This is a genomic window from Enterobacter sp. HMSC16D10, from assembly GCF_001807145.1.
In the GTDB taxonomy this organism is placed as follows: domain Bacteria; phylum Pseudomonadota; class Gammaproteobacteria; order Enterobacterales; family Enterobacteriaceae; genus Enterobacter; species Enterobacter roggenkampii.
Genome location: NZ_KV787884.1, coordinates 135,998 through 185,185, shown reverse-complemented (window position 1 = coordinate 185,185; position 49,188 = coordinate 135,998). Strand labels below are relative to the sequence as shown.

Sequence of the window (49,188 nt, the reverse complement as noted above, 5' to 3'; positions counted from 1 at the left end):
GGGGTCGGCGGTTCGAGCCCGTCATCACCCACCATCTACTTCGGTAGACTCGCAGTGTAGATAAGAATTGAGATTGGGCGATTAGCTCAGTTGGTAGAGCATCTCCTTTACACGGAGGGGGTCGGCGGTTCGAGCCCGTCATCGCCCACCATTTCGGGTCGTTAGCTCAGTTGGTAGAGCAGTTGACTTTTAATCAATTGGTCGCAGGTTCGAATCCTGCACGACCCACCAATGTAAAAAAGCGCCCTAAAGGCGCTTTTTTGCTATCTGCGATATAAAAAATGTGAACCTGCCGCATTTTCCTCAAGCTAATCCCGTCGGTGCCGATACCTCTGTTTTATAACGCGAGGAAAAAGTATGACGACCATTCAGGCATCAACCCAATCTATTCAAACCAGCAGTGGCGGGAATGGGGCTTCTGGCGGTAACGATATCTCTGCGCAAATCACCCGCATTCTCGACAAAATCCAAAAGCTGACTCAGCAGTTAAACGAGCTGGCGAACAGTCCCGGCAGCACGGAAGATAAGAAAAAGCAGCAGGAACTGATTCAGACCCAGATCAAAGTGCTTCAGGCGCAGCTCGCCGCACTGCAGCGCCAGCAGGCCGAAGAGGCCCAGAAAAAGCAGGATCAAAAATTGGGCAAAGTGGAAGGTGTGAATAGCCCAACAGACAATAATCAGATTGATATCTACATCTAATCTTCTGAAGCGTTAAACAGTGGATCGCGTATGCGGGCCTCGGTCAATCGCTGTGCCTGGATACGCACCACTTCCCAGATAGCCTGCGCCGCCCCCGAGAGTGAACGATTTTTTCGCCGCACCAGCATTAGCTTTCGTTCGACAACGGGCGTCAACCGCTTCACGGCCAGTCGACTTCCCTGAGGCAGGGGAAGCGCCAGGGCGGGCAACACGCTGATGCCGATCCCGGCTTCCACCATGGGAAACAGCGTTGCCGGGTGACCAATCTCCTGCACGATCGCTGCCTTTACCCCCTGATTCATCAGTGCGGAATCAATCAGCGGGCGGCTGCCCGAGGCATAATCTTGTAAAACCAGGTTTGCGCCCTGAAGTGACTGCCACCTGACGTCAGGCAACGCGGCCAGCGGATCGTCGTCACGGCAGAGCAGCAAAAAGGGCTCCGAAAGTACGCTTTCGCACTCCAGATCGCTCACCTGGCCGGGATCGATAACAATACCAAAATCGACATCCCCCTGGCGGATGCTCTCCAGTACCCACTGCTGTGGCCGGTCATGCAGGACAAAGTCAATGTCCGGGTAGCGATGGTTCCCCTCGGCAATACACTGCGGGATAAGGTGTGCAGATATCGTCTGGCTGGCCGCGACCCGCACGGTACCCGAAAGCTGCTGCCCCAGCCTCCCCACGTCTCTGAGCGTGCTGTTCAGCTCATCCAGCAGCCGTTCAAGGCGCAGAGCAAGCTGCTGCCCGGCTTCGGTCAACACCACTTCGCGCGTGGTGCGGTCAAGCAACCGGACGCCGGTCTGATTTTCCAGTTCTTTCACGCTGTGGCTGACCGCCGACTGGCTCAGGCCAATCATCTCCCCTGCCCGGCTAAAGCTGCGGGCATTGGCGACGGTAACGAAAATGCGGAGCTGGCGTAAGGAATAATTCATCTGTTTAATTCATGAATGGATGCAATAAATCAATTTTATTTCTCAAATGGAAAAAAGCACAATAGCGACATCTGTTTTCAGGAGTCATTATGAAACTATTTCGTATTGTTGATCCGTTTACGCTCACCCTGGTCGTTACCGTTTTACTGGCCTCGTTCTTTCCCGCTCGCGGCGGGTTCGTTCCGTTCTTTGAAGGGCTGACGACGGCCGCCATTGCACTGCTGTTTTTTATGCACGGCGCGAAGCTGTCCCGTGAAGCGATTATCGCAGGGGGGAGCCACTGGCGGCTGCATCTCTGGGTAATGTGCAGCACGTTCATTCTCTTCCCGATCCTCGGCGTGCTGTTTGCCTGGTGGGCACCGGTTAACGTCGACCCGGCACTCTATACCGGTTTTCTGTATCTCTGCATTCTTCCGGCTACCGTGCAATCCGCCATTGCCTTTACCTCTCTGGCGGGAGGGAACGTTGCGGCCGCCGTCTGCTCGGCATCGGCATCCAGCCTGCTGGGGATTTTCGTCTCGCCGCTGCTGGTGGGCCTGCTAATGAACATGCACGGCGCGGAAGGTAACCTTGAGCAGGTCGGCAAAATCTGTTTGCAGCTGCTGCTGCCGTTTGTGCTGGGGCATCTCTCGCGTCCGTGGACGGGCGCATTTGTGGCAAAGCACAAGAAATGGATTTCAAAAACCGACCAGTCGTCGATCCTGCTGGTGGTCTATTCCGCCTTCAGCGAAGCGGTCGTGAACGGGATCTGGCATAAGGTGGGCGCCGGTTCGCTGCTCTTTATCGTGGTGGTCAGCCTCATCCTGCTGGCAATTGTCATTGCAGTAAACGTCTTTGTGGCACGCAAGTGCGGCTTCAACAAAGCGGATGAAATTACGATTGTGTTCTGCGGTTCGAAGAAAAGCCTGGCAAACGGTATCCCGATGGCCAACATTCTGTTCCCGACCTCGGTGATTGGAATGATGGTGCTGCCGCTAATGATTTTCCATCAGATCCAGTTGATGGTCTGCGCGGTGCTGGCGCGTCGCTACAAGCGCCAGACGGAAAAACTGGCGCAGGAAGGGACCCGCGCCGCGAAGGCTTAAGGACGTTTCAGGGGCTGCACCAGCTGGGTCAGCCCCTCGGTTTTGATCAGTAACGTGATAGCCATCAGCTCGCCCAGTCGCCCTGCCGGGAATTCATCCTTACGGGCAAACCACAGCAGATACTCCTCCGGCAAATCAATCAGCCTGCGGCCCTTGTATTTACCGAACAGCATCTCCGTATTGGCGATCTCAACGAGCTGCTCTTTCTCCACGTTACTCTCCTAACAGACGCATCATTTCCGCTTCGTCGATAACCTCAATCCCCAGCTCCTGGGCTTTCGCCAGCTTGGAACCGGCGGCCTCCCCGGCGATCACCAGGTCGGTTTTCTTCGACACGCTGCCCGCCACTTTGGCTCCCAGCGCCACCAGACGTGCCTTTGCATCATCACGGGATAGCTGGCTCAGGCTGCCGGTCAGCACTACCGTTTTACCGGCGAACGGGCTGTCGATCTCTTCGGCATTGACGACGACCGGCGCAGGCCATTTGATGCCCTCTGCCAGCAGTTGGCCGATGACCTCACGGTTGCTCTCTTCAGCAAAGAAGTTAAAGACGTGCGTGGCGACGACGATGCCGACATCCGGAACTTTCTGTAGCTCCTCAATGCTTGCCTTTTCCAGCGCCTCCAGCGTACCAAAGTACGCCGCCAGCCCTGCTGCCGTCGCTTCACCCACTTCACGAATGCCGAGCGCATAAAGGAAACGGGCGAAGGTGGTCTCTTTAGCCGCTTCCAGGGCGTTAACCACGTTCTGGGCTGACTTTGGCCCCATGCGATCCAGACCGGTTAGTTTACCTGCGGTCAGCCTGAAGAGATCCGCTGGCGTGTGGACGTACTCTTTCTCAACCAGCTGATCGATAATCTTGTCGCCCATGCCGTCAACGTCCATTGCGCGACGGGAGACAAAGTGCTTCAGTGACTCTTTACGCTGTGCGCCACAGATTAAGCCGCCCGTACAGCGGGCCACTGCTTCACCTTCTACGCGCTCAACGTCCGAGCCGCACACCGGACAATGGGTCGGGAAGACAACCTCGCGCGTATCGTCAGGACGTTCTGACTCCACGACGTTAACCACCTGCGGGATCACGTCCCCCGCGCGGCGAATTACCACTTTGTCACCAATACGCAGGCCCAGGCGGTCGATTTCATCTGCGTTATGCAGCGTGGCGTTACTCACCAGCACGCCGGCCACCTGTACGGGCTCCAGACGAGCGACCGGGGTAATGGCCCCCGTACGTCCCACCTGGAACTCCACGTCGCGGACGAAGGTCATCTGCTCCTGAGCCGGGAACTTAAACGCCACCGCCCAGCGCGGCGCGCGCGCCACAAAGCCCAGCTGCTCCTGCAGCGCCAGCGAGTTCACCTTGATGACCACGCCATCAATATCAAAGCCGAGCGTCGGACGGTCCGCTTCTACCTTGTGGTAGAACGCCAGCACCGCTTCCGGCGAGTCGCAGAGCTGAACGCGGTTGCTCACCGGCAGGCCCCACGCCTTAAACTGCAGCAGACGCCCGAGATGGGTATCCGGCAGCTCGCCGCCCTCCAGAATACCGACGCCGTAGCAGAAGAACGTAAGCGGTCGCTTCGCGGTGATGCGCGGATCAAGCTGGCGCAGCGAGCCCGCCGCCGCGTTACGCGGGTTAGCAAACACCTTGCCGCCGGTGCGACGTGCCTCTTCGTTAATTTTCTCGAAGCCCGCCTGGGGCAGAAACACCTCGCCGCGCACTTCCAGACGTGCAGGAATATTGTCACCCTGCAGCTTCAGCGGGATCGCGCGGATGGTACGCACGTTGGTGGTGATGTCTTCGCCCGTCGTACCGTCGCCACGCGTCGCGGCACGCACCAGCACGCCGTTTTCATAGAGAAGACTGACCGCCAGGCCATCCAGCTTCAGTTCGCAGCACCAGGTGAGAGCGTCGCTGCTTTTCAGGCGATCCTGCACGCGCTTGTTAAACGCGAGAAAGCTCTCTTCATCGAACACGTTATCCAGCGACAGCATCGGTACTTCATGACGCACCTGGCTGAAAGCGCCCAGCGGCTCAGCGCCGACGCGCTGGGTGGGGGAATCCGGTGTAATGAGTTCAGGATGCTGCGCCTCTAATTCGCGCAGCTCGCGCATCAGGCGGTCATACTCCGCATCCGGGACTTCCGGCGCGTCCATAACATGATAGAGATATTCATGATGGCGAAGCGTGGTTCGCAGTTCAGTGAGTTGTTGTTCGATTGAGTCCATATCACACCATCAATGAGAAAAAACCCCCGACATGCGGGGGTTGAGGAGGAGTTGAAGATAACGCGTCGGTTACGCGTTGGCTTCCTTAACTTCGCGGATGCGGTCCTGATACTCGCGCAGCTTCTGCGGGGTCATCATGCGACGCTGATCGTCGAGCACCACACCACCCACTTCGTCAGCGATGTGCTGAGCGGATTGCAGCATCAGCTTAAAGTTCTGCAGCTCGTCGCCGTAGGACGGCACCTGCATAAAGATAGTGACACCCGGCGTCACGAAATCGCCCGTCATTTCTGGGTCGAATGTGCCAGGGTTAACCATATTGGCCAGGCTAAATAGCGCCGGGCCGCTACCGTCCGGGCTCAGGTGACGATGGAAGATATTCATATCACCAAACTTGAAGCCGGCTTGTTGAATACTGTTCAGCAGTACGTCACCGTTCAGATGGCTGCCGTGATGGGCGGCCACGTTCATGATGATCACCGCTTCTTTACGCTGCGGTTTTTCAACAACCGGCTCTGGCTCTACAACGGGCTCAGGCTCAACGTGCGGGGCCGGAGCGGGCTGCGGCGCAGGTTGAACATGAACAGGCTGCTGCGGTTGATGTACCGGTTGCGCAGGCTGCTGTTGCACAGGCTGCTGCACGGGTTGTTGTTGAACCGGCTGTGGCGCAGCAGGCTGCTGATACACAGGCTGTTGCGGCGGCTGGCGCACCGGTTCTTCCACAGGCTGTGGCGCTGGCTGGCGCGGCTGTGCAGAAGCATACGGCGGTTGATACTGGTGCTGCGAAGGACGAGGTGCTTCATGCTCCCCATGGCCTACGCCGGGCGCAGTATTGACCCGATGAACACGAACTTCACCCACGCCGTCATCGTCGCTTCCATCGATGTCATCTTCACTGTCATCGTCGTCACGACTGGACTTCATGCGCTTCAGTGGGCGATCGCGAAACATCGAGGAACGCTCTTTACGGCTGGTCCAGAAACCATGTACCAGTAAAGCGATTATGGCGATCGCGCCAACAATGATTAATATCAGACGCAAATCCTGCATCATTATATTCTCTGTTGTTCTAACACCTTGCCACCACGGCAAACATTTACTCACTAAGAGTATTTGCCGTTTACGTCAAGTGCAAGTGTGTGCAGAGCATTCACAGCATAAAGATGAAGGAAATCGTGCTTTTTGCTGGTTTTTCGAACATTTCCGAACTGGTCATTGGTCCGTAAGTGGATAATATAGGCGGGCAATTCCACTGGTTGTGTAAAAAGGAGTACAGCCTGGCTATGGTTTCAACATCTTCTTCTCCCCCGCGCAGCGGCGTCTGGTATTTTTCTCAGGGCTGGAAACTGGTCTCACTGCCGGGTATCCGACGCTTCGTCATTCTGCCGCTGTTGATCAACATTATTCTGATGGGCGGCGCGTTCTGGTGGCTGTTCACAAAACTGGAAAGCTGGATCCCATCGCTGATGAGCTACGTGCCGGACTGGCTGCAGTGGCTTAACTACCTGCTCTGGCCGGTGGCGGTGATCTCCGTTTTGCTGGTATTTGGCTACTTCTTCTCGACGATTGCCAACTGGATAGCCGCGCCGTTTAACGGTTTGCTGGCGGAACAGCTGGAAGCGCGCCTTACCGGCGCAACACCGCCGGACACGGGCATCGTGGGGATCATGAAAGACCTCCCTCGCATTATGAAGCGTGAATGGCAGAAGTTTGCCTGGTACCTGCCCCGCGCGGTTGTGCTGCTTATCCTCTATTTTGTGCCCGGCATTGGCCAGACGGTGGCACCGGTGCTGTGGTTCCTGTTCAGCGCCTGGATGCTGGCCATCCAGTACTGCGACTATCCGTTCGATAACCACAAGGTGCCGTTTAAAGAGATGCGCACCGCCCTGCGCAGCCAGAAGATCGCCAATATGCAGTTTGGCGCGCTGACCAGCCTGTTCACTATGATTCCGTTCCTGAATCTGTTCATCATGCCGGTTGCCGTTTGCGGCGCGACCGCCATGTGGGTCGACTGCTACCGTGCTAAGCACGCGTTATGGAAATAATGCAAAAATGTGTAAAGCAGGGGTGGCTTATGCCGCCCCTTATTCCATACTGATCCCCATTATTTCCTTGCAGTATATAGATATGCGAATTCCTTACTTCCCCCAACCTGCTTAGCAGGTATGCTGGGTCGGTATCCCAATTTCATACAGTTAAGGACAGGCCATGAGTAAGATTTATGAAGACAACTCGCTGACTATCGGTCATACGCCCCTGGTTCGACTGAACCGTATCGGTAATGGACGCATCCTGGCGAAGGTCGAATCACGTAACCCGAGCTTCAGCGTAAAATGCCGTATCGGTGCAAACATGATTTGGGATGCTGAAAAACGTGGCGTACTGAAGCCGGGCGTTGAGCTGGTGGAACCCACCAGCGGCAATACCGGGATCGCTCTGGCCTATGTTGCTGCCGCGCGCGGCTACAAGCTGACGCTGACCATGCCTGAAACCATGAGCATCGAGCGTCGTAAGCTGCTTAAAGCGCTGGGCGCGAACCTGGTGCTGACCGAAGGCGCGAAGGGCATGAAAGGTGCCATTCAGAAAGCCGAAGAGATTGTGGCCAGCGATCCGGCGAAATACCTGCTGCTGCAGCAGTTCAGCAACCCGGCAAACCCGGAAATTCACGAGAAGACCACCGGCCCGGAAATCTGGGAAGATACTGACGGCCAGGTTGACGTCTTTATCTCCGGCGTGGGTACCGGCGGTACGCTGACCGGCGTGTCACGCTATATTAAAGGCACGAAGGGTAAAAAAGACCTGATTACCGTTGCCGTTGAGCCGACTGACTCACCGGTTATCACCCAGGCGCTGGCGGGGGAAGAGCTCAAACCCGGCCCGCACAAAATTCAGGGGATTGGCGCAGGCTTCATTCCGGGTAACCTGGATCTGAAGCTGATTGATAAAGTGGTCACTATCACGAACGAAGAAGCCATCTCTACCGCGCGCCGCCTGATGGATGAAGAAGGCATTCTGGCAGGTATCTCTTCCGGTGCGGCCGTTGCGGCAGCGCTTAAACTTCAGGAAGATGAGGCCTTTACCAATAAGAATATTGTGGTTATCCTTCCTTCCTCGGGTGAGCGTTACTTGAGCACCGCACTGTTTGCCGATCTGTTCACTGAAAAAGAGCTGCAACAGTAGTGCCACTATGTTAATAACGCGTAAAAAAGCACCTTTTCAGGTGCTTTTTTGTGGCCTGCTTCAAACTTTTGCCCCTCCTGGCATTGCTTCACCCCGTTGGGTCTGGTATTTAAACCAGCAATTATTTTGATGCGTGAAATTAATCAGCGAACGAAATAGCCTTGCTGAATCGATTTTATGATTTGGTTCAAGTCTTGCTTTCGCTGCATAATGTTTAATGACGATCGAAACGTCAGCGCTAACAATACAGGCTAAAGTTCAGTCGCCAGGCTAGACTTTAGTTCCACAACACTAAACCTATAAGTTGGGGAAATACAATGTTCCAGCAAGAAGTTACCATTACCGCTCCGAACGGTCTGCACACCCGCCCTGCTGCTCAGTTTGTTAAAGAAGCGAAAGGCTTCACTTCTGAAATCACTGTGACTTCCAACGGCAAAAGCGCCAGCGCAAAAAGCCTGTTCAAACTGCAGACTCTGGGCCTGACTCAGGGCACCGTAGTCACCATCTCTGCGGAAGGTGAAGACGAGCAGAAAGCAGTTGAGCATCTGGTAAAACTGATGGCTGAGCTCGAGTAAGTTTCCGGGTTCTTTTAAATATCAGTCACAAGTAAGGTAGGGTTATGATTTCAGGCATTTTAGCATCCCCGGGTATCGCTTTCGGCAAAGCACTGCTGCTGAAAGAAGACGAGATCGTCATTGACCGGAAAAAAATTTCTGCCGACAAGGTTGATCAGGAAGTTGAACGTTTTCTGAGCGGTCGTGCCAAGGCATCTGCGCAACTGGAAGCAATCAAAACTAAAGCTGGCGAAACTTTCGGTGAAGAAAAAGAAGCCATCTTCGAAGGGCACATCATGCTGCTCGAAGATGAGGAGCTGGAGCAGGAAATCATAGCCCTGATTAAAGATAAAGGCATGACGGCCGACGCGGCTGCGCATGAAGTTATCGAAGGTCAGGCAACTGCCCTGGAAGAACTGGATGATGAATACCTGAAAGAGCGTGCGGCTGACGTACGTGACATCGGTAAGCGCCTGCTGCGCAACATCCTGGGTCTGGCCATTATCGACCTGAGCGCCATTCAGGATGAAGTGATCCTGGTTGCCGCTGACCTCACACCGTCTGAAACCGCACAGCTGAACCTGAAAAAGGTCCTCGGTTTCATCACCGATGCGGGCGGCCGTACCTCCCACACCTCTATCATGGCGCGTTCTCTGGAACTGCCTGCCATCGTGGGTACCGGTAGCGTCACCTCTCAGGTGAAAAACGGCGATTATCTGATTCTGGATGCCGTAAACAATCTGGTTTACGTCAACCCAACTAACGAAGAGATCGAAAAACTGCGCGCGGTTCAGGAGCAGGTTGCGACTGAAAAAGCGGAACTCGCTAAGCTGAAAGACCTGCCAGCCATCACTCTGGACGGCCATCAGGTAGAAGTGTGCGCAAACATCGGTACCGTCCGCGACGTTGATGGCGCTGAGCGCAACGGTGCGGAAGGTGTTGGTCTCTATCGTACAGAATTCCTGTTCATGGACCGCGACGCGCTGCCAACGGAAGAAGAGCAGTTTGCTGCGTATAAAGCCGTTGCTGAAGCCTGTGGCTCTCAGGCGGTTATCGTCCGTACCATGGACATCGGTGGCGACAAAGAGCTGCCGTACATGAACTTCCCGAAAGAAGAGAACCCGTTCCTGGGCTGGCGTGCCGTGCGTATTGCGATGGATCGTAAAGAGATCCTGCGTGACCAGGTTCGCGCAATCCTGCGTGCCTCCGCGTTCGGTAAGCTGCGCATCATGTTCCCAATGATCATCTCTGTTGAAGAAGTGCGTGCACTGAAGAAAGAGATCGAAATCTACAAACAGGAACTGCGCGACGAAGGTAAAGCATTTGACGAGTCAATCGAGATCGGCGTGATGGTGGAAACACCTGCGGCGGCGACCATTGCGCGTCATTTAGCCAAAGAAGTTGATTTCTTTAGTATCGGCACCAATGATTTAACGCAGTACACCCTGGCAGTTGACCGTGGTAATGATATGATTTCACATCTCTACCAGCCAATGTCACCGTCCGTACTGAACTTGATCAAGCAAGTTATTGATGCTTCTCATGCAGAAGGTAAATGGACTGGCATGTGTGGTGAGCTTGCAGGCGACGAACGTGCTACACTTCTGTTGCTGGGTATGGGTCTGGACGAATTCTCTATGAGCGCCATTTCCATCCCGCGCATTAAGAAGATTATCCGTAACACGAACTTCGAAGATGCGAAGGTGTTAGCAGAGCAGGCTCTTGCTCAACCGACAACGGACGAGTTAATGACGCTGGTTAACAAGTTCATTGAAGAAAAAACAATCTGCTAATCCACGAGATGCGGCCCAAATTACTGCTTAGGAGAAGATCATGGGTTTGTTCGATAAACTGAAATCTCTGGTTTCTGATGATAAGAAAGACTCCGGAACTATTGAGATTGTTGCTCCGCTCTCCGGCGAGATCGTCAACATCGAAGACGTGCCGGATGTAGTGTTTGCTGAGAAAATCGTTGGTGATGGCATTGCTATCAAACCAACTGGCAACAAAATGGTTGCTCCAGTTGACGGCACCATCGGTAAAATTTTTGAAACCAACCATGCGTTCTCTATCGAATCTGATAGCGGTATCGAACTGTTCGTTCACTTCGGTATCGACACCGTTGAACTGAAAGGCGAAGGCTTCAAACGTATCGCGGAAGAAGGCCAGCGTGTGAAAGTTGGCGACCCGGTGATTGAATTCGATCTGCCACTGCTGGAAGAAAAAGCCAAGTCTACCCTGACGCCGGTTGTTATCTCCAACATGGACGAAATCAAAGAACTGATCAAACTGTCTGGCAGCGTCACCGTGGGTGAAACCCCGGTTATCCGCATCAAGAAGTAATTCTTGCCGCACAGAAAAATGGCGCCTTCGGGCGCCATTTTTGTTTATGCCGGGAGGATAAGCTCGTCGTAGCCTTTCGACTGGGTATACAGCATCACGTCAGTCACCCGATCGCCGGCCATGCGAATGGCATCGGCAACGGTTTTCCCCTCAACAATGCCGCTCACCAGCTCTGAACAGAACAGGTCGCCCGTCCCTTTCAGATCGGTTTCTACGCGCGGATGCGCGCTGACGGTGACGCCCTCGCGTGAGACCAGCACCACGTGGATGTTTTGCGGATCGTCGGCAACCGGCGCACTGGTGATCGCCACCCATTTCAGGCTGTCTGAGAGCAGTCCCTGTGCCGCCGCGATGGCGCTTTCCGGCGTGCGGCACGGCTTGCCGCTTAACACTTCCAGCTCGTAGACATTGGGCGTGATCCCCTGCGCCAGCGGCAGCAGGTGCTCCCGATACGCTTCGGGGATCTCAGGCTTCACGTACATCCCGCTGTCGATATCGCCGATAACCGGATCGACCAGCACCAGCAGGTCAGGATGCTGCGCTTTGACCGCCTTCAACCACTGCGCCAGTAGGACGATCTGGCTGGCGCTGCCCATATAGCCGGTGGTGACCGCCTTAAGCTCGCGCAGGATCTCGCGCTCTTCCAGCGCCTTCAGGTAGCCGCTGAACCACTCGTCGGGGATCACGCCGCCGTAGAAGGTGTCATAGTGCGGCGTGTTGCTGAACAGTACCGTCGGCACGGCGGTAACGTTCAGCCTGTGGGTACGAATATTCGGTACCGCAATGCTGTTCCCCACGCTGCCGTACACCACCTGCGACTGCACGGCGACAATATCGGTTTGCTGCGCCCGGGTATTATCCCGGAATAGAATCATCTCCATGACGCTTAAATCCCCGCCCCCTGCGAATAACTCTCTTCACCAAAGACGCCGGTAGAGAGATAGCGATCGCCGCGATCGCAAATAATCGCCACCACTACTGCACCCGGGTTTGCCTGCGCCACCCGAATCGCACCCGCTACCGCGCCGCCCGAGCTGACGCCGCAGAAGATGCCTTCGCGCACGGCCAGCTCACGCATGGTATTTTCCGCCTCGCGCTGGTGAAGATCCAGCACCTGGTCCACAAGCTGTGCATTAAAAATGCCGGGCATATACTCCGCCGGCCAGCGGCGGATGCCCGGAATGCTGCTCCCCTCTTCCGGCTGCAGGCCAACGATGGTGACGGTTTTCGCCTGCTCGCGCAGAAAACGCGACACGCCGGTAATGGTGCCGGTGGTGCCCATGCTGGAGACAAAATGGGTGATGCGTCCGTCGGTTTGCTGCCAGATTTCCGGGCCGGTGGTGGTGTAGTGCGCGTAAGGGTTGTCCGGGTTGTTAAACTGATCGAGCAGTTTACCTTCGCCGCGCTCGGCCATTTCTAACGCCAGGTCGCGCGCGCCTTCCATCCCCTGCTCTTTGGTCACCAGAATCAGCTCGGCTCCGTAGGCACGCATCGCGGCGCGACGCTCCTGACTCATGTTGTCCGGCATCAGCAGCTTCATGCGATAGCCTTTCAGCGCCGCAATCATCGCCAGGGCGATACCGGTGTTGCCGCTGGTGGCTTCGATCAGCACGTCGCCCGGCTTAATCTCGCCGCGCTTTTCAGCCTGGACGATCATCGACAGTGCGGCCCGGTCTTTCACCGACCCCGCCGGGTTATTGCCTTCGAGTTTGACCCAGATTTCGCTGCCGTTATCCGGCCCCATGCGCTGAAGTTTGACCAGAGGGGTATTGCCGATGGTGTGTTCGAGTGTTTTCACGATTTTTACTCAATAAAAAAGCCGGGTTGCGCGCAGCGATCCCGGCCTACAAGACGCAGTTTTAGCTGTAGGCCCGGTCAGCGCAGCGCCACCGGGCGATAAACATCCTAATAACCTATCAGGCTGACTCCGCCAGAGCAATATCCTCGCGCGTCTCGATGCGTTCCTTGCCGTGATAAATACGGGCATGCTGAAGACCGACAAACAGGCGCTCTCCCCGATGCGGCGGGACGTCGTCGCGCATGACCACGGTCAGCGGCTCGGTGTACCAGCCCAGCGGCTGAACCACCAGTTGGGTGTAATGCCCTTTAGGGCTCGCTTCCAGCACCTGTACCGGCAGCGGTGAGTCCAGACTGGTTCGACGGCTCACGTCCACTTCCCACGGACGCAGGAACAGATCGACCGGGCCCTGGTGCGCGGAGGTATAGCCCAGCGGCCAGCGGTGCGCGCCAACGTGGAACTGACCGCCGCGAATGGTGCCCTGCAGGCGGTTCACCTCGCCCATAAACTCCAGCACGAAGCGGGTCGCCGGTTCACGCCAGAGCTGCTCCGGCTCGTCAACCTGCTCAATGTTGCCCTGGCTCATGACCACCACGCGATCCGCGACTTCCATCGCCTCTTCCTGGTCGTGGGTCACGAAGACGCTGGTGAATTTCAGCTCTTCATGCAGCTGACGCAGCCAGCGGCGCAGCTCTTTACGCACCTGCGCATCCAGCGCGCCGAAGGGTTCGTCCAGCAGCAGAATTTGCGGCTCAACGGCCAGCGCGCGCGCCAGCGCAACGCGCTGTTTCTGCCCGCCGGACAGCTGGGCCGGGAAACGGTCCGCCAGATGCGCCAGCTGCACCATCTCCAGCAGTTTGGTCACTTTCGCCTTAATGGTTGCCGCATCCGGGCGCTCACGACGCGGCAGCACGGTCAGGCCAAACGCAATGTTGTCGAACACGGTCATGTGGCGGAACAGCGCGTAATGCTGAAACACAAAGCCCACCTTACGATCGCGGGCGTGCAGGCGGCTCACGTCGGTGCCGTGGAAGCGGATGTGCCCGCTGGTCTGGTGCTCAAGCCCGGCGATAATGCGCAACAGCGTGGTTTTGCCCGAGCCAGACGGCCCCAGCAGCGCCACCATTTGTCCGGAAGGGATATCCAGCGAGATATCATTCAGCACCTGGGTGCGACCAAAAGACTTCTTAATATTGGCAATCTCAATGCTCATGATTTCCCTCCTGATGCTGACGTTTTTCCTGATTTTCTAAACGCCACTGCACCACACTCTTCAAAAACAGGGTCAAAATCGCCATCAGCGTCAGCAACGCTGCGGCAGTAAAGGCGCCAATGGTGTTGTAGTCCTGCTGCAGGAGTTCAATCTGCAGCGGCAGCGACAGCGTTTCACCCCGAATGGAGCCAGAGACGACGGAAACGGCACCGAATTCACCAATCGCGCGGGCATTGGTCAGCACCACGCCATAAAGCAGCGCCCAGCGGATGTTCGGCAGGGTCACGCGGCGGAACATCTGCCAGCCCGACGCACCCAGCAGCACCGCCGCTTCGTCTTCGTTGCTCCCCTGGCTTAACATCACCGGCACCAGCTCGCGCACCACAAACGGACAGGTCACGAAGATGGTGACCAGCACCATACCCGGCCAGGCGAACATGATCTGCAGGTTATGTGCATCCAGCCAGCCGCCCAGCGGGCCGTTGGAGCCGTAAAAGAGCAGATACACCAGACCCGCCACCACCGGCGATACGGCGAAGGGAATATCCAGCAGGGTCAGCAGCAGCTGACGTCCCGGGAAATTAAAGCGCGTCACCAGCCACGCCAGCAGGGTACCGAACACCAGGTTCACCGGAACGGTGATCAGGGCAATCAGCACGGTCAGCCAGATGGCGTGCAGCATATCCGGGTTCGCCAGATTTTCCAGCGCGGGCATCAGGCCCTTGCTGAACGCCTGAACGAAGATATAAATCGTCGGCACGACGAGAATGAGGGCGGAAACCAGCACGCCCGCCCCAATCAGAAACCATTTACCCCAGTTGATGCGGGGCGCATCGTATCGCTTCAATTGCGTAACTTCCGCCATCAGTGACCTACCACACGTCGACCAAAGCGACTTTGCAGAGTGTTAATCGAGTACAGCAGCAGCAGCGAGGCCGCGAGGATCACCGAAGCGATCGCGCTCGCCGCCGGATAATCAAACTCCTGCAGGCGAATGAAAATCATCAGCGAGGTCACTTCCGTTTTCCAGGCGATGTTCCCGGCGATAAAAATCACCGCACCGAACTCGCCGAGGCTGCGGGTAAACGACAGCGCGACGCCCGCTATCAGCGCCGGAGACAGCTCCGGCAGCACCACTTTGCGGAAGCTCTGCCAGCGCGTGGCGCCCAGCGTTTCCGCCGCTTCTTCGTATTCCGGACCTAACTCTTCCAGCACCGGCTGCACGGTACGCACCACAAACGGGATGCTGGTAAAGGCCATCGCCACCGCGATACCGAGCCAGGTATAGGTCACCTTGATGTCAAATTTCGCCAGCCACTCGCCGTACAGCCCGTTCACGGAGAAGAGCGACGCGAGGGTTAAGCCCGCGACCGCCGTCGGCAGCGCAAACGGCAGATCCATCAGGGCGTCAAGCAGCGTGCGGCCCGGGAAGCGATAGCGGGTCAGGATCCACGCCATCAGCAGGCCGAACACGCCGTTAAAAATGGAGGCGACAAACGCCGACAGCAGCGTCACCTTATAGGCCGCCACCACCTGCGGGTTGGTGATCACGTCCCAGTACTGCGCCCAGCTCATCTGCGCAAGCTGCATCACCAGCGCGCTGAGCGGCAACAGCAGAATCAGGCAGACGAACAGCAGGCTGGTTCCGAGGCTTAGGGTAAAGCCCGGCAGCACGCGTTTGGTCGAGACTGCAAACATTACTTATGCCCCGCCGCCAGCAGTTTGTCTAACTCACCGCCGCTGGCAAAATGCGTTTTCATCACGTCTGGCCAGGAGCCGAAATGATCTTCCACGCGGAACAGCGCGGTCTGCGGGAACTTATCTTTCAGCTTGTTCATCACGTCCGGATTGTTTACGCGGTAGTAGTAATCGGTAATGATGGTCTGCGCCTGAGGGCTGTACAGGTAGTTAAGATAGGCTTTTGCCGCTTTCTCGGTACCGTTCGCCTGCACGTTTTTATCCACCCATGCGACCGGGAACTCGGCCAGAATGTTGGTTTTCGGGATAACCACCTCAAAGCCCTGCGCTTCATACTGCTTGCGGATGTTGTTCACTTCCGACTCAAAGCTGATCAGCACATCGCCCAGGCCGCGCTCTGCGAAGGTCGTGGTCGCCCCGCGGCCGCCGGTATCGAACACTTCGACGTTTTTCAGGAACTGGGTCATGAACTGCTCGGTTTTGGCTTTATCGTTGCCGTCAGCCTTGTCCGCCGCGCCCCACGCCGCTAAATAGGTGTAACGCGCGTTACCGGAGGTTTTTGGGTTCGGGAAGATCAGCTTCACGTCGGAACGCACCAGATCGCTCCAGTCGTGGATATTCTTCGGATTGCCCTTACGCACCAGGAAGCCCATGGTGGAGTAGAACGGCGAGCTGTTGTTCGGCAGACGGCTCTGCCAGTCCGCCGGGATGAGCTTGCCTTTGTCGTGCAGGATCTGCACGTCAGTCACCTGGTTGTAGGTCACCACATCCGCTTTCAGCCCCTGAAGGATGGCCAGCGCCTGCTTGGACGACCCGGCGTGAGACTGCTTGATGGTCAGCTTGTCGCCGTTATTGTCTTTCGCCCACTGCTGTTCGAACGGGGGATTAAGGGCGGCAAACAGCTCGCGGGAGACGTCATACGAACTGTTCAACAGTTCAGTCGCCTGCGCCTGTGCCACCAGCAGTAAACCTGCCAGCGCCAGAGTTCCTTTTTTCAGTACGGTAACGGCCATTGCGCACCCTTATAAATGTGATGACTATCTTATAGTCATAATATTTATAACGGGGATGAAAGGAGTAACGGTTTTATATACCGTTTGGTGATTTAGAAGCAGAAAAGGGAATAAGGGGCGCGGGGAAAATTGCCGGGTGACGCTAACGCTTACCCGGCCTACGTAGGGAGAGCGGGTTACAGCGCCAGCAGACGCTCGACGGACGGCGCGAAGTAGTAGCCGCCGGTGACCGGTTTGGTGAAGCGCAGCATGGCGTCGCGCTTGCCGTCGGTATCGCCGAACATGCTCAGCAGCTGCTGTTCAATGTTATGCAGGCGCGCGCAGTAGGCGCAGAAGTAGAGGCCGTGCGTACCGCTTGCGGTGCCGTACGGCAGGCTCTGGCGGACAATCTTCAGCCCTTTGCCGTCTTCCTTGAGGTCAACGCGGGTCAGGTGCGAGGTGACCGGACGGTCATCGCCGTCGATCTCTTCGTTAGCTTCTTTGGTGCGGCCAATCATCATCTCCTGGTCATGCACGCTCATGCGGTTAAGCTGCTTGAGGTTATGCTCCCAGCGCTGCACGAACACGTAGCTTCCGCCCGCGTCCACACCGTCTTTGATTACCGCGACTTCACGACGCGTCTCTTCACCCGCCGGGTTTTCCGTTCCGTCGACAAAGCCGCTCAGATCGCGCTCTTCTACCCAGCGGAAACCGTGAACCTCTTCCTGCACCTCGATGCTGTCGCCAAAGGCCGCCACCGCCGCCTGCGCAACCGAGAAGTTCACGTCGTGACGCAGAGAAAGGATATGGATCAGCACGTCGTACTGGGTCGCAGGTGCCAGGCCTTTGCCGTAAGGAATGAAGTCCTTCAGCTCTTCTGCCCCTTCACCGCTGCTCAGCTGACGCCAGACGTTATTGCCAAACGCAACAACGGCGCCGAGGTGGGCTTCCGGGAATTTGGCCTGGAAGGTCGCCAGTTTATCAATAAACGCTTTGCTGGCCGCACGCAGGGCATCCACGTCCCCTTTGACATTGGCTTCAATCCAAATCGCCGCGCGGCAATGTTCTGGCAAAATGCCACTCTGAACCTGAGACATCGCTCCTCCTGAAATAAAGATGCCACGTCAGCGTGGCATTGATGGCGGGTATTATACCCGGATTTCAGCGAGGCGGTTTGTTCAGACGCAAATTACTGCTTCCAGAGTATTTTGCTCACCTTCCAGCTCTTCAGGGTGTCGTCAGACGGCATCAACCCTTCCGGGCCGCTCCAGGTGCCGGTAAAAACATAGCTGATGTGCTGGCTGCCTTCCGCCTTACACTCCACCGCCACTTCATCGTCGGATGGCACGCTGGTGCAGTTGCCAAAGGCCTGCTTATAAAGATCGCTAAACGGCGTCCCGACCTTCACGCCGCTGGCGGTCGGAATATCTTCATCCATCACCGCGATCCGGTTTACCGTGCCTTTGTCACCGTTGATCGCCAGCGCCAGCTTGTCGCCCTTCAGCGCCTCGTAATAGCGCACTATATTGCCATTCTCTGTTTTCATGCCGCTGCGCAGGCGGTAGTCACTGCTGAGCGCATCCTGAATAGCATTCTGATCCAGCGCCGTCGCGGCGGTAATTTTCCCCACGCCCTGCTCGGTCACTTCCGTTGATGAGCCAAACCAGTTCCACGGATACGCAGCAGACCAGTTAATGGAGGAGAGCGTCGAACAGCCGGTCAATGCCAGCGGAAGAGCGCATAAAACTAAACGCAGCGATTTCATTGAAACGTCCTTACGTGTTAAATCAACGCTTGTTGGAGTGCGACATCGGCAAAAAGTGCCGGATTAATCATCCAGAGGCACAAAACAGGCGCGAAGACGTGGGTTGGTCAGCAGCCACAGCAGCGCCACGATATCGGCAACCACCAGCGCAACGCCGATGCCCGTCAGCGGTTCACCGTACCACCAGAGTACCGGCTGCCAGAAGAGCAGCGCAATTTGGGCAAGGATCAGCAGCCCGCGAAGCGCGCGCCACAAGCGCGGGATTACGTGCCGCCGACCGCTGCACAAGAAAGCCACCACCGCCGGTACGCCCGGCAGCAAGCCGAGCCAGAAGGCATCGTGATCGGGATAAAAGAGATTTAGCAGCGTGTCGCCCTGCCCGCGCGACGCGGCGGCCATCACAAACAGCACCCAGGTGCGGGCCTGAAGCAGCAGAACGCACCAGAATAAAAAGGGCAGCCTGACGCGACCCTGCGCGTCATAATCTGCCGGATGGATCTCAATACTCTTCATCTTCGATGAGACGCTTTCCTAAATTCAGCACGTCAGCGTGTACGTAGCCCAGGCGTTCATACATGCCCAGCACCACGTCGTTATCTTCCCGCACCATGATCTGGATTTTCGGACAGCCGCGGGCGATCAGCTTCTTCTCGAGCCGGTTGAGCAGCGCATTGGCAATACCGCGACCACGGTATTCCGGATGGACGCCCAGATAATAGGCCGAGCCGCGATGGCCGTCATAACCGCCCATCACCGTCCCCACAACCTCGCCATTGACTTCCGCAACCAGAAACAGACTGACGTCGTGATTCACCTTACGTTCGATATCCATTTCCGGATCGTTCCACGGACGCAGCAGATCGCAGCGCTCCCAAAGGGTGATCACCTCTTCGAAATCTTCCTGGCGAAAAACGCGTATCTCCATGGTATTAACCGCCTTTTCGGGTTTAAAAACAGTGATTATGGCGCGAACCACGCCTTTAGCCAATAACCGGGGAAAATCTCGCCAAAATTTGGCATAATGTCACTTTGTCACGTATTGAAATGAAAAGTAAAACAATTCTCAATAAGGACTGTCGTAACGCTAAACGCGATACGATATAACACCAGGACCCCATTTTTTAGTATTCAGGCCGCATGAGCACATTCAAACCATTAAAAGCACTCACATCGCGTCGTCAGGTTCTCAAAGCGGGGCTGGCGGCCTTAACGTTAACGGGCATCGCAAAGCAGGCTCAGGCAAAAGACGAGAGCACGCTTAAAACCAGTAACGGACACAGCAAACCGAAAACCAAAAAGCCGGGCGCAAAGCGCCTGGTGATGCTCGACCCGGGCCACGGCGGTATTGATACCGGCGCCATCGGCAAAAACGGGTCGAAAGAAAAACACGTCGTGCTGGCGATTGCAAAAAATGTGCGGGCGATTTTACGCAGCAACGGCATTGACGCGCGTCTGACGCGCTCTGGCGACACCTTTATTCCGCTGTACGATCGCGTAGAGATCGCCCACCAGCACGGGGCGGATCTGTTTATGTCGATTCACGCGGACGGCTTTACCAACCCGTCTGCCGCCGGTGCCTCGGTGTTTGCGCTGTCCAACCGCGGCGCCAGTAGCGCCATGGCAAAATACCTCTCCGACCGCGAAAACCGGGCGGATGAAGTCGCCGGGAAAAAAGCCACCGACAAAGACCACCTGCTACAGCAGGTGCTGTTCGACCTCGTGCAGACGGATACGATCAAAAACAGCCTGACGCTCGGCTCGCACATCCTGAAGAAGATTAAGCCAGTGCATCGCCTGCACAGCAGGAGCACCGAACAGGCGGCGTTTGTGGTGTTGAAATCACCGTCTATCCCGTCCGTGCTGGTGGAAACCTCGTTCATTACCAACCCGGAAGAGGAGCGACTCCTCGGCACTACGGCGTTTCGTCAGAAGATCGCCAACGCCATCGCCTCCGGCATTATCAGTTACTTCAACTGGTTTGATAACCAAAAAGCGCACTCCAGGAAACGCTGATGAAACCCAATGCTCAACTGGTCAAAACCTTCCTGCTGCAGCTGCAGGATGAGATTTGCCAGAAACTGGCCGCCGCTGACGGCGGAGAATTTCAGGAAGACAACTGGCAGCGCGAAGCCGGCGGCGGCGGGCGTAGCCGCGTGCTGCGTAACGGCGGCATCTTCGAACAAGCGGGCGTGAATTTTTCCCACGTTCATGGCGACGCGATGCCCGCGTCTGCAACGGCACATCGTCCCGAGCTTGCGGGCCGCAGCTTCGAAGCGATGGGCGTTTCGCTGGTGGTGCATCCGCACAATCCGTTTGTGCCGACCAGCCACGCCAACGTGCGCTTTTTCATTGCGGAAAAAGCGGGGGCCGATCCGGTCTGGTGGTTTGGCGGCGGTTTCGACATGACGCCCTACTACGGCTTCGAAGAGGATGCCGTGCACTGGCACACCACCGCGCGGGATCTTTGCCTGCCGTTTGGCGAAGACATTTACCCGAAATTTAAAAAGTGGTGCGATGACTACTTTTACCTGAAGCACCGCGACGAGCAGCGCGGCATCGGCGGGCTGTTCTTTGACGATCTCAACACGCCTGATTTTGATACCGCATTCAGCTTTATGCGCGCGGTGGGCGAAGGCTATACCGACGCGTACCTGCCCATCGTCGAACGCCGTAAAGACACCAGCTATGGCGTGCGCGAGCGCGAGTTCCAGCTCTACCGTCGCGGGCGCTACGTGGAGTTCAACCTGGTATGGGATCGCGGGACGCTGTTTGGCCTGCAGACCGGCGGGCGCACGGAGTCGATTCTGATGTCGATGCCGCCGCTGGTGCGCTGGGAGTACTGCTACGAGCCAAAAGAAGGCAGCCCGGAGGCTGCCTTGAGTGAGTTCCTTAAAGTACGCGACTGGGTTTAACTGCCGGATGGCGCTGCGCTTATCCGGCCTACTCAACCTGTAGGTCGGGTAAGCGAACGCGCCACCCGACTCACAATGCTTACAGCGGCTGCGTCTGCGCCTCAACCACCGCCAGCGCCACCATATTCACGATACGGCGCACGGAGGCAATCGGCGTTAACACATGCACCGGCTTCGCCACGCCCATCAGCACCGGTCCTACGGTCACCCCTTCAGAGCTGGAGACGCGCAGCAGGTTATAGCTGATACGCGCCGCTTCCACATTCGGCATAATCAGGATGTTTGCCGATCCCTTCAGCGGGCTGTCCGGCATACGTTCGTTGCGGATGCTCTCCACCAGCGCCGCATCACCGTGCATTTCCCCGTCAATCATCAGCTCCGGCGCGCGCTCGCGCACCAGCGCCAGCGTCTCACGCATTTTGCAGGCCGCCGCTGATTTGGACGAACCGAAGTTAGAGTGCGACAGCAGCGCCACCTTCGGCTCGATACCGAAGCGGCGCACGGTCTCGGCGGCCATCACGGTGATCTCCGCCAGCTCGTCCGGGGTCGGATCGTCGTTAACGTAGGTGTCAGCGATAAAGGTGTTCCCGCTCGGCAGCAGCAGGGCATTCATCGCCCCGGCGGTATGGACGCCGTCGCGATAGCCGAAGATCTCCTGCACCACGCTAAAGTGCTCGTGGTAATCGCCGATGGTGCCGCAGATCAGCGCATCCGCCTCGCCGCGATGCACCATGATCGCGCCGATCACCGTGGTGTTGCTGATGACGGCTTTCTGCGCCTGCTCCTGGGTGATCCCCCGGCGCTTCATGATCGCGTAGTATTCGCTCCAGTACTCTTTGAAGCGCGGATCGGATTCGTTGTTGACGATCTCGAAGTCGACGCCCGGCTTAATCTGCAGGCCCAGCTTCTGGATACGCATTTCAATCACGCTCGGACGACCAATCAGGATTGGTTTCGCCAGGCCTAAGGTGATCAGCTCCTGGGTGGCGTGCAGCACGCGCGCCTCTTCCCCTTCCGCCAGCACCACGCGCTTCGCGTCGGCGCGCGCCTGAGAGAAGATCGGCTTCATGAACAGGTTGGTTTTATAGACAAACTCGGTGAGCTTATCGACGTAAGCGTCGAAGTCTTCAATCGGACGCGTCGCCACGCCGGAATCCATCGCCGCTTTTGCCACCGCAGGGGCAATTTTGACAATCAGACGCGGGTCGAACGGTTTTGGAATGATGTAGTCCGGGCCAAAGCTCAGATCCTGATCGCCATAAGCTGAGGCAACCACTTCGCTCTGCTCGGCGTGGGCCAGCTCCGCGATGGCGTGCACGGCGGCCAGCTTCATCTCTTCGTTGATTGCCGTCGCGCCGACGTCCAGCGCGCCGCGGAAGATGAACGGGAAGCAGAGCACGTTGTTCACCTGGTTCGGGTAGTCGGAACGCCCGGTGCAGATAATGGCGTCTTCACGCACCGCTTTCGCCAGCGGCGGCAGAATTTCCGGCTCAGGGTTCGCCAGGGCCAGGATCATCGGCGCGCGCGCCATCTTCTTCACCATCTCCTGGGTCAGCACTTTCGGACCCGAGCAGCCAAGGAAGATATCCGCGCCGTCAATCACGTCCTCAAGCGTGCGCTTGCCGTCGTCTTCTACCGCATACGCCGCTTTGGTTTCCGCCATGTTCGGCTCGCGATCTTTGTAAATCACGCCCTTGGAGTCGCAGACCACAATGTTGTGTTTCTGCATACCCAGCGCCACCAGCAGGTTCATACAGGCGATGGCCGCGGCGCCAGCGCCGGAGACCACCATGCGCACGTCGGAGAGATTTTTCTCCACCACGCGCAGGCCGTTGAGAATGGCGGCGGTGCTGATAATGGCCGTACCGTGCTGGTCGTCATGGAACACGGGAATGTTCATACGCTCGCGCAGCTTCTGCTCGATATAGAAACATTCCGGCGCTTTGATGTCTTCCAGGTTGATCCCGCCGAAGGTTGGCTCCAGCGCGGCCACCACGTTGATGAATTTGTCAGGATCGAGCTCGTCCACCTCGATATCAAACACGTCGATACCGGCGAATTTCTTGAACAGCACCCCCTTGCCTTCCATCACCGGCTTACCGGCCAGCGCGCCGATGTTACCGAGCCCCAGTACCGCCGTGCCGTTAGAGATCACGGCAACAAGGTTGCCGCGCGCGGTGTATTTATAGGCCGCCAGCGGATCTTTTTCGATTTCCAGACACGGGGCCGCCACGCCCGGCGAGTAGGCCAGCGCCAAATCGCGCTGTGTCGCCAGCGGCTTGGTTGGGGAGACCTGAATTTTGCCCGGGACAGGGAACTCGTGAAAATCGAGGGCACTCTGTTTCAACTGCTCATCCATCTTATTTTTCCTTTCACGTATCGGTCAAAAGGGTGACGAAAACGATCCGGTTGCACACCCTGGTGTGCCGCCTAGTATCGCCTCAGGCCGCCTCCTAAACTTTGAAGGCTGCCAAACTCTCACCATCACACATTAAAAATTGTTATCAATTTATAACAGCCATGTTACCCGTCTCAAAAGCAATGCCTCCCCCGTCTGCTATGCTTTTTTGTTAAGTCCATCATGATTTTCTCAGAAGTGTGAACTAACGCACTCAGCTAACACTTTTATTTCCAAGGAGTAATCATTTATGAACCAGCTAGACGGCATCAAACAATTCACCACGGTGGTCGCAGACAGCGGCGATATCGAGTCGATTCGCCACTATCAGCCGGAGGATGCGACCACCAACCCTTCGCTACTGCTCAAGGCAGCCGGGCTTACCCATTTTAGTCATCTGATTGATGACGCCATTGCCTACGGAAAACAGCGCGGGAAGACGCAGGAGCAGCAGGTCGCCGAAGCCAGCGACAAGCTGGCAGTTAATTTTGGTGCGGAAATTCTTAAAAGCATTCCGGGGCGCGTCTCGACCGAAGTTGACGCCCGCCTCTCGTTCGATAAAGAAAAGAGCATCAACAAGGCTCGCCGCCTGGTGGAACTCTACCAGGAGCAGGGGATCGATAAATCACGCATTCTGATCAAGCTGGCGTCGACCTGGGAAGGCATCCGCGCGGCAGAGGTGCTGGAAAAAGAGGGAATTCACTGCAACCTGACGCTGCTGTTCTCCTTTGCCCAGGCGCGCGCCTGTGCCGAAGCGGGCGTGTTCCTGGTGTCACCGTTTGTTGGCCGCATCTACGACTGGTACCAGGCGAAACAGCCGATGGATCCGTACGTGGTGGATGAGGACCCGGGCGTGAAATCGGTGCGCAATATCTACGACTACTACAAGCAGCATCGCTACGAAACCATCGTGATGGGGGCCAGCTTCCGCCGTACCGAGCAGATCCTCGCCCTGGCGGGCTGCGACCGCCTGACCATCTCCCCTAACCTGCTCCAGGAGCTACAGGACAAAGAAGAGACGGTCATCCGCAAGCTGATCCCCACCTCTACCGTTCTGCCAAAACCGAAAGCCATGACCGAAGCCGAATTCCGCTGGGAGCACAATCAGGACGCCATGGCCGTGGAAAAACTGGCGGAAGGTATCCGCCTGTTCGCTGTCGACCAGCGCAAACTTGAAGATCTTCTCGCTGCCAAACTTTAACCTTGCCACGGAGTGAACTATGTCCCGTAAAGAGCTCGCCAATGCCATCCGCGCCCTCAGCATGGATGCCGTGCAGAAAGCCAATTCTGGCCATCCCGGCGCACCGATGGGCATGGCCGATATTGCCGAAGTCCTGTGGAACGACTTCCTGAAGCACAACCCTAACGATCCCACCTGGTACGACCGTGACCGCTTTATTCTCTCCAACGGCCACGCCTCGATGCTGCTCTACAGCCTGCTGCACCTGTCCGGTTACGATCTGCCGCTTGAGGAGCTGAAAAACTTCCGCCAGCTGCACTCTAAAACCCCGGGTCACCCGGAGATCGGCTATACGCCGGGCGTGGAGACCACCACCGGGCCGCTCGGTCAGGGGCTGGCAAATGCGGTCGGGCTGGCGATTGCCGAGCGTACGCTGGCGGCACAGTTCAACCAGCCGGACCACGAGATTGTCGATCACTACACCTACGTGTTTATGGGTGACGGCTGCCTGATGGAGGGGATTTCCCATGAGGTCTGCTCCCTGGCGGGCACCCTGGGGCTCGGCAAGCTGATTGGCTTCTACGATCACAACGGCATCTCCATCGACGGGGAAACCGAGGGCTGGTTCACCGACGACACGGCAAAACGCTTCGAGGCCTACCACTGGCACGTGGTGCACGAGATCGACGGCCACGATCCTGAGGCGGTGAAAAAAGCGATTCAGGAAGCGCAGAGCGTGAAGGACAAACCGTCCCTGATTATCTGCCGCACGGTTATCGGCTTCGGCTCGCCGAACAAGGCGGGTAAAGAAGAGGCGCACGGCGCGGCGCTGGGTGACGAAGAAGTGGCGCTGACCCGGCAGAAGCTGGGCTGGAAGTACCCGCCGTTTGAAATCCCGAAAGAGATCTACCGGGCGTGGGATGCCCGTGAAGACGGTGAGAAAGCCCAGCAGGCCTGGAACGAGAAATTTGCCGCCTACAAAAAAGCGTACCCGGAACTGGCCGCCGAGTTTTCCCGGCGCATGAGCGGCGGTCTGCCGGAGGACTGGGACGATAAAACCCAGGCGCTGATTGAAAACCTGCAGTCCAACCCGGCAAAAATCGCCACCCGTAAGGCGTCGCAAAACACCCTGAATGCGATTGGCCCTCTCCTTCCTGAGCTGCTGGGCGGCTCGGCGGACCTGGCACCGAGTAACCTGACCATCTGGTCGGGCTCGAAATCGCTGAAGGAGGATATTGCCGGGAACTATATCCACTACGGCGTGCGCGAGTTCGGGATGACCGCGATCGCCAACGGCATCGCCCACCACGGCGGCTTCGTGCCCTACACCGCCACCTTCCTGATGTTCGTCGAGTACGCCCGTAACGCGGCGCGCATGGCAGCGCTGATGAAGGCGCGGCAGATTATGGTCTATACCCACGACTCCATCGGTCTGGGAGAAGACGGCCCCACCCACCAGGCGGTGGAACAGCTGGCGAGCCTGCGTTTAACGCCCAACTTCAGCACCTGGCGCCCCTGCGATCAGGTCGAAGCGGCAGTGGGCTGGAAGCTGGCGGTAGAACGCCATAACGGCCCGACGGCGCTGATCCTGTCACGCCAGAACCTGGCGCAGATTGAGCGCACGCCGGAGCAGGTGAAAAACATTGCCCGCGGGGGCTATATCCTGAAAGACAGCGGCGGCAAGCCGGACGTGATCCTGATTGCGACCGGTTCCGAGGTGGAAATCACGGTGAAAGCGGCGGAAAAACTGACCGCCGAAGGCCACGCGGTGCGCGTGGTGTCCCTGCCCTCAACGGATATCTTTGACGCCCAGGACGAGGCGTACCGGGAATCGGTGCTGCCCTCTAACGTCGCGGCGCGCGTGGCGGTGGAGGCCGGTATTGCCGACTACTGGTACAAGTATGTCGGGCTCAAAGGGGCGATTGTTGGGATGCGGGGCTACGGTGAGTCCGCCCCTGCCGACAAGCTGTTCCCGTACTTTGGCTTTACCGTTGAGAACGTGGTAGAGAAGGCGCTGAGCGTGATTTAGTGCGGTCTGCGTTGCCGGGTGGTGGCGGCTACGCCTTACCCGGCCTACAAAACCACCAAACCGTAGGCCGGGTAAGCGACAGCGCCACCCGGCAAAAAGCTACCGCGTGATCCACAGCGTGGGCCAGGCGTCTGGCCCATTCCAGTTATCACAGCTGGGTTCCTCGGCATAGCGCACCAGGCGGAAACGCTGGCCGTCAAACCGCCAGCGCGTCTGGATCCCACAATCCCCCATACCGCGCCCCAGCGAGAGCGTGGTCAGCTCGCGCGTCTTTTCATCAAAGCTGGCGTTCATCAACTCGATTTCGCTGCTGTCGCTTGACGGCGTAAACGGCAGACGCAGCCTCACGCTGCGGGCAGAGAACGGTTTTTTACGTGACACCAGCCACGCCAGATCGACCGTGTTATAGGCCCCCGCCTCGCAGCTGACGATCAGCAGCGCTTTGTCATCGGTTAACGCGGTGACGCGCACTTCGCGACGGTTAGGATCCAGCGAGCACTGGCTGCTGTTCATCCTGCCGGTACCATAATCCAGCAGATCGTTCAGTTCAGCGTGGGAAAGCGGTGTTGGGGTAGGATTAACGATCGCCACCTTTTTCAGGGCAGGTGCGGGCGGCACGCTTAACGGCGGATCGTCACCTTTCTTGATCCACGCGGTTTCGCTGCCAACGCGCTTTTGCTGGGCATCAATGAACAGCAGCGCGGCTTTCAGACCGGCCAGTGAAATCACCTGCTTACCGCCTCGCAGAGTCAGGGCTTTTCCTTCCTGGATGTTTTTCAGAAAGGCGGTGATGGTGGCCGCATCGTCCGTTTTCAGATGCCAGGGGGTGAGCTGCCAGCGCTGTTTGTCGAGCTTCAGGGGAATATTATCCAGCAGCAGCCGCGGGGCAATATCCGGCTCTTTCACGGAGGGGGTATCAAGACCGCCGAGATCGATACGCAGCGTGGCATCCGTTTTCGCCCCGGCGCTCCGGGTGAGCGTCATGACCAGACCGCGGTGTTCGCCCGTGTTGCGGGCAAGGCAGAAGTTCTGGTTATTGCAGGTCACCTGCCAGTCAGAGAAGGCTTGCTGCGCGGGTGCAGCCCGCACCTGCGGCGCGAGGAGCACACAAAACAGGGAAAATAAAAAGACGCTGTAGCGCATGAATGACACAATCCCGGAACGAAAACGCATAACAGGGCAGTATCTTCGTGTTCCAGCCGGGGTTGCTCAATCGGATTTATCAGATATACCTGAAAAACAGGCTATATCCGTTCGAAAGGGGTGTTCATCAGCCCGGTTGTCTGTAAATACTGCAGCAATATCACCGCCTTACCATCCCTGATTTCGCCTGAACGCACCATCTCCAGCGCTCGGGCAAAAGGAAGCTCCAGCACGTCGATATCTTCATCCTCTACGCCACCGCCCCGGTGCGTGCGCTGTGCGTCGCTGTATTCAGCAATGAAGAAATGGACAATTTCCGTCACGCCGCCCGGGGACATGTACAGCTCGAAGACCTTTTTGACCTCGCCCACTTCAAAGCCGGTCTCTTCGACGGCCTCTTTGCGGATGCAGACTTCCGGCTCATCGTCATCGAGCAGGCCCGCGCAGGTTTCAATCAGACGTCCGTCAGGATTGCCATTGACCCATGTTGCCACCCTGAACTGACGGATCAGCACCACGCTCTGCTTTTCACGGTTATAGAGCAGGATGGTTGCTCCGTTACCACGGTCATAGACCTCGCGCTTGTGGCGGATCACTTCACCGTTGTTACGTGTAAGATCATAGGTGATGTTACGCAGGACAAAGTAGTTTTCAGAGAGAATTTTGTCTTTGATAACGTCAATTTTCAGGGTCATACGGGCTCCACGGCACAATGAGTCGTCCTATACTACGCCGTGAATCCCGCTTTGTCGTCCGCCGGATTAATGATGTTGTGGTACATCCACTCCCAGCCAGTCGAGTATCCCCTGCGCGGCATGACGCCCTTCCGCCATCGCGGTGACGACCAGATCCGCGCCGCGTACCGCATCGCCCCCGGCGAAGATCTGCGGGTTGGTCGTCTGGTAACGATAGCGGCTCTCGACCGAGGCCACGATCCGCCCCCAGTCATCCGTTTCGACACCCTGCGCCTGCAGCCACGGCATCGCGTGCGGATTAAAGCCAAACGCCATGATGACTGCATCCGCGGCCATCACAAACTCGCTGCCCGCCACCGGAACGGGCCGACGACGCCCCTGCGCATCCGGCTCACCGAGCGCGGTACGCAGCATCCGGATACCGTTGACCTTACCGTTCGGATCCAGCCTCAGCTCAACCGGCTGGACGTTAAACTCAAATGACGCCCCCTCTTCTCTGGCGTTCTGCACCTCTTTCTTCGAGCCCGGCATGTTGGGCTCATCCCGACGATAGGCGCAGGTGACCGTCGCCGCGCCGTGATGTAACGCCGTGCGGACGCAGTCCATCGCGGTATCGCCTCCACCCAGCACCACCACGTTCAGGCCACGGGTGTCGATGAACGGCTCGCTGGCCGTCGCCTCCAGCCCCATAACATGCCGCGTGTTGCCCACCAGGAAAGGCAGCGCGTCGTAGACCCCTGGCGCATCCTCGTTCGGGATACCCGCCTTCATCGAACGATAGGTACCCACGCCAATAAACAGGGCGTCGTAATCGCTCTTGAGCTGCGACATCGACACGTCCTGGCCCACCTCGCAGTTCAGCTCGAAGCGGATCCCCATCGCGGTAAAGATCTCTCTGCGCCGGGCGAGCAGCGATTTATCGAGCTTAAATGCCGGGATGCCAAAGGTCAGCAAACCGCCGATCTCCGGATGCCGGTCATAGACCGTCACGCTCACGCCGCGGCGCGCCAGCACGTCGGCGCACGCCAGCCCGGCGGGCCCCGCGCCGACAATCGCGACACGTTTACCTGACGGCGTGACGGCGGACATATCCGGCCGCCAGCCCATCGCCAGCGCCCGATCGGAGATGTAGCGCTCGATGTTACCGATCGTCACGGCCCCCGACGCGTCACGAAGCGTGCAGGCTCCCTCGCATAGCCGGTCCTGCGGGCAGACGCGACCGGTAATTTCAGGTAAACAGTTGGTCTGATGAGAAAGCTCGGCCGCGCCGGTGATATCCCCCGCGTTGAGGCGCTCAATCCACTGCGGGATGTGGTTGTGCAGCGGGCAGGTCCATTCGCAAATGCTGTGCTCTCCGCACTTCAGGCAGCGCGACACCTCGCGGGCGGCCTGTTCGGCCCGGAACGGCAGGTAAATTTCGTTAAAATGGCCCACGCGCTCTGCGCCAGCCAGCTTGTCGGGCTCGCCGCGGGGCGGGGTCGTTTGCATCTGCTGCATTTTGGTACGCGGCGCGTCCACGCTGACGGCCTCGGCACCATGCCAGGGCTGCGCCTCCAGGCAGGCCGTGCGCTGTCGGCGCGATTTCGCCAGGTTTTCCAGCGCGGCGGGCGTCGCCAGGGAGAGGACATCCGCCGGGCAATTTTCGATACAGGCCGGGCCGTGTGGACGCGTCAGACAGAGGTCGCATTTATTCGCCGAGGCCTTCACGCTGCCATTGTTGAGCGGAGTGACGATAATCTCCATCGTGCCAAACGGGCAGGCCACCGCGCAGGCCTTACAGCCGATGCATTTTTGTTGATTCACCTGTACGCTGTCATCGCATTTGCTGATGGCGCCGTTCGGGCAGCTTTGCGCGCAGGGTGCATTTTCGCAATGATGACAGGTCACGGGGTGGCTCTTCTCGCCGGATCTCAGGACCGTGATACGCGGATGAAAATGGCGCTCGCTCACGACATGCTGCTCATCGTTGTGCGCCATCACGCAGGCCACTTCGCAGGCGTGACACCCAATGCACTGCTGGCTGTTAGCCATAATAAAACGATTCATAACCACACCTGTTTTTGGTTCAATAACCTTTCTCTTTATAAGAGTATGGTATTTACGCATCACGGTGCGTTCGGGCAATGTTCAAATGCCTGAAGCGCCCAATTATTTCCAGTGAACCTGTGGCAGATCAATTTTATTCAGAGAGCCGTTCTGTGACCGTTAAACGACCCGTTTCCGGAAGCCTTGCCTGGGCTTTCTTTTCGATCATTGCCCTATCCGTGCTCAGCAGCACCGTCGCGTTGCTGACGCTGGCCAGCAGCCAGCGCGATGCCGAAGCCATCAACATCGCTGGCTCACTGCGCATGCAGAGCTATCGTCTGGGCTACGAGATGCAGCGAAACAGCCCTTCCCTTGCGGCACATCGCGAGAGCTGGCAACAGACGCTCGGCGCGCCTGCCCTGCAGAAGCTGGATCGCTGGTACGTCCCGGACAATGTGAAAGCACGCTATCAGCAGCTGCATGTGGCCTGGCAGGAGATGGATGCGCATATCGCCCGCGGCGACAGCGCGTGGTACCAACGCAATATTGAGGATTTTGTCGGCCGCATTGATGCCTTTGTGCTCGCCCTCCAGCACTACACCGAACATAAAATTCAAACGGTCACCCTGCTCTCGCTGGCTGGCGCACTCGGGATCCTGCTGCTGACGCTGTTTACCCTGCGACGCATCCGTCGCCAGGTGGTGCTGCCGCTGAATAACCTGGTGGCGGCCAGCGAACGCATTGAGCGCGGCGAGTTTGCCACCCCTGCGCCGGATAGCGCCCTGCCGAACGAGCTGGGGCAGCTTTCGCGCGCCTTTAACCACATGTCGGCCGAGCTCGATACGCTCTACCGTTCGCTCGAGGCCTCGGTTGCGGAAAAGACGCGGCACCTGCACGAAGCCCACCAGCAGCTCGACATGCTGTTCAAGTGCTCGCAGGCGCTCAATACCGGCCAGATAGACAGCCACTGTTTCCGGCATATCCTGCAGATTGTCCATGACTATACGCAGATGAATTATCTGGAACTGCGCACCAGCGACGACTGGCGGCTGTGCGAAGGGACGGAGGCTGAGGGTATCCCTCTGCAAAACCTGCCGGTACTGATGCAGGACACGCTCTACGGCGAGCTGCGCTGGCAAAGCGAGGCGGACAGCGTCCCCCTTCCGCTGATGAGAAGCGTGGCGACCATGCTCGGGCGCGGGCTGTACTTTAACCAGGCGCAAAAGCATTACCAGCAGCTGCTGCTGATGGAAGAGCGCGCCACCATTGCCCGCGAGCTGCACGATTCGCTGGCGCAGGTGCTGTCGTATCTGCGCATTCAGCTTGCGCTGCTCAAACGCGCCGTGCCGGAAGAAAATACCCAAGCGCAGGCCATTATCACCGACTTCTCCCGCGAGCTGAACAACGCCTGGCAGCAGCTTCGCGAGCTGCTGACCACCTTCCGCCTGACGCTGAACCATGCGAATTTACCCGCGGCGCTGCAGGAGTCCCTCGACGGGCTGCAGAGCCAGACGCAGGCGAAACTGCATCTCGACTGCCGCCTCTCCTCGCTGGCGCTGGACGCGCAAAAGCAGGTACATTTGCTGCAGATCGTGCGTGAGGCCGTGCTGAACGCCATTAAGCACGCGCAGGCGAGCGAAATCACCGTCAGCTGCGTGACCGCAGCGGACGGTACGCACAGCGTCAGCATTCGCGACAACGGCATCGGGATTGGCGAAGCCAGCGAGCCGCCGGGACATTACGGTCTGAACATTATGCGCGAACGCGCGCAACGGCTTGGAGGAGTGCTGCACTTTTCACAGCCGCAAAACGGCGGCACGCTGGTCAGCGTGACGTTTCCGGCGCCCACGCCGTTAACGGGTAAATAACGGTAAAGAGGGAAGCGCAGGGAAAAGCGCATGATAATTTACACTATCTCCTTTATTTCTCCACGTTTGACCTGGGCCTTACCGCTAAAGTTATGCGGGCAATAAACAATAATGACGTGCAGCAAAACGAGGTCACACTTTCATGGCGAATTTTTTCATCGATCGCCCCATTTTTGCCTGGGTGCTTGCCATCCTGTTGTGTCTGACAGGTGTCCTGGCGATTACTTCACTTCCCGTTGAGCAATACCCCGACCTGGCACCGCCGAACGTGCGCGTCACCGCAAACTACCCCGGCGCGTCCGCTCAGACGCTGGAAAATACCGTGACGCAGGTTATCGAGCAGAACATGACGGGTCTGGATAACCTGATGTACATGTCCTCGCAAAGCAGCGCCACGGGACAGGCGACGGTGACCCTGAGCTTTAAGGCGGGCACCGACCCGGACGAAGCGGTGCAGCAGGTCCAAAACCAGCTGCAGTCGGCGATGCGCAAGCTGCCCCAGGCGGTGCAAAACCAGGGCGTGACCGTGCGTAAAACCGGCGATACCAACATATTGACCATCGCGTTTGTCTCGACAGATGGCTCGATGGATAAACAGGACATCGCGGACTACGTCGCCAGTAATATTCAGGATCCCATCAGCCGTATCAACGGCGTCGGGGATATCGACGCCTACGGCTCACAGTACTCCATGCGTATCTGGCTCGATCCCAACAAGCTGAACAGCTACCAGATGACGGCAACCGACGTGACGGATGCTATCAAAGCCCAGAACGCCCAGATTGCCGTAGGGCAACTGGGGGGAACGCCTTCCGTTGATAAGCAAGCCCTGAACGCCACCATTAATTCGCAATCCCTGCTGCAGACGCCGGACCAGTTCCGCAATATCACCCTGCGCGTGAATCAGGACGGGTCGGAAGTGCGTCTGGGCGATGTCGCCACGGTGGAAATGGGGGCGGAGAAATACGACTACCTGAGCCGCTTTAACGGCAATCAGGCCTCCGGTCTGGGGATTAAGCTGGCCTCCGGCGCGAACGAAATGGCGACGGCAAAACTGGTATTAGACCGTCTGGACGAGCTGTCGCAGTATTTCCCGCACGGGCTGGAGTACAAAGTCGCCTATGAAACCACCTCCTTCGTTAAAGCCTCCATTGAGGACGTGGTGAAGACCCTGCTGGAAGCCATCGCGCTGGTGTTCCTGGTCATGTACCTGTTCCTGCAAAACTTCCGCGCGACGCTGATCCCCACCATTGCCGTCCCCGTCGTGCTGCTGGGGACCTTTGCGGTGCTCTACGCCTTCGGGTACAGCATTAATACCCTGACGATGTTTGCGATGGTGCTGGCGATCGGCCTTCTGGTGGATGATGCCATCGTGGTGGTTGAAAACGTCGAGCGCATCATGAGCGAAGAAGGGCTCTCTCCGCGCCAGGCGACGCGCAAGTCCATGGGGCAAATTCAGGGGGCGCTGGTCGGGATTGCGATGGTGCTGTCGGCCGTCTTTATCCCAATGGCCTTCTTTGGCGGCACCACCGGGGCGATTTATCGCCAGTTCTCGATCACCATCGTCTCGGCGATGGTGCTCTCCGTGCTGGTCGCGCTGATCCTCACCCCCGCGCTGTGCGCCACCATTCTGAAACCGCTGCACAAAGGGGAGCATCACGGGCAGAAAGGGTTCTTCGGCTGGTTTAACCGGATGTTCAACCGCAACGCCGCGCGCTATGAATCTGCCGTGGGTCGCGTACTGCACCGCAGCCTGCGCTGGATGATGATTTACGTTGTGCTGCTGGGCGGGATGGTGTGGCTGTTCCTGCACCTGCCCACCTCGTTCCTGCCGATGGAAGATCGGGGTATGTTCACCACCTCGGTGCAGCTTCCGAGCGGCGCAACGCAGCAGCAGACGCTGAAAGTGGTGCAGAAAGTGGAGCAGTATTTCTTCACCAAAGAGAAAGATAACGTTGTCTCGGTCTTCTCCACCGTCGGTTCCGGCCCGGGCGGAAACGGGCAGAACGTTGCCCGCATGTTTGTCCGCCTGAAGGACTGGGACGAGCGCGATGCCCGGACGGGCACCTCGTTTGCCATCATTGAACGTGCGACAAAAGCCTTTGCGCACATCAAAGAAGCGCGCGTCTTTGCCAGCAGCCCGCCGGCGATAAGCGGCCTGGGCAGTTCTGCCGGGTTCGATATGGAGCTGCAGGATCACGCCGGGGCGGGCCACACGGCGCTGATGGCGGCACGCGATAAGCTGTTAGCGCTGGCAGGCAACGATCCCGGCCTGACCCGCGTTCGCCATAACGGCCTCGACGACAGCCCGCAGCTTCAGGTTGATATCGATCAGCGTAAGGCGCAGGCGCTGGGTGTGTCGATCAACGATATCAACGACACCCTGCAAACGGCGTGGGGGTCGAGCTATGTGAATGACTTTATGGATCGCGGCCGCGTGAAAAAAGTGTATGTCCAGTCCGCCGCGCCGTTCCGCATGCTGCCGGATGATATTAACCGCTGGTTTGTCAGAAATAATGCTGGCGGCATGGTGCCGTTCTCTGCCTTTGCGACTTCGCACTGGGAGAGCGGATCGCCACGCCTGGAACGCTATAACGGCTACTCTGCGGTTGAAATCGTCGGGGAAGCCGCGCCGGGCGTCAGCACCGGTACCGCCATGGACACCATGGAAAAACTGGTGCAACAGCTGCCCGCCGGTTTTGGTCTCGAGTGGACGGCCATGTCTTACCAGGAGCGTCTCTCCGGGGCGCAGGCCCCCGCCCTTTACGCGCTCTCTCTGCTGGTGGTCTTCCTCTGCCTTGCCGCCCTGTATGAGAGCTGGTCGGTCCCGTTCTCGGTCATGCTGGTCGTGCCCCTTGGGGTTATCGGTGCGCTGCTGGCGACCTGGATGCGCGGCCTGGAGAACGATGTCTACTTCCAGGTGGGCCTGCTCACCGTCATTGGGCTGTCGGCGAAAAACGCCATTCTGATCGTTGAGTTTGCCAACGAGATGAATGCCAAAGGCCACGAGCTGATGGCCGCCACGCTGCACGCCTGCCGTCAGCGCCTGCGTCCGATTCTGATGACGTCGCTGGCGTTTGTCTTTGGTGTTCTGCCAATGGCAACCAGTACGGGTGCAGGCTCCAGCAGCCAGCATGCGGTCGGGACGGGGGTGATGGGCGGCATGATTTCGGCCACCATTCTGGCCATTTACTTCGTTCCGCTGTTCTTTGTGCTGGTGCGTCGCCGCTTCCCGCTGAAGGAACGTCCTGAGTAAGTGGTTGAAATAAAAAAAGGCGGCTTTATCGGCCGCCTTTTTATTGTGTGATTAATTCACACTATGGTTATTTTACTTATTTTAGTGCTCTTGCAATTCTTACTGAATGTCATTTACGAAGCATGCCTTCGATAAAATCTTTCCAGTTCCCCAGTTCACGTTCAATCATAACAACCTCTCTTATTATTATGCGCATTCTACAAAAACGTACCATCATTGTGAAGACTATTTAACCAATTGCTGTGATTGTACCCCACGTCCTGCGGGGATTTATGATAAATATGAACGGAGAGACCTCAATTTTTTGTGACGGCCAGCAATATTTTGAAATAACCCTACGGACGGGTGAGTTTTATTTTATTGGCTGACTTTATTGGGTTTTTAAAGTTTATGGACATCTATGCTTAAATGATGAAAGAATATTCAGCGTACAGTTGTGAGTCGAATTAAGAAGACACATTAATCCAGACGATTCCTGAATGTGTTATATTCCACTTAAGGATATATCTTCGAATTTACTGAACATTTAATTATCAGAACATCAAAAGGATTCACCATGGTTGTGATGTACGGCATTAAAAATTGCGACACCATCAAAAAAGCCCGCCGCTGGCTGGACGCTAACAGCGTGGAGTACCGCTTCCACGATTACCGTGCCGACGGGCTCGATGCAGAATTTCTGCATAGCGCTATCCGCGAACTGGGTTGGGAAGCCCTGCTGAACACCCGCGGCACCACCTGGCGTAAACTGGACGACTCACTGCGCGCCAGCATCACCGATGCCGACAGCGCGGCAAAACTGATGCTCGAGATGCCGGCAATTATCAAACGCCCATTGCTCTGCGCGCCAGGGCAGCCTATGCTGCTGGGTTTCAGTGAAACCCTTTATTCCGACTTTTTTCGTTGAGGTGTAGTTTATGTCATGCCCGGTCATTGAGCTGACTCAGCAGCTTATTCGCCGTCCTTCCCTTAGCCCGGACGACGCAGGTTGTCAGGCTCTTATGATTGAACGCCTGCGTGCCATCGGTTTTACCGTTGAACGCATGGACTTTGGCGATACCCAGAACTTCTGGGCGTGGCGCGGACAGGGCGAAACGCTTGCCTTCGCCGGGCATACTGACGTCGTTCCCGCCGGTGACGCGGATCGCTGGATTAACCCGCCGTTTGAGCCGACCATTCGCGATGGCATGCTGTTTGGCCGCGGCGCGGCAGACATGAAAGGCTCTCTGGCGGCGATGGTCGTGGCGGCAGAGCGCTTTGTGGCGCAGCATCCGAACCACAAAAACCGCCTCGCGTTTTTGATCACCTCCGACGAAGAAGCCAGCGCGCACAACGGCACCGTGAAGGTCGTCGAAGCGCTGATGGCCCGCAACGAGCGTCTCGACTACTGCCTGGTCGGTGAGCCGTCCAGTACCGAAGTGGTGGGTGACGTCGTCAAAAACGGTCGCCGTGGCTCGCTGACCTGTAACCTGACCATTCACGGCGTTCAGGGGCACGTTGCGTATCCGCATCTGGCCGATAACCCGGTCCACCGCGCCGCGCCAATGCTGAGCGAGCTGGTGGCGATTGAGTGGGATAAGGGCAACGAGTTCTTCCCGCCGACCAGCATGCAGATTGCGAACGTCAAGGCCGGGACCGGCAGCAATAACGTGATCCCGGGGGATTACGTCGTCCAGTTCAACTTCCGCTTCAGCACGGAACTGACCGATGAGATGATCAAGGCGCGCGTTATCGCCCTGCTGGAAAAATATCAGCTGCGTTACACCGTGGAGTGGTGGCTTTCCGGCCAGCCGTTCCTGACGCAGCGCGGTAAACTGGTGGATGCGGTGGTGAACGCCATCGAGCACTATAATGAAATTAAGCCACAGCTGCTGACAACGGGTGGTACCTCAGACGGACGCTTTATCGCCCGTATGGGTGCTCAGGTTGTCGAACTGGGGCCAGTGAACGCAACCATTCATAAAATAAATGAGTGTGTCAATGCGGCAGATTTACAACTGCTGGCCCGTATGTATCAACGTATTATGGAGCAAATCGTCGCCTGACGAACGCTCTGAGAGGAATAGCGAATGGATTGGCTTTCAAAGTACTGGTGGGTTCTGGTGTTGGTTTTTCTGGTCGGCGTATTGCTGAACGTGATTAAAGACCTTAAGCGCGTGGACCATAAAAAATTTCTCGCCAACAAGCCGGATCTTCCCCCGCACCGTGATTTCAACGACAAGTGGGACGATGACGACGACTGGCCGAAGAAGGATCAGAAGAAGTAATCGATCCGATTCCCCCTCTCCATGGGAGAGGGGGAAGAATCACATAAACTCAACAATATCATCGTCATCCGGCTTACCGCCGCTGAGTGCTTCATCAAAGTAGTGCTTCGGTACGGTATAGCGCAGATGGTCAAGCGCAAACTGCATGCTGCGGTCGTCAATGGCGTGGCCCAGATCGTCAACGATATCAAGCGTCACATCCCCACCCTCACGCATCAGCGCTTCCTGGGCAGCAACCGCATGCGAGAGCTCAATCACCCGGTCTTCACCGCCGTGGATTAAGTGGATCGTGGTCTGCGTGGTTGCGCTTGTCGGTAACGTCGCAAAACGGCCGTTAAACGCGATCACCCGTGAAACCAGACCCGGCTGTGCCTTTACGCTTTCCAGCGACATGATTGACCCCTGCGAGAAGCCAATCAGCGCGGTCGCTTCGGCTCCTACGCCGCTCTGCTGCTGCCAGTAGCGGATGACGTCGATAAAGGTCGGCATGATGGCGTCGATACGCGCCTGACGGTTCTCTTCCGTCACGCCCTGAACCGAGAACCACTGGCGCCCGTTCGGGCCGCATGGCTCTACGCCGCCGATGCTGACAATCAGCGCTTCCGGGAAAACGGGCGCAAACCAGCTGCCAATCTGCCCCATATTGACGGCATTATCGCCAACCCCATGAAACAGAAGCAGTAACTGTTTAGCCGGTTTGTCAGGGCTTTGAACAACAAAATGGTCATGTTTCATGGTGGTCTCCTTAATAGATGACCTGGATTCTACGCCTCCCGGCGGGAATGACCATGCCACTTTACTGAAGAAGTCATTGAAAAAATTGCCATTGCAAAATGGCTTCCTTCAACTGCTGGCAGCGCGGATAATCAAGGCTTTCAAGCGCTTGCGCGGTTTCAGAGCGCAGCTTTGCCAGCAACGCTTTTCGCCCGAGCTCATCCGTTTTCCCTGCTAGTTTCCCCCGCAGGGCCGGAAGCGGCATATCAACGGTGAGCAACAACCGCGTCAGCGCGGCAACCGAGGTTGAAAACGCGCGATGGGCAAAAGCAAACCCCGCCAGCTCCCGCCAGTCATCACTATTAAGGGTAGCTTCCCAGCCGTCGTCCACCGGGATCTTTTCACCGTTCCAGGCCGACAGGACGCGCATATCCCGGCATAAACGGTGATGTTCCTGCGCGCACAGCCGACGCCCGGCCTCGCTCAGCGGCAGCAGCGCCATCGCCGTGTAGCAGCCGCTGCTGGCTTCCCGATGGCTCCCCATCCGCACCAGCACAAACCCGCACCGCTGCCAGAAACGCCACAGCTCGTCGGTATAACCAAAACTCACCGACAGATAATCTTCCCCGCTGGCGCTAAGGATAAGCCGTTGCCCGATGCCTTCCCGCTGGCGCAGGGGGTGAACCGCAATGCGGCTAACCCGTCGCCCTTTCAGCGTCGCCGCGAGCGGAGAGCCGCCGTGCGCCGCCAGCGACTGCGCCACGAGATTCCCGCGTGGACGCCGGTATCCCGCCCACACGGCGCGGCTAAGTTCCGGTGACAACCCGCCCTCTTCCACCAGCCAGAGCGCGCCTGCAATATCAGCCCCCGTCTCTGCAACAGCAAAGTGCTGGCCGGGCGCGTCCATCATCCGGCGTAAATCGAGTGGTGACGTGCGGTAGTGTGCAGCACACAGCAGTTCATAAACGCTTGCCGCGCGTGCCGGGTCGCTCTCCCACATCCGCGGCGCCAGCGGCGTTATACGAACCTCACCTTCCGGTTTGCGATCGATAAGCGCATCATCAAATAACAGAGCATTTGCCACGAACCGCTCAAGCGGACATCCGGCGGCCCAGCGAATGGGGGTCGATAAGGCATAATGCCGCAGTCCGCTGAAACGGGCGCAGAACTTCAGCAGGAATCCCCTGCCCGTCCCTTCATAGCCCTGCACCGTGGTGGTTAATAATACGCGCGAAAAGCGCGTCACCAGCTTCTCCAGCAGCGGGCCCGGGATGGCAGCCGCTTCATCGACAATCAGCCAGTCGGCCTGCAGCGTGGAGGCCAGCAGCGCATCCGGGGCCATAAAGTGGAAATGCTCGCCCGCAAAGCGCGCAATGACATCCGTTGCCCCTTTAGCCGGTGCCGTGACCACCGCACTCCCCTGAATGCTATTGAGCAGCATCCCCGCCAGCGCTGACTTTCCTCGCCCGCGCGGTGCCGTTACGGCAGCGATGCCCGCAGGCATGGTCAGAAGCGCGTCGAGGATCTCCGCCTGCTCGCGCTGCGGTGCGCCGCTGGCAGGCTGCCAGGCGGGTAAATCCGGCGCAACGGGAACGGACAAAGGACGATGCTGTTGCCAGACAATCGCATCCGAATCGGCGGCAAGCGTCCGGCAGAAGTGGTGCACAAAGTGTGGAGTGGCGATCGGCTCCGCGCTGTCGCTCCAGCGCAAAGAATCGCTGTCTGGCCTGTCGGCCCAGTCAGCAAGCGGAGGAACCAGCAGCACCAGGAGGCTTCCGGCGCGCAGCGTCCCGCTGAGCGCGGCGAAGGCTGAGACGTCAAACCCGGCGCGCGCGTCAAAAACGGCGTGAAGGTATTCGCGTCCCAGCAGTCCGCTGAGGGTTTTTGAGGGATTGTCATCCAGCCACAGCCAGTCTCCCGGCAGGGCATTACGCAGGTCAGTCGCCTGACTCAACGTCCACTGCGCCTCACCGCTGAGCACCACCAGCCGACGATGGCCGGTGCGCTCAAGCTCGCGTATCAGCTGTTCAAACGCCAGCATTACATCGCTTTGCCGAAGGTATTACACTGCGCCGGGTCGCCGCTGTCGAAACCGCGTTTAAACCAGCTGTAGCGCTGCTGCGAAGTACCGTGAGTGAAGCTGTCCGGCACGACGCGCCCCTGGCTCTGCTGCTGAAGACGGTCGTCACCGATCGCCTGAGCGGCATTCAGCGCCTCCTCAAGATCGCCGGATTCCAGCACGCCCTGCTGCTGCATGCTGTGGCCCCAGACGCCCGCGAAGCAGTCCGCCTGCAGCTCCATTTTAACGGACAGGCGGTTCACGTCAGCCTGCGACGCATTTTGCTGCAGCTGGCGCACTTTTGGCTCAATCCCCAGCAGCTTTTGCACGTGATGGCCGACTTCATGCGCGATCACGTAGCCCTGGGCAAAATCGCCGTCAGCGCCAAGCTTGCGTTTCATGTCATCGTAAAAGGAGAGATCGATATAGACGGTGCCGTCCGCCGGGCAGTAGAACGGCCCCATCACGGACTGTCCGGTGCCGCATCCGGTGCGGGTTGCGCCCCGGTACATCACCAGCTTCGGCTGCTGGTAGGTACGCCCCATCTTCTCAAACAGCTGACCCCAGGTGTCTTCCGTTGTGGCGAGGATCACGGAGGTAAATTTGGCCGCTTCATCTTCATTCGGGCTGATGGAGCGCTGAGAATGCTGCTGCTGTTGCAGCGGCTGACCGGTCATTAACCCGGTGAGATCGACGCCGTAATAGCCCGCGACCAGCACCACTATCAGCAGAATGATACCGCCCTTGCCGCTGGGTAAGCGGAAGCCGGGTCCGCCCATGGAAGGACCGCCGCCGCCATCACTGCGTCTGTCTTCTACATTGTCACTTTCACGACGCCCTTGCCAGCGCATAACCACCTCTAACTATTCCATTTATAATAGCTATGATCGTAGGCGGTTAACGGCAAGATTACCATAGGAAACAAAGGTAAGACGCCAAAGGATGCGAACATCCTTTGGCAAGTGAGGGAGTTAGTCGAGCTTAACGCCTAAACGGTGAGCAACCGCTTCGTACGCTTCAATCAGGCCACCCAGGCTCTGACGGAAGCGGTCTTTGTCCATTTTATCCAGGGTTTCTTTGTCCCACAGGCGGCTACCGTCCGGGTGAGAACTCATCGCCCAGCACCACTTCGCCTTTGAACAGACCAAACTCCAGCTTAAAGTCGACGAGGATCAGGCCCGCGTCATCAAACAATTTTTTCAGCACGTCGTTGGCTTTGTAGGTCAGCTCTTTCATGCGCGCCAGGTTCTCTTTGTTCACCCAGCCGAAGGTTTCGCAGTAGGAATCATTGACCATCGGGTCGTGCATGGCGTCGTTTTTCAGGAACAGATCGAACAGCGGTGGATTAAGTTCGATACCTTCTTCAATGCCCAGACGCTTCACCAGGGAGCCCGCCGCGCGGTTACGAATAACGCACTCAACCGGAACCATATCCAGTTTTTTCACCAGACATTCCGTATCGGACAGCAACGCTTCCATCTGAGTCGGGATACCCGCTTCGGCCAGTTTGGTCATAATGAAGTGGTTGAACTTGTTGTTCACCATGCCTTTACGATCGAACTGCTCAATGCGCGCGCCATCCCCTGCTGACGTATCATTGCGGAACTCGAGCACCAACAGATCCGGGTTTTCCGTGCTGTATACGGTCTTCGCTTTGCCACGATACAACTCAGCTTGCTTCTGCATCTTCATTACTCCTGGTGTGATGATTTGTGTTCAAAACTGGGGATATTATGCCACGCACACGTTTGCGTAGCACGAAAATAAAAAGGGCTGGATTCACCAGCCCTCGTATTTATTTGCTGAATGCTGCCTGGAAGACAGCGACCAGCGCATCGTTCTGCGACTGGGTCAGCGTGTGACCTTTTGGATCGATAAACTGCAGGCTACTGCGGTTATCAAGGTCACCGACCTGAATCTTGTAGTCACCGGAGGCAAGCTGAGGATCTTTCGCGCCCAGTTCCTGCCACGCGCTGTCGGAGAGCGGCTTATAGGTTGCCGTCATGCTGCCGGTTGAGCGGGTGCTGTCGGTCACTTTCATGCCCACTTTTTCCAGCGTCGCTGGCAGACGCTGCCAGGTCTGGTTAAACGGTGCACGCACCACCAGCATTGGCAGGCCGGTATCATCCGCGCCGCTCTGGACATCGAAGGTCACACCGTTGCGGCTCTGCGCGGCGTTGGCAGCATCGGTCGCGTTTTTATCCAGGCCTGCGGCAATCACGTTCAGCATTTCGGTGCTGTAACGCTGCAGGGATGCGGCATCCGCAACCGGTTTACCCGCCTGCTCCAGGTTCAACAGCTTAACGTTAACCGCCTGCTGATAACCCTGTGGTTTAACGGAGACTTGATAACGACCGCGGTACTGCTGGTCTTCATCCAGACGGTTCCATTCGATCCAGTCGGTGGTTAACGTCTGGCTGGCATCATCGCGTTTATCGATGGTGTAGTTCTTCGCCTGAATGACGCTGACAACCTGCGGCCACAGGGTGCTACCGCGCGCGCTCTCAACCATCAGAGACGCCGTATCACCGGTGAACTGGGTACGCGCCCCGCTCACCAGCGCCAGAGGCTGTGCTGGTGGACGAATATCAAGCGCTTTACCGACCAGGCCGCTGCCGTTGGTCACGGGAATATTATAATCGCCGTTCTGAATCGGCAGGATCATACCAGCCGGTGCGTGAAGTTCAGCAAGCGGGGTCGCATCCAGATAGGATTCATCACCGCTCACCTGGCGCTTGTAGCGCGAGTCTGAACTACAGGCAGCGAGCAGCATAACAAGCGAAACACTCGCAACCTTCGCCAGGCGCGACTTCTGTACTGAATAAGCCATCAAATCTCCCTAAACTTTACAGCAAACCGGCATGCTTCAGCGCTGCCCTGACGATATCACGACCGTGGTCGGTAATCGGTGTCATTGGCAGACGCAGCGTGTCGGTTGCTACAAGCCCCAACTCCTTACATGCCCATTTCACTGGGATCGGATTGGGTTCGACAAATAATTTATTGTGCAGCGGCATCAGACGCTGATTTATGACACGCGCTTCATCAAAGTGACCGGCCGCGGCCAGTTTGCACATTTCAGCCATATCGCGCGCCGCAACGTTTGCCGTTACGGAGATCACGCCATGGCCACCGAGCTGCATAAAGTCCAGCGCGGTCGCATCATCACCGCTCAACAGGATAAAGTCGTCTGAAACCAGCTCTTTGATCTGATGAACGCGGCTTAAGTTCCCTGTCGCCTCTTTAATACCGATAATATTTTTGACTTCCGAGAGACGACCAACGGTTTCCGGCAGCATATCGCAACCGGTACGGGACGGCACATTATACAGAATTTGTGGCAAGTCAGTATGTTCAGCGATGGCTTTGAAGTGCTGGAACAAACCTTCCTGAGTAGGACGGTTGTAGTAAGGGGTCACCGTCAGACAGCCGACAATGCCGCTGTCGTTAAAACGTTTAGTCAGGCTGATCGCTTCTGCGGTGGCATTCGCGCCTGTGCCCGCGATGACCGGAATACGTCCGTCAGCCAGTTCCAGGGTCAGCATAACCACATCGCCGTGCTCGTCGTGGCTCAGCGTTGCAGATTCACCGGTAGTCCCTACCGAAACGATCGCCGAGGTTCCATTGGCGACATGGTAATCAATCAGCTTCTTCATGCTAGACCGGCAGACGTTACCTTTTTCATCCATCGGTGTTACAAGCGCGACAATACTTCCCGTGAACATGAGCCATCCTCTGTGCGAACAAGAGTCTCAATGGTACGTTTGGAACTGTAATAAAAGCAAGCGACCTGAGGCCCTCAGGCGGTTGTATGCATGTTTTTTTTATGCTTTCCTTAGGAAGACTTAACCATGCAAAGGAAGAACAGGTTTGACAACCTCATCACAACATTACCTGGTTATCACTGCGCTGGGTGCCGACAGGCCGGGTATCGTGAACACCATCACCCGCCACGTAAGCAGTTGCGGCTGTAATATTGAAGACAGCCGTTTGGCCATGCTCGGCGAAGAGTTCACATTCATTATGTTGCTTTCAGGGACATGGAACGCCATCACGTTGATTGAATCGACCCTGCCGCTGAAAGGTGCCGAGCTGGACTTGCTGATCGTCATGAAGCGCACCACCGCGCGCCCTCGCCCGGCCATGCCTTCTACCGTCTGGGTGCAGGTTGAAGTGCCTGATTCTCCACATCTGATTGAGCGCTTCACCGCGCTGTTTGACAGCCATCAGATGAACATCGCCGAGCTCGTTTCCCGCACACAGCCGGGCGACGCAAGCACGGTTCCCACGCTCTTTATTCAAATTACCGCGCACAGTCCTGCGTCACAGGATGCGTCAAATATCGAGCAAGCGTTCAAAGCCCTCTGTACAGAATTAAACGCGCAGGGCAGTATAAGCGTCGTCAATTATTCGCAGCACGAACAGGATGGAGTTGAGTAATGAATCCACTGAAAGCCGGTGACATCGCACCGAAATTTAGCTTACCGGATCAAGACGGCGAGCAAGTAAATTTGACCGACTTCCAGGGACAGCGTGTTCTGGTCTATTTCTACCCGAAAGCCATGACCCCCGGCTGCACCGTACAGGCCTGCGGCTTACGCGATAACATGGATGAGTTGAAAAAAGTCGGCGTGGAAGTGCTGGGTATCAGCACCGATAAACCAGAAAAGCTGTCACGATTTGCTGAAAAAGAGCTGCTGAACTTCACGCTGCTTTCTGACGAAGATCATCAGGTATGCGAGCAGTTCGGCGTCTGGGGCGAGAAGACGTTTATGGGTAAAACCTACGACGGTATTCACCGCATCAGCTTCCTGATTGACGCCGACGGTAAAGTTGAACACGTGTTTGACGACTTCAAAACCAGCAACCACCACGACGTGGTGTTGAACTGGCTGAAAGAAAGTGCCTGAAAGTGAGTGTCGGGTGGCGGCTTCGCCTTACCCGACCTACAAGGATAAATAGGCCGGGTAAGCGCAGCGCCACCCGGCAAAACTTACTGCTCTTCTACCGCCGGCACATCCGGCCACGCGTGGACGACCGCTTTAATCAGCGTCGCCAGCGGAATGGCGAAGAACACGCCCCAGAATCCCCACAGCCCGCCGAAAATCACCACCGATAAGATAATCACCAGCGGATGCAGGTTCACCGCTTCGGAGAACAGCACCGGTACAAGCAGGTTACCGTCCAGCCCCTGAATAATCAGATACACCGCGAAGCAGCTCCAGAACTCGGTACCCAGCCCAAACTGGAACAACGCCACGCCAACCACCGGAATGGTCACCACAAACGCGCCGATGTAGGGGATCAAAACCGAAAATCCGACCAGCACGGCCAGCAGCAGCGAGTAGTTCAGGCCGAAAATCAGGAAGCCAATCCAGGTGGCGCCCCCCACCACAATCATCTCCAGCACCTTGCCGCGTATGTAGTTGGTGATCTGCTGGTTCATCTCTTCCCAGACCTGCCCCGCCAGCCCGCGGTTGCGCGGCAGAATACGGCGTACGGCGTTGAGCATCTGGTCTTTATCTTTCACCAGGAAGAAGACCATCAGCGGCACCAGCACGAGGTAGACCGCCAGCGTCAGCAGTCCGACCAGGGACGCCAGAGAGTACTTCACCACCGAATCGCCCATCGTCATGATGCGGGCGCGCATATTTTCGGCCATCGCGTCGATAATCCCGGCATCCATCAGCGCAGGATAACGGCGCGGCAGCGTGGCGGCGAAATCAGAAAGCTTATTCAGCATGCCGGGCATATCGCGGATCAGGTTAATTCCCTGTTGCCAGGCTACCGGCATCACCACAAAGGCCATCAACAGCAGGATGCCGACAAACAGCACCAGCACGATGCTGGTCGCCCAGCGGCGGGAACACCCAATATTTTCCAGGCGCGCCGTTGGCCACTCCAGCAGGTACGCCAGCACAATCGCTACCAGCAGAGGGGCGAGCAGGCCGCTGAAGAAGAACAGGATACCGAACCCGGCGACCAGAATAACCAACAAAGCAATGGCTTCCGGGTCGCTGAACCGACGCCGGTACCACTGCATTAACATTTCGAGCATACAACCCTTCCCTGAATCGAATGGCGGGAGTGAGACGGTGAATTGTATCTAACTGTCACAAAAAAGACTTTCGCTTTTTGTATCCCGATCGCAATCCGCAAAAGCCTGATGAATGGGATTTTCTTCATGCTACAACACGGCTACACTCGCAGGGCAGCAGAGATGAACGATATGCCGGTTCATCGGTCAAACTAGCACATCTAACATACAGGACAGTGGTTATGTTCAGGCAGTTGAGAAAAACACTGGTTGCAACACTGATTGCCGCGGTGACGGTCGGTCAGGTGTTGCCCGCTTTTGCTGACTCGTCCGATACATTGCCGGACATGGGCACCACGGCAGGAAGCACGCTATCTATTGGGCAAGAGATGCAAATGGGCGACTACTATGTTCGCCAGCTGCGCGGCAGCGCCCCGCTGATTAACGACCCTTTGCTGGTACAGTACATAAACGGGCTGGGAATGCGCCTGGTAGCGCACGCCGACTCGGTAAAAACCCCCTTCCATTTCTATTTAATCAATAATGACGAAATCAACGCCTTCGCCTTCTTTGGCGGTAACGTGGTGCTGCATTCGGCGTTATTCCGTTATTCGGACAACGAAAGCCAGCTGGCCTCGGTCATGGCGCACGAAATTTCGCACGTCACCCAGCGGCACCTGGCGCGTGCGATGGAAGACCAGAAACGTAACGCTCCCCTCACCTGGGTGGGCGCACTGGGTTCCATTCTGCTGGCGATGGCCAGCCCGCAGGCCGGGATGGCGGCGCTGACCGGTACGCTGGCCGGGACGCGCCAGGGGATGATCAGCTTTACCCAACAAAACGAGCAGGAAGCGGACCGTATCGGCATCCAGGTGTTACAGCGCTCAGGCTTTGACCCGCAGGCCATGCCGAGCTTCCTCGAAAAACTGCTCGATCAGGCGCGTTATTCTTCCCGTCCACCGGAAATTTTGCTCACGCACCCGCTGCCTGAAAGCCGTCTGTCGGACGCGCGTAACCGTGCCAACCAGATGCGCCCGGTCGTGGTCCAGTCTTCGCAGGATTTCTACATGGCGAAAGTGAGAACGCTGGGGATGTACAATTCCGGGCGTAACCAGCTCACCAGCGACCTGCTGGATGCCCTGGCGAAAGGCAACGTGCGTGAGAAAAACGCCGCGCAGTATGGTCAGGCGCTCCAGGCGATGGAAGCCAGCAAATACGACGAGGCGCGTAAAGCGCTGCAACCGCTTCTGGCTGCCGACCCGAACAACCCGTGGTACCTCGATCTGTCGACGGATATCGATCTGGGGCAGAAGAAGCCTGCCGATGCGATTAACCGCCTGAAAGGGGCGAAAGACGTCCGCACCAACCCGGTGCTGCAGCTTAACCTGGCGAACGCTTACCTGCAGGGCGGCCAGCCGGGTGAAGCGGCGACCATCCTGAACCGTTACACCTTTAACAATAAAGACGATCAAAACGGCTGGGATCTGCTCGCTCAGGCGGAAGCCCAGCTTGGCAACCGCGACCAGGAGCTCGCGGCGCGTGCCGAAGGCTTTGCCCTGGTGGGCCGCCTCGATCAGGCCATTTCCGCGCTCAGCAGCGCCAGCTCGCAGGTCAAACTCGGCAGCCTCCAGCAGGCCCGATACGACGCGCGTATCGATCAGCTTCGCGGCCTGCAGCAGCGCTTCAAGCCGTACGAGAAGATGTAATCAAGGAGAATTCACGTCATGACAGACGCCGTAAAAATTTATCACAACCCGCGCTGCTCCAAGAGCCGCGATACCCTGAGCCTGTTGAAGTCTAACGGCGTGGAGCCGGAGGTGGTGCTGTACCTCGACACCCCACCGGACGCGCAAACCCTCCGCCAGCTGCTGCATATGCTGGGCATGGGCAGTGCACGGGATCTGATGCGCAAGAAAGAAGATCTGTATACGTCGCTTAACCTGAATGACGACCGTCTCTCCGAGGATCGGCTGATACAGGCGATGGTTGAAAATCCAAAGCTGATTGAGCGCCCGATTGTGGTGGCGAACGGCCAGGCGCGCATTGGACGCCCGCCGGAAGACGTGCTCGAGATCCTCTGATGGTTTCGCCCGGTGGCGCTGCGCTTACCGGGCCTA

Annotated in this window: 45 protein-coding genes, 3 tRNA genes and 1 pseudogene (1 of these 49 running past the window's edge); 23 read left to right on the top strand and 26 right to left on the bottom strand. The window is 57.4% G+C overall.

Annotated elements, in window-relative coordinates; translation table 11 throughout:
- The 4 genes from HMPREF3143_RS14600 to HMPREF3143_RS14585 form a co-directional block, all read left to right on the top strand.
- Window positions 1–34: transfer RNA gene (locus HMPREF3143_RS14600), tRNA-OTHER, on the top strand; it begins 54 nt to the left of the window's first position.
- 41 nt (window positions 35–75) lie between these two features.
- Window positions 76–151: transfer RNA gene (locus HMPREF3143_RS14595), tRNA-Val, on the top strand.
- Window positions 152–155: 4 nt separating this feature from the next.
- A tRNA-Lys gene (locus HMPREF3143_RS14590) sits at window positions 156–231 on the top strand.
- A 126-nt stretch (window positions 232–357) separates the two neighbouring features.
- Window positions 358–699 (top strand): FlxA-like family protein, encoded by a 342-nt coding sequence (locus tag HMPREF3143_RS14585; RefSeq protein ID WP_023294240.1) that lies wholly within the window; start codon window positions 358–360, stop codon window positions 697–699.
- Here HMPREF3143_RS14585 and HMPREF3143_RS14580 read toward each other — a convergent pair.
- Window positions 696–1,631, bottom strand: a complete 936-nt coding sequence (locus HMPREF3143_RS14580; RefSeq protein ID WP_023294241.1) for a LysR family transcriptional regulator — start codon at window positions 1,629–1,631, stop codon at window positions 696–698. The genes HMPREF3143_RS14585 and HMPREF3143_RS14580 overlap by 4 nt on opposite strands.
- A gap of 89 nt (window positions 1,632–1,720) precedes the next feature.
- On the opposite strand from HMPREF3143_RS14580, the gene HMPREF3143_RS14575 reads away from it, so the two are divergent.
- Complete coding sequence (locus HMPREF3143_RS14575) at window positions 1,721–2,716, top strand: bile acid:sodium symporter family protein (protein ID WP_008501598.1); 996 nt, start codon at window positions 1,721–1,723, stop codon at window positions 2,714–2,716.
- Here the strand turns inward: HMPREF3143_RS14575 and HMPREF3143_RS14570 are convergent.
- The 3 genes from HMPREF3143_RS14570 to zipA form a co-directional block, all read right to left on the bottom strand.
- Window positions 2,713–2,928, bottom strand: a complete 216-nt coding sequence (locus HMPREF3143_RS14570; protein WP_045335284.1) for a DUF3820 family protein — start codon at window positions 2,926–2,928, stop codon at window positions 2,713–2,715. The two genes, HMPREF3143_RS14575 and HMPREF3143_RS14570, sit on opposite strands and share 4 nt — an antisense overlap.
- A 1-nt stretch (window position 2,929) precedes the next feature.
- Window positions 2,930–4,945 carry an NAD-dependent DNA ligase LigA gene (gene ligA, locus HMPREF3143_RS14565; protein WP_032663110.1) on the bottom strand — a complete coding sequence of 672 codons (2,016 nt, stop codon included), beginning with the start codon at window positions 4,943–4,945 and terminating at the stop codon, window positions 2,930–2,932.
- Window positions 4,946–5,014: 69 nt separating this feature from the next.
- The gene (gene zipA / locus HMPREF3143_RS14560; protein ID WP_021241791.1) at window positions 5,015–5,998 is read right to left on the bottom strand and encodes a cell division protein ZipA; all 984 of its coding nucleotides are present in this window, start codon (window positions 5,996–5,998) and stop codon (window positions 5,015–5,017) included.
- 230 nt (window positions 5,999–6,228) lie between these two features.
- Here zipA and cysZ point away from each other — a divergent pair, with 230 nt between their 5' ends.
- The 5 genes from cysZ (at window position 6,229) to crr (ending at window position 11,022) form a co-directional block, all read left to right on the top strand.
- Entirely contained in the window at window positions 6,229–6,990 is a 762-nt protein-coding gene (gene cysZ, locus HMPREF3143_RS14555; RefSeq protein ID WP_021241792.1) for a sulfate transporter CysZ, read from the top strand.
- A gap of 163 nt (window positions 6,991–7,153) precedes the next feature.
- Window positions 7,154–8,125, top strand: a complete 972-nt coding sequence (cysK, locus tag HMPREF3143_RS14550) for a cysteine synthase A (protein ID WP_014884739.1) — start codon at window positions 7,154–7,156, stop codon at window positions 8,123–8,125.
- A 317-nt stretch (window positions 8,126–8,442) separates the two neighbouring features.
- Window positions 8,443–8,700, top strand: a complete 258-nt coding sequence (ptsH, locus tag HMPREF3143_RS14545) for a phosphocarrier protein Hpr (protein WP_000487600.1) — start codon at window positions 8,443–8,445, stop codon at window positions 8,698–8,700.
- 44 nt (window positions 8,701–8,744) lie between these two features.
- Window positions 8,745–10,472 (top strand): phosphoenolpyruvate-protein phosphotransferase PtsI, encoded by a 1,728-nt coding sequence (ptsI, locus tag HMPREF3143_RS14540; RefSeq protein ID WP_008501604.1) that lies wholly within the window; start codon window positions 8,745–8,747, stop codon window positions 10,470–10,472.
- Window positions 10,473–10,512: 40 nt separating this feature from the next.
- Window positions 10,513–11,022, top strand: coding sequence for a PTS glucose transporter subunit IIA (gene crr / locus HMPREF3143_RS14535; protein WP_003861316.1), 510 nt, complete (start codon window positions 10,513–10,515; stop codon window positions 11,020–11,022).
- 44 nt (window positions 11,023–11,066) lie between these two features.
- On the opposite strand, the gene pdxK is transcribed toward crr, so the two are convergent.
- The 10 genes from pdxK to HMPREF3143_RS14485 form a co-directional block, all read right to left on the bottom strand.
- The gene (gene pdxK, locus HMPREF3143_RS14530) at window positions 11,067–11,903 is read right to left on the bottom strand and encodes a pyridoxine/pyridoxal/pyridoxamine kinase (RefSeq protein WP_008501605.1); all 837 of its coding nucleotides are present in this window, start codon (window positions 11,901–11,903) and stop codon (window positions 11,067–11,069) included.
- 5 nt (window positions 11,904–11,908) lie between these two features.
- Window positions 11,909–12,820, bottom strand: a complete 912-nt coding sequence (gene cysM, locus HMPREF3143_RS14525; RefSeq protein WP_032675291.1) for a cysteine synthase CysM — start codon at window positions 12,818–12,820, stop codon at window positions 11,909–11,911.
- Between the two features lie 118 nt (window positions 12,821–12,938).
- Window positions 12,939–14,033, bottom strand: coding sequence for a sulfate/thiosulfate ABC transporter ATP-binding protein CysA (gene cysA, locus HMPREF3143_RS14520; RefSeq protein ID WP_008501607.1), 1,095 nt, complete (start codon window positions 14,031–14,033; stop codon window positions 12,939–12,941).
- Complete coding sequence (gene cysW, locus HMPREF3143_RS14515; RefSeq protein ID WP_008501608.1) at window positions 14,023–14,898, bottom strand: sulfate/thiosulfate ABC transporter permease CysW; 876 nt, start codon at window positions 14,896–14,898, stop codon at window positions 14,023–14,025. Before cysW ends, cysA begins: the two co-directional genes overlap by 11 nt.
- On the bottom strand, window positions 14,898–15,731 hold the full coding sequence (cysT, locus tag HMPREF3143_RS14510; RefSeq protein ID WP_070533486.1) for a sulfate/thiosulfate ABC transporter permease CysT: 834 nt from the start codon (window positions 15,729–15,731) through the stop codon (window positions 14,898–14,900). Before cysT ends, cysW begins: the two co-directional genes overlap by 1 nt.
- Window positions 15,731–16,744 carry a sulfate ABC transporter substrate-binding protein gene (locus tag HMPREF3143_RS14505; protein WP_023344640.1) on the bottom strand — a complete coding sequence of 338 codons (1,014 nt, stop codon included), beginning with the start codon at window positions 16,742–16,744 and terminating at the stop codon, window positions 15,731–15,733. Before HMPREF3143_RS14505 ends, cysT begins: the two co-directional genes overlap by 1 nt.
- A gap of 176 nt (window positions 16,745–16,920) precedes the next feature.
- Entirely contained in the window at window positions 16,921–17,820 is a 900-nt protein-coding gene (locus HMPREF3143_RS14500) for a Dyp-type peroxidase (RefSeq protein ID WP_070533484.1), read from the bottom strand.
- A 92-nt stretch (window positions 17,821–17,912) separates the two neighbouring features.
- Window positions 17,913–18,488 (bottom strand): RpoE-regulated lipoprotein, encoded by a 576-nt coding sequence (locus tag HMPREF3143_RS14495; RefSeq protein WP_021241797.1) that lies wholly within the window; start codon window positions 18,486–18,488, stop codon window positions 17,913–17,915.
- 63 nt (window positions 18,489–18,551) lie between these two features.
- Window positions 18,552–19,001 carry a DUF2919 domain-containing protein gene (locus tag HMPREF3143_RS14490; protein WP_070533482.1) on the bottom strand — a complete coding sequence of 150 codons (450 nt, stop codon included), beginning with the start codon at window positions 18,999–19,001 and terminating at the stop codon, window positions 18,552–18,554.
- A complete protein-coding gene (locus tag HMPREF3143_RS14485) occupies window positions 18,988–19,413 on the bottom strand; it encodes a GNAT family acetyltransferase (RefSeq protein WP_008501614.1) in 426 nt (141 codons plus the stop codon). The genes HMPREF3143_RS14490 and HMPREF3143_RS14485 overlap by 14 nt, the downstream gene beginning before the upstream one ends.
- Before the next feature lie 212 nt (window positions 19,414–19,625).
- Here HMPREF3143_RS14485 and amiA point away from each other — a divergent pair, with 212 nt between their 5' ends.
- Together amiA and hemF are read left to right on the top strand one after the other, a co-directional pair.
- Entirely contained in the window at window positions 19,626–20,501 is an 876-nt protein-coding gene (amiA, locus tag HMPREF3143_RS14480) for an N-acetylmuramoyl-L-alanine amidase AmiA (protein WP_008501615.1), read from the top strand.
- On the top strand, window positions 20,501–21,400 hold the full coding sequence (gene hemF, locus HMPREF3143_RS14475; protein ID WP_023344644.1) for an oxygen-dependent coproporphyrinogen oxidase: 900 nt from the start codon (window positions 20,501–20,503) through the stop codon (window positions 21,398–21,400). Before amiA ends, hemF begins: the two co-directional genes overlap by 1 nt.
- A gap of 79 nt (window positions 21,401–21,479) precedes the next feature.
- On the opposite strand, the gene maeB is transcribed toward hemF, so the two are convergent.
- Window positions 21,480–23,759 carry an NADP-dependent oxaloacetate-decarboxylating malate dehydrogenase gene (gene maeB, locus HMPREF3143_RS14470; protein ID WP_045406103.1) on the bottom strand — a complete coding sequence of 760 codons (2,280 nt, stop codon included), beginning with the start codon at window positions 23,757–23,759 and terminating at the stop codon, window positions 21,480–21,482.
- A 289-nt stretch (window positions 23,760–24,048) separates the two neighbouring features.
- On the opposite strand from maeB, the gene tal reads away from it, so the two are divergent.
- Both tal and tkt read left to right on the top strand, forming a co-directional pair.
- Window positions 24,049–24,999, top strand: a complete 951-nt coding sequence (gene tal, locus HMPREF3143_RS14465; protein WP_008501618.1) for a transaldolase — start codon at window positions 24,049–24,051, stop codon at window positions 24,997–24,999.
- 19 nt (window positions 25,000–25,018) lie between these two features.
- Window positions 25,019–27,007, top strand: a complete 1,989-nt coding sequence (gene tkt / locus HMPREF3143_RS14460; protein WP_070533480.1) for a transketolase — start codon at window positions 25,019–25,021, stop codon at window positions 27,005–27,007.
- A gap of 99 nt (window positions 27,008–27,106) precedes the next feature.
- Here the strand turns inward: tkt and HMPREF3143_RS14455 are convergent, their stop codons facing one another.
- The 3 genes from HMPREF3143_RS14455 to aegA form a co-directional block, all read right to left on the bottom strand.
- Window positions 27,107–28,150, bottom strand: a complete 1,044-nt coding sequence (locus tag HMPREF3143_RS14455) for a DUF1176 domain-containing protein (protein ID WP_070533499.1) — start codon at window positions 28,148–28,150, stop codon at window positions 27,107–27,109.
- 101 nt (window positions 28,151–28,251) lie between these two features.
- Window positions 28,252–28,845: a GDP-mannose pyrophosphatase NudK gene (gene nudK, locus HMPREF3143_RS14450; RefSeq protein WP_025912781.1), complete on the bottom strand. Its 594-nt coding sequence runs from the start codon at window positions 28,843–28,845 to the stop codon at window positions 28,252–28,254.
- A 66-nt stretch (window positions 28,846–28,911) separates the two neighbouring features.
- Complete coding sequence (gene aegA / locus HMPREF3143_RS14445) at window positions 28,912–30,891, bottom strand: formate-dependent uric acid utilization protein AegA (protein WP_070533477.1); 1,980 nt, start codon at window positions 30,889–30,891, stop codon at window positions 28,912–28,914.
- 152 nt (window positions 30,892–31,043) lie between these two features.
- Here aegA and narQ point away from each other — a divergent pair, with 152 nt between their 5' ends.
- On the top strand, window positions 31,044–32,738 hold the full coding sequence (gene narQ / locus HMPREF3143_RS14440) for a nitrate/nitrite two-component system sensor histidine kinase NarQ (protein WP_070533497.1): 1,695 nt from the start codon (window positions 31,044–31,046) through the stop codon (window positions 32,736–32,738).
- Window positions 32,739–32,880: 142 nt separating this feature from the next.
- The gene (gene acrD, locus HMPREF3143_RS14435) at window positions 32,881–35,994 is read left to right on the top strand and encodes a multidrug efflux RND transporter permease AcrD (protein ID WP_070533475.1); all 3,114 of its coding nucleotides are present in this window, start codon (window positions 32,881–32,883) and stop codon (window positions 35,992–35,994) included.
- Between the two features lie 109 nt (window positions 35,995–36,103).
- Here the strand turns inward: acrD and ypfM are convergent, their stop codons facing one another.
- Complete coding sequence (gene ypfM / locus HMPREF3143_RS25695; protein WP_015572204.1) at window positions 36,104–36,163, bottom strand: protein YpfM; 60 nt, start codon at window positions 36,161–36,163, stop codon at window positions 36,104–36,106.
- 387 nt (window positions 36,164–36,550) lie between these two features.
- Between ypfM and HMPREF3143_RS14430 the strand changes: the two genes are divergently transcribed.
- From HMPREF3143_RS14430 to HMPREF3143_RS14420, 3 genes are read left to right on the top strand one after another with little or no spacing between them, the layout of a single operon-like run.
- The gene (locus HMPREF3143_RS14430) at window positions 36,551–36,901 is read left to right on the top strand and encodes an ArsC family reductase (RefSeq protein WP_008501625.1); all 351 of its coding nucleotides are present in this window, start codon (window positions 36,551–36,553) and stop codon (window positions 36,899–36,901) included.
- 10 nt (window positions 36,902–36,911) lie between these two features.
- Window positions 36,912–38,039, top strand: coding sequence for a succinyl-diaminopimelate desuccinylase (dapE, locus tag HMPREF3143_RS14425; RefSeq protein WP_008501626.1), 1,128 nt, complete (start codon window positions 36,912–36,914; stop codon window positions 38,037–38,039).
- 24 nt (window positions 38,040–38,063) lie between these two features.
- The gene (locus tag HMPREF3143_RS14420) at window positions 38,064–38,261 is read left to right on the top strand and encodes a YpfN family protein (protein ID WP_008501627.1); all 198 of its coding nucleotides are present in this window, start codon (window positions 38,064–38,066) and stop codon (window positions 38,259–38,261) included.
- Between the two features lie 39 nt (window positions 38,262–38,300).
- On the opposite strand, the gene ypfH is transcribed toward HMPREF3143_RS14420, so the two are convergent.
- The 6 genes and pseudogenes from ypfH to dapA form a co-directional block, all read right to left on the bottom strand.
- Window positions 38,301–38,996, bottom strand: coding sequence for an esterase (gene ypfH / locus HMPREF3143_RS14415; protein WP_070533473.1), 696 nt, complete (start codon window positions 38,994–38,996; stop codon window positions 38,301–38,303).
- Window positions 38,997–39,069: 73 nt separating this feature from the next.
- Window positions 39,070–41,016: a tRNA(Met) cytidine acetyltransferase TmcA gene (locus HMPREF3143_RS14410; protein WP_070533471.1), complete on the bottom strand. Its 1,947-nt coding sequence runs from the start codon at window positions 41,014–41,016 to the stop codon at window positions 39,070–39,072.
- Entirely contained in the window at window positions 41,016–41,885 is an 870-nt protein-coding gene (locus tag HMPREF3143_RS14405; protein WP_008501630.1) for a KPN_02809 family neutral zinc metallopeptidase, read from the bottom strand. The genes HMPREF3143_RS14410 and HMPREF3143_RS14405 overlap by 1 nt, the downstream gene beginning before the upstream one ends.
- Window positions 41,886–42,005: 120 nt before the next feature.
- Window positions 42,006–42,720 (bottom strand): annotated as a pseudogene (gene purC / locus HMPREF3143_RS14400) (phosphoribosylaminoimidazolesuccinocarboxamide synthase).
- A 109-nt stretch (window positions 42,721–42,829) separates the two neighbouring features.
- Window positions 42,830–43,864 carry an outer membrane protein assembly factor BamC gene (gene bamC / locus HMPREF3143_RS14395; RefSeq protein WP_008501632.1) on the bottom strand — a complete coding sequence of 345 codons (1,035 nt, stop codon included), beginning with the start codon at window positions 43,862–43,864 and terminating at the stop codon, window positions 42,830–42,832.
- A gap of 16 nt (window positions 43,865–43,880) precedes the next feature.
- Entirely contained in the window at window positions 43,881–44,759 is an 879-nt protein-coding gene (dapA, locus tag HMPREF3143_RS14390) for a 4-hydroxy-tetrahydrodipicolinate synthase (RefSeq protein ID WP_008501633.1), read from the bottom strand.
- Window positions 44,760–44,904: 145 nt separating this feature from the next.
- On the opposite strand from dapA, the gene HMPREF3143_RS14385 reads away from it, so the two are divergent.
- Window positions 44,905–45,474 carry a glycine cleavage system transcriptional repressor gene (locus HMPREF3143_RS14385; protein ID WP_023325845.1) on the top strand — a complete coding sequence of 190 codons (570 nt, stop codon included), beginning with the start codon at window positions 44,905–44,907 and terminating at the stop codon, window positions 45,472–45,474.
- Window positions 45,474–45,944: a thioredoxin-dependent thiol peroxidase gene (bcp, locus tag HMPREF3143_RS14380; protein WP_008501635.1), complete on the top strand. Its 471-nt coding sequence runs from the start codon at window positions 45,474–45,476 to the stop codon at window positions 45,942–45,944. The genes HMPREF3143_RS14385 and bcp overlap by 1 nt, the downstream gene beginning before the upstream one ends.
- A gap of 83 nt (window positions 45,945–46,027) precedes the next feature.
- Here the strand turns inward: bcp and HMPREF3143_RS14375 are convergent, their stop codons facing one another.
- Window positions 46,028–47,092 (bottom strand): AI-2E family transporter, encoded by a 1,065-nt coding sequence (locus tag HMPREF3143_RS14375; protein ID WP_025912790.1) that lies wholly within the window; start codon window positions 47,090–47,092, stop codon window positions 46,028–46,030.
- Window positions 47,093–47,313: 221 nt separating this feature from the next.
- Here HMPREF3143_RS14375 and bepA point away from each other — a divergent pair, with 221 nt between their 5' ends.
- Window positions 47,314–48,777 carry a beta-barrel assembly-enhancing protease gene (gene bepA / locus HMPREF3143_RS14370; protein ID WP_021241809.1) on the top strand — a complete coding sequence of 488 codons (1,464 nt, stop codon included), beginning with the start codon at window positions 47,314–47,316 and terminating at the stop codon, window positions 48,775–48,777.
- A gap of 18 nt (window positions 48,778–48,795) precedes the next feature.
- Complete coding sequence (arsC, locus tag HMPREF3143_RS14365; protein WP_008501638.1) at window positions 48,796–49,152, top strand: arsenate reductase (glutaredoxin); 357 nt, start codon at window positions 48,796–48,798, stop codon at window positions 49,150–49,152.
- The last annotated feature ends 36 nt before the right edge of the window (window positions 49,153–49,188 follow it).

Coding starts and splice junctions, on each gene's coding strand:
- HMPREF3143_RS14585 (WP_023294240.1), top strand. CDS start 358: ATGACGACCATTCAGGCATCAACCCAATCTATTCAAACCAGCAGTGGC.
- HMPREF3143_RS14580 (WP_023294241.1), bottom strand. CDS start 1,631: ATGAATTATTCCTTACGCCAGCTCCGCATTTTCGTTACCGTCGCCAAT.
- HMPREF3143_RS14575 (WP_008501598.1), top strand. CDS start 1,721: ATGAAACTATTTCGTATTGTTGATCCGTTTACGCTCACCCTGGTCGTT.
- ligA (WP_032663110.1), bottom strand. CDS start 4,945: ATGGACTCAATCGAACAACAACTCACTGAACTGCGAACCACGCTTCGC.
- zipA (WP_021241791.1), bottom strand. CDS start 5,998: ATGATGCAGGATTTGCGTCTGATATTAATCATTGTTGGCGCGATCGCC.
- cysZ (WP_021241792.1), top strand. CDS start 6,229: ATGGTTTCAACATCTTCTTCTCCCCCGCGCAGCGGCGTCTGGTATTTT.
- cysK (WP_014884739.1), top strand. CDS start 7,154: ATGAGTAAGATTTATGAAGACAACTCGCTGACTATCGGTCATACGCCC.
- ptsH (WP_000487600.1), top strand. CDS start 8,443: ATGTTCCAGCAAGAAGTTACCATTACCGCTCCGAACGGTCTGCACACC.
- ptsI (WP_008501604.1), top strand. CDS start 8,745: ATGATTTCAGGCATTTTAGCATCCCCGGGTATCGCTTTCGGCAAAGCA.
- crr (WP_003861316.1), top strand. CDS start 10,513: ATGGGTTTGTTCGATAAACTGAAATCTCTGGTTTCTGATGATAAGAAA.
- pdxK (WP_008501605.1), bottom strand. CDS start 11,903: ATGGAGATGATTCTATTCCGGGATAATACCCGGGCGCAGCAAACCGAT.
- cysA (WP_008501607.1), bottom strand. CDS start 14,033: ATGAGCATTGAGATTGCCAATATTAAGAAGTCTTTTGGTCGCACCCAG.
- cysW (WP_008501608.1), bottom strand. CDS start 14,898: ATGGCGGAAGTTACGCAATTGAAGCGATACGATGCGCCCCGCATCAAC.
- cysT (WP_070533486.1), bottom strand. CDS start 15,731: ATGTTTGCAGTCTCGACCAAACGCGTGCTGCCGGGCTTTACCCTAAGC.
- HMPREF3143_RS14505 (WP_023344640.1), bottom strand. CDS start 16,744: ATGGCCGTTACCGTACTGAAAAAAGGAACTCTGGCGCTGGCAGGTTTA.
- HMPREF3143_RS14500 (WP_070533484.1), bottom strand. CDS start 17,820: ATGTCTCAGGTTCAGAGTGGCATTTTGCCAGAACATTGCCGCGCGGCG.
- HMPREF3143_RS14495 (WP_021241797.1), bottom strand. CDS start 18,488: ATGAAATCGCTGCGTTTAGTTTTATGCGCTCTTCCGCTGGCATTGACC.
- HMPREF3143_RS14490 (WP_070533482.1), bottom strand. CDS start 19,001: ATGAAGAGTATTGAGATCCATCCGGCAGATTATGACGCGCAGGGTCGC.
- HMPREF3143_RS14485 (WP_008501614.1), bottom strand. CDS start 19,413: ATGGAGATACGCGTTTTTCGCCAGGAAGATTTCGAAGAGGTGATCACC.
- amiA (WP_008501615.1), top strand. CDS start 19,626: ATGAGCACATTCAAACCATTAAAAGCACTCACATCGCGTCGTCAGGTT.
- hemF (WP_023344644.1), top strand. CDS start 20,501: ATGAAACCCAATGCTCAACTGGTCAAAACCTTCCTGCTGCAGCTGCAG.
- maeB (WP_045406103.1), bottom strand. CDS start 23,759: ATGGATGAGCAGTTGAAACAGAGTGCCCTCGATTTTCACGAGTTCCCT.
- tal (WP_008501618.1), top strand. CDS start 24,049: ATGAACCAGCTAGACGGCATCAAACAATTCACCACGGTGGTCGCAGAC.
- tkt (WP_070533480.1), top strand. CDS start 25,019: ATGTCCCGTAAAGAGCTCGCCAATGCCATCCGCGCCCTCAGCATGGAT.
- HMPREF3143_RS14455 (WP_070533499.1), bottom strand. CDS start 28,150: ATGCGCTACAGCGTCTTTTTATTTTCCCTGTTTTGTGTGCTCCTCGCG.
- nudK (WP_025912781.1), bottom strand. CDS start 28,845: ATGACCCTGAAAATTGACGTTATCAAAGACAAAATTCTCTCTGAAAAC.
- aegA (WP_070533477.1), bottom strand. CDS start 30,891: ATGAATCGTTTTATTATGGCTAACAGCCAGCAGTGCATTGGGTGTCAC.
- acrD (WP_070533475.1), top strand. CDS start 32,881: ATGGCGAATTTTTTCATCGATCGCCCCATTTTTGCCTGGGTGCTTGCC.
- HMPREF3143_RS14430 (WP_008501625.1), top strand. CDS start 36,551: ATGGTTGTGATGTACGGCATTAAAAATTGCGACACCATCAAAAAAGCC.
- dapE (WP_008501626.1), top strand. CDS start 36,912: ATGTCATGCCCGGTCATTGAGCTGACTCAGCAGCTTATTCGCCGTCCT.
- HMPREF3143_RS14420 (WP_008501627.1), top strand. CDS start 38,064: ATGGATTGGCTTTCAAAGTACTGGTGGGTTCTGGTGTTGGTTTTTCTG.
- ypfH (WP_070533473.1), bottom strand. CDS start 38,996: ATGAAACATGACCATTTTGTTGTTCAAAGCCCTGACAAACCGGCTAAA.
- HMPREF3143_RS14410 (WP_070533471.1), bottom strand. CDS start 41,016: ATGCTGGCGTTTGAACAGCTGATACGCGAGCTTGAGCGCACCGGCCAT.
- HMPREF3143_RS14405 (WP_008501630.1), bottom strand. CDS start 41,885: ATGCGCTGGCAAGGGCGTCGTGAAAGTGACAATGTAGAAGACAGACGC.
- bamC (WP_008501632.1), bottom strand. CDS start 43,864: ATGGCTTATTCAGTACAGAAGTCGCGCCTGGCGAAGGTTGCGAGTGTT.
- dapA (WP_008501633.1), bottom strand. CDS start 44,759: ATGTTCACGGGAAGTATTGTCGCGCTTGTAACACCGATGGATGAAAAA.
- bcp (WP_008501635.1), top strand. CDS start 45,474: ATGAATCCACTGAAAGCCGGTGACATCGCACCGAAATTTAGCTTACCG.
- HMPREF3143_RS14375 (WP_025912790.1), bottom strand. CDS start 47,092: ATGCTCGAAATGTTAATGCAGTGGTACCGGCGTCGGTTCAGCGACCCG.
- bepA (WP_021241809.1), top strand. CDS start 47,314: ATGTTCAGGCAGTTGAGAAAAACACTGGTTGCAACACTGATTGCCGCG.
- arsC (WP_008501638.1), top strand. CDS start 48,796: ATGACAGACGCCGTAAAAATTTATCACAACCCGCGCTGCTCCAAGAGC.